Source organism: Gallibacterium genomosp. 1 (assembly GCF_000771875.1).
Classification (GTDB): domain Bacteria; phylum Pseudomonadota; class Gammaproteobacteria; order Enterobacterales; family Pasteurellaceae; genus Gallibacterium.
On sequence record NZ_JPXX01000004.1, the window covers coordinates 1 to 57671 of the forward strand.

The 57671-nt window shown below is 37.3% G+C and carries 52 protein-coding genes; 24 read left to right on the top strand and 28 right to left on the bottom strand.

Going from position 1 to position 57671, the window contains the following annotated elements:
* The 18 genes from JP36_RS01055 to cyaY all read right to left on the bottom strand — a co-directional run.
* Window positions 1-254 (bottom strand): transaldolase family protein (locus JP36_RS01055; protein ID WP_039171100.1); only part of this gene is annotated, 254 nt, incomplete at its 3' end.
* A gap of 36 nt (window positions 255-290) precedes the next feature.
* A complete protein-coding gene (locus JP36_RS01060; RefSeq protein WP_039171104.1) occupies window positions 291-1337 on the bottom strand; it encodes a triose-phosphate isomerase in 1047 nt (348 codons plus the stop codon).
* Between the two features lie 4 nt (window positions 1338-1341).
* The gene (locus tag JP36_RS01065) at window positions 1342-2022 is read right to left on the bottom strand and encodes a cyclase family protein (protein ID WP_039171107.1); all 681 of its coding nucleotides are present in this window, start codon (window positions 2020-2022) and stop codon (window positions 1342-1344) included.
* A gap of 14 nt (window positions 2023-2036) precedes the next feature.
* Window positions 2037-3329: a TRAP transporter large permease gene (locus JP36_RS01070; protein ID WP_039159316.1), complete on the bottom strand. Its 1293-nt coding sequence runs from the start codon at window positions 3327-3329 to the stop codon at window positions 2037-2039.
* Window positions 3329-3805 carry a TRAP transporter small permease gene (locus JP36_RS01075; protein WP_039171109.1) on the bottom strand — a complete coding sequence of 159 codons (477 nt, stop codon included), beginning with the start codon at window positions 3803-3805 and terminating at the stop codon, window positions 3329-3331. Before JP36_RS01075 ends, JP36_RS01070 begins: the two co-directional genes overlap by 1 nt.
* A 43-nt stretch (window positions 3806-3848) precedes the next feature.
* Window positions 3849-4826: a TRAP transporter substrate-binding protein gene (locus tag JP36_RS01080; RefSeq protein WP_039159320.1), complete on the bottom strand. Its 978-nt coding sequence runs from the start codon at window positions 4824-4826 to the stop codon at window positions 3849-3851.
* A 52-nt stretch (window positions 4827-4878) separates the two neighbouring features.
* Window positions 4879-5331, bottom strand: a complete 453-nt coding sequence (gene rpiB / locus JP36_RS01085) for a ribose 5-phosphate isomerase B (protein ID WP_039159322.1) — start codon at window positions 5329-5331, stop codon at window positions 4879-4881.
* A 19-nt stretch (window positions 5332-5350) separates the two neighbouring features.
* Complete coding sequence (locus JP36_RS01090) at window positions 5351-6307, bottom strand: sugar-binding transcriptional regulator (RefSeq protein ID WP_039159324.1); 957 nt, start codon at window positions 6305-6307, stop codon at window positions 5351-5353.
* A 9-nt stretch (window positions 6308-6316) separates the two neighbouring features.
* A complete protein-coding gene (locus JP36_RS01095) occupies window positions 6317-7153 on the bottom strand; it encodes a sugar phosphate isomerase/epimerase family protein (protein ID WP_039171112.1) in 837 nt (278 codons plus the stop codon).
* Between the two features lie 33 nt (window positions 7154-7186).
* On the bottom strand, window positions 7187-8680 hold the full coding sequence (locus tag JP36_RS01100) for a tripartite tricarboxylate transporter permease (protein ID WP_039163667.1): 1494 nt from the start codon (window positions 8678-8680) through the stop codon (window positions 7187-7189).
* A gap of 3 nt (window positions 8681-8683) precedes the next feature.
* The gene (locus JP36_RS01105) at window positions 8684-9145 is read right to left on the bottom strand and encodes a tripartite tricarboxylate transporter TctB family protein (protein WP_039159330.1); all 462 of its coding nucleotides are present in this window, start codon (window positions 9143-9145) and stop codon (window positions 8684-8686) included.
* A gap of 35 nt (window positions 9146-9180) precedes the next feature.
* Window positions 9181-10116 (bottom strand): Bug family tripartite tricarboxylate transporter substrate binding protein, encoded by a 936-nt coding sequence (locus JP36_RS01110; protein ID WP_039171115.1) that lies wholly within the window; start codon window positions 10114-10116, stop codon window positions 9181-9183.
* 67 nt (window positions 10117-10183) lie between these two features.
* Window positions 10184-10810, bottom strand: a complete 627-nt coding sequence (gene dhaL, locus JP36_RS01115; RefSeq protein ID WP_039159334.1) for a dihydroxyacetone kinase subunit DhaL — start codon at window positions 10808-10810, stop codon at window positions 10184-10186.
* A gap of 1 nt (window position 10811) precedes the next feature.
* Complete coding sequence (locus JP36_RS01120; protein ID WP_039171118.1) at window positions 10812-11816, bottom strand: dihydroxyacetone kinase subunit DhaK; 1005 nt, start codon at window positions 11814-11816, stop codon at window positions 10812-10814.
* Window positions 11817-11837: 21 nt separating this feature from the next.
* Entirely contained in the window at window positions 11838-12854 is a 1017-nt protein-coding gene (locus tag JP36_RS01125; protein ID WP_039171121.1) for a 4-hydroxythreonine-4-phosphate dehydrogenase PdxA, read from the bottom strand.
* Between the two features lie 253 nt (window positions 12855-13107).
* Window positions 13108-14943: a DNA helicase RecQ gene (gene recQ / locus JP36_RS01130; protein WP_039171125.1), complete on the bottom strand. Its 1836-nt coding sequence runs from the start codon at window positions 14941-14943 to the stop codon at window positions 13108-13110.
* Window positions 14933-15775: a phospholipase A gene (locus JP36_RS01135; protein ID WP_039171128.1), complete on the bottom strand. Its 843-nt coding sequence runs from the start codon at window positions 15773-15775 to the stop codon at window positions 14933-14935. The genes recQ and JP36_RS01135 overlap by 11 nt, the downstream gene beginning before the upstream one ends.
* A gap of 15 nt (window positions 15776-15790) precedes the next feature.
* The gene (gene cyaY / locus JP36_RS01140) at window positions 15791-16105 is read right to left on the bottom strand and encodes an iron donor protein CyaY (protein ID WP_039171130.1); all 315 of its coding nucleotides are present in this window, start codon (window positions 16103-16105) and stop codon (window positions 15791-15793) included.
* A gap of 110 nt (window positions 16106-16215) precedes the next feature.
* On the opposite strand from cyaY, the gene lptM reads away from it, so the two are divergent.
* From lptM to dtd, 13 genes are all read left to right on the top strand, one after another.
* Window positions 16216-16335, top strand: coding sequence for an LPS translocon maturation chaperone LptM (lptM, locus tag JP36_RS11265; protein WP_039142951.1), 120 nt, complete (start codon window positions 16216-16218; stop codon window positions 16333-16335).
* A 21-nt stretch (window positions 16336-16356) separates the two neighbouring features.
* A complete protein-coding gene (gene lysA / locus JP36_RS01150; protein ID WP_039171133.1) occupies window positions 16357-17610 on the top strand; it encodes a diaminopimelate decarboxylase in 1254 nt (417 codons plus the stop codon).
* Between the two features lie 191 nt (window positions 17611-17801).
* Complete coding sequence (locus JP36_RS01155; protein ID WP_039171135.1) at window positions 17802-18164, top strand: PepSY domain-containing protein; 363 nt, start codon at window positions 17802-17804, stop codon at window positions 18162-18164.
* 182 nt (window positions 18165-18346) lie between these two features.
* Complete coding sequence (locus tag JP36_RS01160; RefSeq protein ID WP_039171138.1) at window positions 18347-19648, top strand: MFS transporter; 1302 nt, start codon at window positions 18347-18349, stop codon at window positions 19646-19648.
* 128 nt (window positions 19649-19776) lie between these two features.
* On the top strand, window positions 19777-20472 hold the full coding sequence (locus JP36_RS01165) for an AzlC family ABC transporter permease (RefSeq protein WP_234702135.1): 696 nt from the start codon (window positions 19777-19779) through the stop codon (window positions 20470-20472).
* A complete protein-coding gene (locus tag JP36_RS01170; protein WP_013746324.1) occupies window positions 20469-20762 on the top strand; it encodes an AzlD family protein in 294 nt (97 codons plus the stop codon). The genes JP36_RS01165 and JP36_RS01170 overlap by 4 nt, the downstream gene beginning before the upstream one ends.
* A gap of 77 nt (window positions 20763-20839) precedes the next feature.
* Complete coding sequence (gene proS / locus JP36_RS01175; protein WP_039171143.1) at window positions 20840-22546, top strand: proline--tRNA ligase; 1707 nt, start codon at window positions 20840-20842, stop codon at window positions 22544-22546.
* 227 nt (window positions 22547-22773) lie between these two features.
* Entirely contained in the window at window positions 22774-23031 is a 258-nt protein-coding gene (locus JP36_RS01180; RefSeq protein WP_021460903.1) for a YhdT family protein, read from the top strand.
* On the top strand, window positions 23028-24479 hold the full coding sequence (panF, locus tag JP36_RS01185; protein WP_039171146.1) for a sodium/pantothenate symporter: 1452 nt from the start codon (window positions 23028-23030) through the stop codon (window positions 24477-24479). Before JP36_RS01180 ends, panF begins: the two co-directional genes overlap by 4 nt.
* Window positions 24460-25341, top strand: a complete 882-nt coding sequence (prmA, locus tag JP36_RS01190; RefSeq protein WP_039171149.1) for a 50S ribosomal protein L11 methyltransferase — start codon at window positions 24460-24462, stop codon at window positions 25339-25341. Before panF ends, prmA begins: the two co-directional genes overlap by 20 nt.
* 110 nt (window positions 25342-25451) lie before the next feature.
* On the top strand, window positions 25452-26264 hold the full coding sequence (locus JP36_RS01195) for a transporter substrate-binding domain-containing protein (protein WP_039171151.1): 813 nt from the start codon (window positions 25452-25454) through the stop codon (window positions 26262-26264).
* Window positions 26265-26451: 187 nt separating this feature from the next.
* On the top strand, window positions 26452-27381 hold the full coding sequence (locus JP36_RS01200) for a virulence factor BrkB family protein (RefSeq protein ID WP_039171154.1): 930 nt from the start codon (window positions 26452-26454) through the stop codon (window positions 27379-27381).
* Window positions 27356-27790 (top strand): D-aminoacyl-tRNA deacylase, encoded by a 435-nt coding sequence (gene dtd / locus JP36_RS01205; RefSeq protein ID WP_039095969.1) that lies wholly within the window; start codon window positions 27356-27358, stop codon window positions 27788-27790. Before JP36_RS01200 ends, dtd begins: the two co-directional genes overlap by 26 nt.
* A gap of 88 nt (window positions 27791-27878) precedes the next feature.
* On the opposite strand, the gene rplS is transcribed toward dtd, so the two are convergent.
* From rplS to asd, 6 genes are all read right to left on the bottom strand, one after another.
* The gene (gene rplS, locus JP36_RS01210; RefSeq protein WP_013746341.1) at window positions 27879-28226 is read right to left on the bottom strand and encodes a 50S ribosomal protein L19; all 348 of its coding nucleotides are present in this window, start codon (window positions 28224-28226) and stop codon (window positions 27879-27881) included.
* A 32-nt stretch (window positions 28227-28258) separates the two neighbouring features.
* A complete protein-coding gene (trmD, locus tag JP36_RS01215) occupies window positions 28259-29008 on the bottom strand; it encodes a tRNA (guanosine(37)-N1)-methyltransferase TrmD (RefSeq protein ID WP_039142788.1) in 750 nt (249 codons plus the stop codon).
* A gap of 43 nt (window positions 29009-29051) precedes the next feature.
* Window positions 29052-29576: a ribosome maturation factor RimM gene (rimM, locus tag JP36_RS01220; protein ID WP_039142786.1), complete on the bottom strand. Its 525-nt coding sequence runs from the start codon at window positions 29574-29576 to the stop codon at window positions 29052-29054.
* Window positions 29577-29597: 21 nt separating this feature from the next.
* Entirely contained in the window at window positions 29598-29846 is a 249-nt protein-coding gene (gene rpsP, locus JP36_RS01225; protein WP_018345954.1) for a 30S ribosomal protein S16, read from the bottom strand.
* Window positions 29847-30246: 400 nt separating this feature from the next.
* Window positions 30247-30837 (bottom strand): DNA glycosylase, encoded by a 591-nt coding sequence (locus tag JP36_RS01230; protein WP_039147381.1) that lies wholly within the window; start codon window positions 30835-30837, stop codon window positions 30247-30249.
* 77 nt (window positions 30838-30914) lie between these two features.
* A complete protein-coding gene (gene asd, locus JP36_RS01235) occupies window positions 30915-32027 on the bottom strand; it encodes an aspartate-semialdehyde dehydrogenase (RefSeq protein WP_021461946.1) in 1113 nt (370 codons plus the stop codon).
* 306 nt (window positions 32028-32333) lie between these two features.
* Here asd and JP36_RS11935 point away from each other — a divergent pair, with 306 nt between their 5' ends.
* Window positions 32334-32591 carry an ogr/Delta-like zinc finger family protein gene (locus tag JP36_RS11935; protein ID WP_418904656.1) on the top strand — a complete coding sequence of 86 codons (258 nt, stop codon included), beginning with the start codon at window positions 32334-32336 and terminating at the stop codon, window positions 32589-32591.
* Window positions 32592-32605: 14 nt separating this feature from the next.
* On the opposite strand, the gene JP36_RS01240 is transcribed toward JP36_RS11935, so the two are convergent.
* Both JP36_RS01240 and JP36_RS01245 read right to left on the bottom strand, forming a co-directional pair.
* Window positions 32606-33013 carry a type II toxin-antitoxin system HicB family antitoxin gene (locus JP36_RS01240; protein WP_013746351.1) on the bottom strand — a complete coding sequence of 136 codons (408 nt, stop codon included), beginning with the start codon at window positions 33011-33013 and terminating at the stop codon, window positions 32606-32608.
* Between the two features lie 27 nt (window positions 33014-33040).
* On the bottom strand, window positions 33041-33223 hold the full coding sequence (locus JP36_RS01245) for a type II toxin-antitoxin system HicA family toxin (protein ID WP_039133250.1): 183 nt from the start codon (window positions 33221-33223) through the stop codon (window positions 33041-33043).
* Between the two features lie 590 nt (window positions 33224-33813).
* On the opposite strand from JP36_RS01245, the gene JP36_RS01250 reads away from it, so the two are divergent.
* From JP36_RS01250 to JP36_RS01290, 9 genes are all read left to right on the top strand, one after another.
* Window positions 33814-42498: a YadA-like family protein gene (locus JP36_RS01250; protein WP_039171157.1), complete on the top strand. Its 8685-nt coding sequence runs from the start codon at window positions 33814-33816 to the stop codon at window positions 42496-42498.
* A 153-nt stretch (window positions 42499-42651) separates the two neighbouring features.
* Window positions 42652-43239 carry a UbiX family flavin prenyltransferase gene (locus JP36_RS01255; protein ID WP_039171161.1) on the top strand — a complete coding sequence of 196 codons (588 nt, stop codon included), beginning with the start codon at window positions 42652-42654 and terminating at the stop codon, window positions 43237-43239.
* 277 nt (window positions 43240-43516) lie between these two features.
* Window positions 43517-46141 (top strand): alanine--tRNA ligase, encoded by a 2625-nt coding sequence (gene alaS, locus JP36_RS01260; RefSeq protein WP_039171163.1) that lies wholly within the window; start codon window positions 43517-43519, stop codon window positions 46139-46141.
* Window positions 46142-46245: 104 nt separating this feature from the next.
* Window positions 46246-46434, top strand: coding sequence for a carbon storage regulator CsrA (gene csrA, locus JP36_RS01265; protein WP_021462397.1), 189 nt, complete (start codon window positions 46246-46248; stop codon window positions 46432-46434).
* A 28-nt stretch (window positions 46435-46462) separates the two neighbouring features.
* A complete protein-coding gene (locus JP36_RS01270; RefSeq protein WP_039171166.1) occupies window positions 46463-47827 on the top strand; it encodes a phosphomannomutase/phosphoglucomutase in 1365 nt (454 codons plus the stop codon).
* Window positions 47828-47919: 92 nt separating this feature from the next.
* On the top strand, window positions 47920-48807 hold the full coding sequence (galU, locus tag JP36_RS01275) for a UTP--glucose-1-phosphate uridylyltransferase GalU (protein WP_039171168.1): 888 nt from the start codon (window positions 47920-47922) through the stop codon (window positions 48805-48807).
* Between the two features lie 358 nt (window positions 48808-49165).
* A complete protein-coding gene (gene glpT, locus JP36_RS01280) occupies window positions 49166-50623 on the top strand; it encodes a glycerol-3-phosphate transporter (protein WP_039086543.1) in 1458 nt (485 codons plus the stop codon).
* A 138-nt stretch (window positions 50624-50761) separates the two neighbouring features.
* Window positions 50762-51856, top strand: coding sequence for a glycerophosphodiester phosphodiesterase (glpQ, locus tag JP36_RS01285; protein WP_039171171.1), 1095 nt, complete (start codon window positions 50762-50764; stop codon window positions 51854-51856).
* Window positions 51857-52030: 174 nt separating this feature from the next.
* Window positions 52031-52360 carry a ComEA family DNA-binding protein gene (locus JP36_RS01290; RefSeq protein ID WP_013746361.1) on the top strand — a complete coding sequence of 110 codons (330 nt, stop codon included), beginning with the start codon at window positions 52031-52033 and terminating at the stop codon, window positions 52358-52360.
* 81 nt (window positions 52361-52441) lie between these two features.
* Here JP36_RS01290 and fis read toward each other — a convergent pair whose 3' ends face one another.
* Both fis and dusB read right to left on the bottom strand, forming a co-directional pair.
* Window positions 52442-52738, bottom strand: coding sequence for a DNA-binding transcriptional regulator Fis (gene fis, locus JP36_RS01295; RefSeq protein WP_013746362.1), 297 nt, complete (start codon window positions 52736-52738; stop codon window positions 52442-52444).
* A 28-nt stretch (window positions 52739-52766) separates the two neighbouring features.
* Window positions 52767-53741 (bottom strand): tRNA dihydrouridine synthase DusB, encoded by a 975-nt coding sequence (dusB, locus tag JP36_RS01300; protein WP_039171172.1) that lies wholly within the window; start codon window positions 53739-53741, stop codon window positions 52767-52769.
* A 327-nt stretch (window positions 53742-54068) separates the two neighbouring features.
* Here dusB and JP36_RS01305 point away from each other — a divergent pair, with 327 nt between their 5' ends.
* Window positions 54069-57107, top strand: coding sequence for a glycoside hydrolase family 2 TIM barrel-domain containing protein (locus JP36_RS01305; protein WP_039171175.1), 3039 nt, complete (start codon window positions 54069-54071; stop codon window positions 57105-57107).
* Window positions 57108-57671 lie beyond the last annotated feature (564 nt).

The window sequence follows — 57671 nt, forward strand, 5'->3', positions numbered from 1 at the left end:
ATTTCCAAACCAATATTTACTGCTAATTTATCTTCTGCATCAATTAATTGTTGTGCTTTATCTGAACTTTTACTTTTTGCATAATCAACAGCTTCATCAATTAACGAAGCATATTGTGGTAGTTGGGAGGCACTTAATACTAATGATGGATTGGTGGTTGCATCTTGTGGTTGGTATTTTTTGATTGCTTCAATATCGCCGGTGTCGGCAACAACCACTGTCATTTTGCGTAATGTGTCTAATTGATTCATCATTTTATTTCTCCTAAATATTAATTATCCAATTTCATACTAAAGTTGTTTTTGCATTTTTTGATGTACAATATCTACAACTTCTTTCCCAAAAATAATTTGATATTGATTAGCAATAGAAAACAAACCTTTTACTAAGTCTAATTTTTCTATTTGATTTTTATTTATCTCCTCTGGATTATTTAATACAACTCTGATTCTTGTTGCACAGTGAGTTAATGCAACAATATTCTTCTTTCCACCTAAATATTCAATTAATTTAGTAGCAATTTCATTATATTCATTACTCTCAATATTAAGCGATAATGACTCCAATGCATTTTTTATTAACTCAATAAAATTTTCCGCATTCCAAGCACTTCTACCAATAAATAACCCATCAATATATTTCTTATTTATTAACTTATTAGCATTCTCCGGATTAACACTGCCTCCATATAATACTGGAATATCTAATCCCTCTTTATTAAACATCTCATATAAACATTGTTTAATTACAGAATGCTTTTCATCTGCATATTCTGCAGAAGCTGGAATTCCTTTTTCACCAATAGCCCAAACAGGCTCATAAGCTATTCTAACAAGAGGTAACTGCTCTTTAGTTACTCCACTCAAGCCAATTTTTAATTGTGTTCTTAATATTTCATCTGAAATACCATATTCTTTTTGTTCTAATGTTTCACCAACACATAATAATGTAATAAATTTATGTTTTAATGCTGAAAGAACTTTCTTATTTTCTTCTTCATCTGTCTCTTTAAAGATATGGCGTCTTTCAGAATGTCCTATCATTACTAATTTAATATCTAATTCTTTTAACATTAATGGCGATATTTCACCTGTAAATTGACCTGAATCAGCATAACACATATTTTGTGCGCCAATCACAATTAAATTATTAAATTTATTATTTATTAAACTCGTCGCATCACTTAAAGTTGTATAAGATGGTATAACAAATAACTCTACATTATCAGTTTTGATATCTCTTTTATATAAATCTCCTAACCTTGACAAATAATGAATAACATCTTTATTCCCTTTATACATTTTTAGATTAGTACCAAAATAAATCTTATTTTTCATTTATTTATTCCTTTATGTTTTTTATTAATACTCTACAAGGAGAACCATCTGCATTTTCAATAGCTATCGGAACCATCACTGCATAAACTTTATGACTTGTAATATTTTTTGTATTACAGATATATTCTACTAACGTTATACCTTTGGATAATAAATGATAATGTGTCGTATGTTTTTCTAAAGGCTTATCCATTTTATTCTCCACCCAAAACCGGATTGGATAATCTTGAGGGAAATCAAATGCTACAATAGTAATATTTTTATTCTTCATAAATATCACAGCATCATCTGTTAAATAAGGTGACTTTGTCCAAAATTCTTTAGAATTATAACTATAAAAAGTATCCCAATGCGTTTTAAAAATGATCTTATCTGGATTATTATCTGGCCACACTCTTCTTAATATATCTTCTGTAATAGCCAAATTTTCTTGGATTTCCTTAGAAAGATCAACAATATAAAATTCTCCTATATAAATATTAGGATTAATATCCAATATATTATAACCATCTTTATTAATATGACTTAACGCATCCATATGAGTAAAAGCGTGGCAAGATACTTTTATTTGTGTTGCTTCAAATAAATCTCCATTATCAAAATTACCTTTTTTCTCAATAACTGTTTTCCAACGTACATGTTTATTTGAGATAGGCATAGATAAGTCAATCCAATCTTTTTCCATAATGAATCTCCCATTTATTTAAAGAATACATTTGGTAAATAAGTACTAAATTCTGGCACTAATATTAAGATTACTAATAATCCTAATAAAGATAGTAAATATGGAATACTACTCTTTAATACTTTTATTGGTTCACATTCAGCAATATTTGCAGATAAATAGATTAAATAACCAACTGGAGGAGTAACCAATCCAATCATTAAGTTCAAAATAATGACTAAACCAAAATGGATAGGTGAAATTCCGAATTGATTTATAATTGGCATAAATACTGGAACTAATATTGTTAAAGCAGCTGTAGGATCCATAATCATTCCAATAAAAAGAACAATTACATTAATTAAAATTAATGCGGATAAAGGAGAAGAACAGATTTCTGAAACATAACTAGCAACTTGATGACTAATTTGTAATCTTGCAATAACCCATGCAAATATTGAAGATGCTCCAACAATTAGCATAACTGTTATCGTCCCCTTTAAAGATGAAATTAGTGCTTTTTTTAATCTTTCTATATTTAATTCTTTATAAATAAATGTTCCTACTAGATACGCATATACAACCGATACTGCTCCTGCCTCTGTTGCTGTAAACATACCTGAAATAATTCCATATAGAATAATAATTGGACAAAATAAAGCCCAAATAGCATCTTTTGAACTTTCTTTAACTTCTTTCCAGCTAAATGGTGTTGATTGATTACCAAAACCTTTCATTTTTGAAATAACAAAAGTAACAAAGATAAGTGTAAAGGCAATAAGTAGTCCTGGTATTACACCAGATAAAAACATTTTTCCTACAGAAACACCTGCTCCAGCTAACGCAGCAAATACGATCATAGGAACACTTGGTGGAATAATTGGCCCAATAATTGAAGCAGATTGTGTTAATGCTGCAGAAAAAGGAGCTGGATAATTATTCTTTTTCATTTCCGGAATTAATGAGCTGCCAATTGCTGCTGTAGAAGCAACAGCTGATCCACTAATAGATCCAAAAAATAAACTGGAAAAAATATTAATATAAGCTAGAGAGCCTTTCCAACGACCAATAAATGATGTTACAAAACGAATAATCCTTGTTGTAATTCCTCCAACACTCATCAATTCACCAGCTAAGAAAAAGAAGGCTAATGCTTGTAGTGCATTAGTATCAATACCCTGCATAACTTGTTGTGCAACAATAGTTACAGGTACATAAGGTAAAAATAAAAATAAAGTAACTATTGAGGAAAAAATAATACTGTAGAATAATGGTAGTCCAAAGACAGTTAATATAAACATAACGCCTAATAAAACAATAAATGACATTATAATTCCCCTACAACTTTAGTTTTTGCTAATGAAATAAAAGCAATAATGATTCTGACAACTTCCAAAGATAAACATAAAATAAATGGAACATAAACCCAAGAAATAGAAATCTTAAATGCAGAATAATAACTATTCAAATTCATACTATATAACTTTATTCCACCTTTAATTAATAAAACTAAAGAAATTAACATCACAATATATAATGCCGATGATAATAACCATCCATATTTAAACTTCTCAAATATAGCTATTCTTAATAAAGGCACCTGTATTTGTGTTGTTGTTAATATTCCAAATAAGATCATATAGGTATAACAAAATCTTAAAAATTCTTCTGCCCAAGGGAACGAAATATTAATAACATATCTAGTAATTACTTGAACAAAAGTCATTACAACTAGAATAAGAAAAAAGAGACATCCTAAAGATAAAAACGTCTTACTAATAAACTTCTCATATTTCTCAATCATAATGCCCCTCCCTTCTTATATAAGTATAGAGTAAAACTATATATTATTTAGTTTCAGAAATTTTCTTAATTTCTTGATCACCAAATTTTTTGGCATAATCATCCCAAGCCTTTTTAGCTCCAATTTGGAAAGATGCAACGTCAGGTAATTCTTCTACTTGCATACCTTGTTGTTTTAATTTCTCAAGATAAATTTTATTTTCTTCAACATTTAGTTTCTTCTCTAAATCTGCTCCCTCTTTTGCTGCCTTCAATAATATTTCTTGATCTTCCTTATCTAATGAATTAAAACGATCTAAATTCATTGCCATTGGCGCAGCTGTATAAGCATGATGGGTTAATGATAAATATTTTTGTACTTCTTGAAGATTATTGTTGTAAATATGATGAATTGGATTTTCTTGACCATCAATTACACCTGTTTTCAATGAAAAATAGACTTCATTAAATGGCATTGGTGTTGGATTAGCACCCCACTCTTTAAATGCTGCAATATGTGCCGGATTTGGGGTTGTTCTTAATTTAAGATGGGATAAATCTTTTACAGATTTAACTTGTCTCCTATTATTAGTAATATCTCTAAAACCAATTTCATAGAAAGCTAGACCTTTTAATCCATATTGTTCTAAAGACCCTAACAGTTTTTCTCCGACATCACTATTTAAGACTTTTTCTACATGTTCCTCATTTCTAAATAAAAACGGCAGATCTAATAAATTAAGCTGCTCATTAAAAGTTGTATAATAAGGATTCCCTACCACTACAATATCAATAGTCCCCATTCTAGTTCCATCAATTTGGGTACCTGAAGAGCCTAATTCACTATTGGGATGTAACTTAATAGTAATTCGTCCTTGAGATAATTCTTTAACTCTTTTAGCCATAAATTCTGTTGCTTTACTTACAGTATCTGTTGGCGAACCATAATGACTTAATGCTAATTCATATGTTTCCGCAGCTAAAATGCTTGAAGAGAATATGGCTGATAATACTGTTACCGATATAAAATTAAGCTTTTTCATAAGTACCCTCAATTGTATATTATTAATTATTGAATAAATTTTTATTGAAAAATCAGCATTTATGATATTTCTGATCAATCTCATTAATCTTGGCTACTTTAGGTGTAGAACCACCACCAGAGAAGTCACAATTTAACCACGTTTTTAATAGATATTTAGCAAGCTCAACACCAATTACTCGTTCTCCAAAACAAATAATTTGCGCATTGTTACTCTTCCTTGCCCTTTCTGCTGAAAAAACATCATGACATACGGCAGCTCTTACTCCTGGAATTTTATTTGCTGTAATCGACATACCAATACCAGTACCACAAGTTAAAATAGCACGTTCATATTTTCCTTCAGAAACTGCTAACGCTACTGCCTCAGCAACATCAGGATATAAAACAATATCGCCTGCTTTAGCACCAAAATCATCGTATTCGATCCCTAAAGAATCTAAGTATTTCATCAGTTCAACTTTCAAGTTATATGCAGCTTCATCACAGCCAATCGCTATTTTCATATTAAACTCTCCTAAAGAATTACATTTTCGTTAAATTAAGAATGGTATTTACATTACTTGCCGTTGTTGCAATGATATTGATAATGCCTGTTCTTAATGCACCTAATATAGCCATTGCTTTACTACTTTCAGATGCAATACCAATCACACAAGGAATTGCTCTTAAATCATCAAGGCTTAGCCCAATAACCCGATCATTCATTACTGTATCAACTGGTTCACCTTGCAAATTAAAAAAGCCATATCCGGCAATATCACCTATCACACCTAAATTCCTTTTTGCTTCTGTAACTTCTTGAGGTGTAAACCAACCTAATTGCACCATATAGCTATTTTCATTCATATCACCAATACCAACTAATGCAATATCAGCCTTTCTTGCTCGATCCAAAGTTTCTTTGATAACTCCATTTTTCATAAAAACATCTCTAAACTCCTTATTTTCAAGGTAAGCTGGTGCATATAAAGTTTCATTAATACCATTAAAATTTCTAGCCAAATTTCTACAAGTATGATCAGCATCTACAGGTTCGCCATTTCTTTGCACACCACCAATACCACAAATAAACTTGCAAGATTTTGCAGGGAAAATACCAATATGTTCCCCTACAGATGCCACATTACGCCCTTGTCCTACTGCTATCGTCATTCCATCTTTTAATGTATGAGACAAATATGAACTTACTAACGCAGCAACTTGCCTTCTCTGTTCTGTTTCATTTTGCTCATCTATAGCAATTAACGCTCTTTGAATACCAAATTCGTCAATTAATCTTTTTTCTAATTGAGAAGTATAAATCGGGTGATATTTCACATTAATTTCAACTACACCTTCTTCTCTAGCCTTTTTAAGTAACCGACCTATTTTTATTCGTGAAAGATTAAATTTATTTGCAATTTCTTCTTGTGTTAATTCATGTTCATAATAAGCAATTGCAATTTCGGTCAATAAATCAATTTCTTTCAAATCTGCCATATAGATTTCCTAAATAAAATTCTCAATATATTTTCTAGACTTAATTAAAGTTTCTTCAATTACATTAATATCAATTTTATGTTCAAATTTTTTTGGCGTAGAATCTAATTCCCGATATATCCTTAATGGAATTTCCAAACTACAAGGAATATTACTACGCTTTAATTGACTAACAATATTACAATAATCAATCATTCCATCTCCTATAGCTGTAAACCTGAACTTATCATCTTCAATAATTACATCTTTAATATGAAAATATTTACAATATTTAATAGAGTTCATTGATTGTTCTATTAAATTTAACTTTATATCATAAGTTAACATATTTCCCGGATCAAAATTTATTGCATAAAAATCATTATCTAATTGATTTAATATTCCAATCCCATCTTCTAATTTTACAAAAGCATTGAAGTTATAATCTCCTGCATTCTCTAAACATAAAATACAATGATTTTTTTCTAATAGACTCTTTAGTGATTTTAAATTTATTATTAATTTATCTTTATTTTCTAGTTTGGTAGTACAGACATTAATATATTTAGCTCCTATTAAATTAGCAAATGTGAGGCGAGCAGAAAAAATATCATATAATCCTTCTGTTGATAGATCCATTGTACATCCTAAAGCCAAAGTATCTAATTTATACTTATTTTTAAGATAATTAATATATCTAGCATTTTCTTCACTAAAAAGATCTTGATTCAAATTACTAACATATCCTTGGTTATAAGCTAATTCAAAATAATTAAATCCGCATTTTTTAATAGAAGAAAAAATAGTTTCTAGATCATATCCATCATAAATAGAAGTATTAACAGCTAATTTTAAGTTATTTTTCATTCCTATCTCCTCACATAATAGAAACTTTATAAGCTATTCATTTTTTCCTAATAATTTAATTTTATTCCAATAAATTTTTATAATTGGCATAGTAAAAACAAGAACTGTAGCTAAAATAAAAAATACAGATATTGGACGTTCTAATATAAGCCACCAATTGCCTTTAACCATTGTAATAGTCTGTCCTAATCTTAATTCCAATACGCCACCTAAAATTAAACCTATAGTCAAAGGAATAACTGAAAAACCAAATAGTCTCATTAAATATCCAAGTACACCAAAAATTAATGCTACATAAACATCAACTACAGATAAATTAACTGCATATGCACCGACAATACAAAAAACAAACACCATTGGCCATAAAATAGATGTAGGAATAAAGGTAATACGTGCGAATAACTTAGCTCCAGCTAACCCAATAATAAAAAATATAATATTTGCTAAAAGCATAGACCAAAAAATTGTATAAACAGCCTCGCCATTTTCAATAAACAAATTAGGACCAGGGTTTATCCCATGAATCATTAAACCAGCTACAATTACAGCTGCTGTAGGGCTACCTGGTATTCCTAATGCCAAACTTGGTACCATAGAACCTCCTGTTGCTGCATTATTTGCAGCTTCAGACCCTGCAATACCTTCAATAGATCCATTACCAAACTCTTCAGGTCTTTTTGACCAACGTTTAGCTTCGTTATAACCTACTATTGATGCCACAGTAGCCCCTTCAGCAGGTAAAATACCAATAAATGTACCTATTCCAGTAGAGCGCAGAATAGTTTTCCAAATTCGCTTATAATCTGAATAAGATGGTAATTTGATCTTATCCATTTTCACTAAATTACCTGTTATAGATGATCTAGAAATTTGAATGAATAGTTCACTAATTCCAAAAATGCCGATCATCATTGGAACTAAATTAATTCCTTCATATAATGCAGAAACTCCGAATGTAAAACGATCTATAGTTGTTAAAGGATCCACTCCTATAGTAGCAATTAATATCCCTAACAAACCTGATAATAAATTTTTTAAAACTGAGCTATTCCCAACAGTAGCTAACATAGAAATAGCAAAAATTGTTAAAGTTAAATATTCTGGTGGAGAAAATTTATAAGCAATATCTGCAAGAAGAGGAGCTGCAATCATTAAACAAATGACACTAATTATTCCACCTATTCCAGAAGAAACTGTTGCAATACCTAATGCTCTACCAGCTTCTCCTCGCTGAGCTAAAGGATAACCATCTAAGCAAGTTGTTGCACTTGCAGATGTTCCTGGAGTATTAATTAAAATAGCAGTAATTGCTCCAGCAAAGGTTGCAGCACAATAAATAGTAAGCATAATTGTCGATGCAGATATAGGATCCATTGTAATAGTAAACGGAAGAATCAATGCTACCCCCGTCGTAGCATTCAATCCAGGTAATGATCCAATCAATATTCCACCTATAGAAGCAACCATAATCCAGATTAATAACTCAATATTCGCTAAATTACCTAACGCATTCCACACAATATCCATGGTTCATCCTCTTATATAATTTATTACTATACCATCAGGAAATTTCACACCTAAAATCTGCTCAAATAATACATAAATAAAAACAGGTAAGATAATAGTCAACAAAATAATAGGAAATATTTTTATTTTATCTGCCCACAAAAGATGAATAGCTAAAGAAAATAACATTATAGCTAAGAAGAAATCCACATTTAAAACTAAAATAAATATTGGAATAAGAAGAAGAACCTTTATAGTTATATAATTAAAATTAGTATCAAATATATCCTTTTCTTTACTTCCTCTTAACCATAAGATAAAGCTTAATAAAATAATAAAAGACGCACATATAATAGGAAAAGTTGATGGTTGTAGTCCTCTCTGTAAAATAGGAGGTAACTCTCTAAATTGAGAAGCAAGATAAATAACTACACTTGAAAATACAAAAATAGTAAAGAATATGAATAAATCTTTCTTACTTCTCATAATACTCTCCTTATTGCTAATAAATTATTTCAATATTATTGAATAAAGCCTAATTGTTTTAGTGATTCACGCATTTCTTTATCACTTTCTTCTAATTGTTTGGACCACACTTCTTTACCTGCAATAGAAGTCTCATCTAAGCCAAGATTATCTAAGAACTTCTGGAATTCCGGTTTTGACATAGCTTCTATAAAAGTTTTTTCAAGTTTTTCAACAATATCTTTAGGTGTTCCTGCCTTCACAACAAATCCTCTAACAGTAGATAAACTTACAGGAATTCCTAATTCTTTTGCTGTATATACAGTGGGTAAAGATTTCATTCTACTGTCTGAGAGAACCACTATCGGACAAACTTGTCCTGCACTAATTTGTACTTTAGCTTCACCTAGATTCAAAACACCAACATCAACACCTCCAGCAACAATTTGAGTAGCAACTTCATTTGCACTGTCAAATGGAATAACTTCTGCAGTCTTCACATTAGCTTTTGTCGTAAATGCAAATGCGGATACATCATCAATTCCACCTAAATGAGTAGTACCATAAGTAAGAGCTTTCGTTTTTTGTGACTCTATAAATTGATTTACATCTTTAAAACGATTACATTTCACCATTAAAATTTGAGGATCATCTGTTGCCCTTGCAATTGGAATCCAATCACTTAACGTTGTTTTTGAACTACCTTTAGCTATTTCACCAGCCTGTCCACTTGTATATGTCAAAATAGTATGTCCATCTGCTGGCCGTGATGTCACATAATCTAATGACAGTAAGCCACCACCACCTTTTTTGTTGACAATTGTGATTGATTTTCCTAATAGTGGCTCAGATAAACTTGCTACCATTCTTGCAGTTAAATCTGTTCCACCACCTGCACCAGAATGAGTGACCATTTCTAAGTTTTTATTAGGAAATGCAATTGCAGCTGTTGATATCACGGCCAGTGAAGTTAACAATAAAACTTTTTTCATATTTGTCCCCTTTAAAAAACTTTTAATAAAATAAATCAGATTTTTTCAAAAAATTTAAAGTAACAGCTTATTTATTCACAAACTCAGACATATATTTAATAATCAAAGACATAGATACTGCACCTGGATCTACATGCCCTAATGAGCGTTCCCCTAAACTTTTTGCACGACCAAAAACAGCAACTTGATTACGCGTTTCTTCAGCCCCCTCTGCCGCAGCTTTAGCTACGCTCGATAATGCACTACCTAAATCATCATTCATCACTTTTTCTGACTGTTTTTCGGCTGCAACCAATGAATCAATCATCGTTTTATCGCCTGGTTTAGCCCCACCTCTAGCAAAAACTGCTGCTGATCCTGCAACTAAAAATTGTGAAAGAACTACGCTATTAAATTCTTGTTGACCCGCTATAGCTTTTCCCCCTGCTCTGAATAATGTGCCAAATATTGCACCGGAAGCTCCCCCCATACTTGACATCATCTTAGTACCAGCCTTTAAAAATAATTCGCCAACATCTTTAGGTGAAAAATCATTACTTGAAAGTAAATCTCGAACAGCTGCAAAACCTCGTTGCATACCTAATCCATGATCTCCATCACCAATTTTTAAATCTAATTCTGTCAACATCGGTTCACTACTGACCATTTTTTCAGCTGTATATAAAAGCATTTCTCTTGTTTCTGTTAAATTCATATCATTTTCTCCAAGCAAAACTGTTACAAGGCATGTCATATAATTTTTGTAATTCATCGTCTAAACGGAAAATTGTTATTGAATAACCCGCCATTTCTTGTGAAGTACAATAAGAGCCGATTAAAACATCATAAATTTGTATATTTCGCTTCGTTAATTCTTGATGAACTTTTCGATAAGCAATTAATAATTCGGTATAAGTTGAGCCACCTAAGTTATTAATGGTCACACAGACTTTGTCTTCACTTTGTAATTCAATGTCATTACATAAACGCTCAACCATCTCACCATTAATTTGATCAGCAGTTGTCATTTTTTGTCTTCTAACACCTGGCTCACCATGAATTCCCATACCAAGTTCTAATTCATCATCTTCCAACTCAAAATTAAATTTTCCTGTTTGGGGAATAGAACAAGCCCCTAAAGCTACGCCTATAGTTCTTGTGTTAAAATTTGCTTTTTTAGTTACTTCATAGACCTGTTCTAAATCATAACCAGACTCAACAGCAGCCCCAGCAATCTTCAGAACATACATATCACCAGCAACACCACGTCTATCACTCATTTTAGAAATGGGTGCTGCAGAAATATCATCTGTTACACGTACAGTTTTAACTTGAATTCCTTCCTCTTCTAAAAGTTCAGCTGCAATATCAAAGTTCATATTATCGCCAGCATAATTACCATAAACGAATAACACGCCTTGACCTTGTTCAACTACTTTTGTTGTTTCTATAATGATGTCAGGGGATGGTGATGCAAAAATCTCACCTAGTGCCGCTGCATCAGCCAATCCTTGCCCTACATAACCTGCAAACATAGGCTCGTGTCCACTTCCACCTCCTGTGACAACTACAACCTGATCATTCCGAATTTGATCACGATATACACCGCTATAACCATCTACTTTTAATAATTTGCCTCGACAAGCACAAAGTAATCCCTCTAATTGTTCTGCTGGAACAGCATTAGGATTATTCAGTAATTTTTTAGGTTTTCTTGCCATAATACTTTTCTCCAAATTGTCTTATTCTGATTCAAGGACACCTTTGCCCATACGAACGGCAATATTAAAGGCAGCTTCAAAAGCTGTTGGCACAGCAATATTCTTGCCATACAAGTCATACGCTGTACCATGATTAGCGGTTGTAATTGGAATAGGAATTCCACCTTGTACTGTGACTCCTCGTTCAAAACCAAGAAGCTTAAGCGCAGTAGAAAATTGGTCGTGATACATTGACACTACCCCATCAATATTAAGGCGTTTCACTTCATGCATCGTCGTATCACTAGGAAATGGGCCATATAAATTAATTTGGTATTCTTTACGAGCGTGTTCCATCGCCGGCTTAATAATAGTAATTTCTTCATCTCCGAAAACACCTCCTTCACCACCATGAGGGTTTAAGGCTTGTACAGCAATTCTAGGTTGTGTAACACCGGCACGTACTAAAGAACTATGTAATAAACGAATACAATCAATAACTGCTGGAATAGATAAATTAGGTACAATATCTTTGAATGGAATATGGGAAGTCACTCTACTTGCCCAGATATTATCAACAACATTTAACTCACACACAAAACCATCAAAATTAGTTTGTTCTGCAAACCAATGTAATTCATCACGATACTTTAAACCACCTAAATGCATAGCTTGTTTATTTAATGGTGCAAAACAAATAGATTGCACATATCCAGCCTGAGCATATTCCACAGCTTTTTTCAAAGTTTCTAAAATATATACACCACTTTGTTGAGTGGCTTTACCATATTCAAAAGGTTTTAAATTTGAATTTTTGTATGAAATTAATGCAGGAATCCCTTTTTCATACGAAAATGAAGGCAGTTGATTCTCTGTAATTTCATCATAAGGGAATTGCAGTTGTGCGATATCCATACCTTTATGTAATTCATCTTTATCTGCAATGATTAAAATATTAGCTTTATCTCTTTGCTCCTTCTGAGATAACAATTTAGCGACCAATTCCGGACCTATGCCAGCAGGATCACCTAAAACTAATGCTATTGTTGGTTTCCGCATAATTTCCCCTATCAAACTAATGTTATAAAATACTTTATATTATGAACATATGTTCATAACAATAACTTTTGATAGGTGTATTAAATCATTTTTTTATATTGAAATGTGTGATAAAGCTCACAATAATGGATAATTGTATAAAAATATGTCATATTTGAGATAAAGATCACATTTTTAGGAAAAAAAGAAGGAATTAATAACAAATCTATTTCATTATAGAATAACTATATGAACACTTATAGAACATAAGTTTTTAATTGGGTTTATATGTTGTAATAACTTTTAAAAATGATTGAGCATAACGTTCTAATTTCTTAAACCCTACTCCATTGATTTGTAACATTTCAGAAAGTGTGGTTGGCATTTCTCGTGCCATTTCTTCCAATGTAGCATCATTGAATACAGCATAAGGCGGAATATTATCCCGATCAGAAAGTTGTTTTCTGAGTTTACGTAATTGATTGAATAGTTCCCGATCACCCTGCTTCGCTTGATAGCGATGGGCGTGGTTAATCATTGAAAGATTTTGTCTTGGTGTCGCTAACGATAATGTCATTTCTCCACGCAAAACCGGTCTGGCCGCTTCGGTAAGTTGTAATGCTGAATAATTGGCAATATTTTGACTTAAAAAGCCTAAATGAATTAATTGACGGATCACACTATGCCAATATTCTTGAGATTTATCCTTGCCAATACCAAAAACGGACAATTTATCGTGTTGTAACTCTTGAATTTTCTGATTTTGCAAGCCACGCAATACAGCAATCACATAATAGCTACCAAACTTTTGACCAGTACGATAAACCGTAGAAAGGATTTTTTGCGCATCAATTAGACCATCATATTTTTTTGGTGGGTTAAGGCAAATATCACAGTTATTACAAGGTTGATGGCGGTGTTCAGCAAAATAATTGAGTAATACCAAACGACGACAAGTTTGTGCCTCAGCAAATTCTCCCATCGCTTGTAATTTATGCTGCTCAATCATTTTTTGTGATGAATCATTTTTTTCCTGCAATAATTTATTCAACCACAAATAATCCTGATGATCATAAAACAGCACCGCTTCCGCCGGTAGATCATCGCGCCCTGCCCGCCCTGTTTCCTGATAATAAGCTTCAATACTTCTCGGGAGATCATAATGCAATACAAAACGAATATTCGGTTTATTAATACCCATTCCAAATGCAATCGTTGCAACAATAATCTGAATATTGTCACGTTGAAAATCGTGCTGAACCTGCTCCCTGATTTCATTACTGAAACCAGCGTGATAAGCCTTTGCCGAGATACCTTTACGTTGTAGCATCTCTGCTAATCGTTCAACTTTATTACGACTGTTGGCGTAAATAATACCACTTTTACCTTGCTGTGATTTGATAAATTTAAGCAACTGTTCTTGTGGTTTAAACTTTTCCACCACAGTGTAACGAATATTTGGGCGGTCAAAACTACCAATATAAACAAAGGGTTGCTGTAAGTTAAGTAATTCGAGAATGTCTTCTCGAGTAACTCGATCCGCCGTTGCGGTTAACGCCATAATCGGAATATTGGGAAAAACACGTGTCAAGCTACGCAACTGTGAATACTCAGGGCGAAAATCGTGTCCCCATTGAGAAATACAATGGGCTTCATCAATTGCAATAAAACTCACCTGACACTGCTGAATAAAATAGAAAAACGCCGTAGTCATCACTTTTTCCGGCGAAATATAGAGTAATTTTAATTTTCCGGATAACGCCTGTTGTTCAATTTCTCGTTGCTGTTGCAAGGTTTGGCTTGAATTTAGATAAGCTGCTGCCACACCGTTTGCCGTAAGCTGATCAACCTGATCTTGCATCAAAGCAATCAAAGGAGAAATCACTAATGTCAATCCAGAAAAACAGAGTGCTGGAATTTGGTAGCAAAGCGATTTTCCTCCACCTGTTGCCATCAAAATAAAGCTACTTTGACCTCGCAATGTTGCTTCAATAATTTGCTGCTGACCTTGACGAAATTGTTGATAGCCAAAAACGTCTTGAAGAATGGACTTTGCACGGATAAGACCGGTCGATTGCATATCAACCTGATCTTCAACATTAGAACACATTGTTTAAACTAATACCTAAACCGATGCGATCTGTGGATCGATTATAATCCAATAGTGATTCACCATAACCGTGATAATACTGCGCATAGACACGAACATATTTTGTGATTGGGTAACTCCAAGAAATTTCCATTCCGCCTTTGTTAGTGCGTGGGTTATAACGTGCAGTTGTTTTAAGAATATGATCATCAATGCGATAACCAACACTAACATCACCGTAACCATAATAATCAACAATATCCGGATTATCATCATCTTCCGATTTTTCCGGAATTCTCCAATAAGGTTTTAATTCCACCAACCAATTATCTTTGCTGAATGCCGCCCTCAAATAAATACGATTCCAGCTACGTGATTTTAATTGTTCATCGCTACGTCCATTGGAAACGTGAACAACTCCGCTTTCAATATCAACCAATTTCCAACCAAACGGCAAATCATAGTCGGTTGCCCAAGCAACAAACAACTGTGGTTGATAATTGCTTTCACGGAATGGCGAGGATTCACCTCGATTACTAAACTGAAACCAAGAACGTTGCGTATAGGATCCTGCAAGTACAGAGTTTTTTCCTAAAATATCTTTCCACAAAGGTAACGCCACACTAATTTGAAATTTAATCTCATCGTGTCGCATATTCTCAGGATAGTTGTAATTTTTATTGGAGAAAGTTTCCATTAAATAATTCTGTTCGTATGGTCGCAATCCAACAAAATTATCCGGTGCTTGTGTCAATAATAATGCCGTTCTACTTTGATAAGGCAATAAACTCGCACTTGCCGATGATAACGCCAATAATGCAGAAAATGCGACCAAGCTATATCTGAAACGCATCTTTGCTCCTATTTTTTATTGGTTAGAAAATTCAACCTGTTCGCCGTATGCTGAACAGGCTTCGCTTAAATAATGCCAAAAATTCTTGCCTTCCGCATTTAACCATTGTCCATTCTGATAGTGGAAATGGTAACCCCCCAATTTGCTTGCCAGCCATAATTCCTGTAGCGGCTCCTGTTTATTCACCACAATTTGACTACCATCATTGAAAGTAATGGTAAAAACAGAACCTTGTGTATCACAATCCACATCGCAATCCTGCTGTTCCAATTCTTCTTCTATCTGTTGCCAAGTTTGCTCAACAATTTGATGATATTCTGCATTATTCATAATCAATTTCTCCCAAAATAAGCGGTCATTATAGAGATTTTCAACGGTTAGAGATAGCATAACGCACAAATTAATGATAAAAAGAGCATCTATTGATTAAGGATCACATTATGAAAAAATTATTACTTACTCTTATTCTCGGCAGCTTTTTCTTAACCGCCTGTGGTGTAAAAGGTCCATTGTATATGCCACCTGACGATAATGCACAACAACAGCAACAAACACAGTAATTTTGAGGTTAAAACAGATTTATGGATTATTTCAATTATAAAAATGATCAATTAATGGCAGAAGAAATCTCTGTCCAACAGCTTGCACAACAATTCGGTACGCCTTTGTATATTTATTCACGCGCCACATTGGAGCGCCACTGGCACGCTTTTGATTCTGCGTTAAAAGGGCATCCGCACCTTATCTGTTTTGCCGTAAAGTCTAACCCAAATATCGCTTTATTAAATTTACTCGCCAAATTAGGCTCCGGCTTTGATATTGTTTCACAAGGCGAACTTGAACGCGTTTTAGCCGCCGGTGGCGAAGCCAATAAAGTGGTGTTCTCTGGTGTGGCTAAATCCCATACTGAAATTGAACGAGCATTAGAGGTCGGCATTCGTTGTTTCAATGTAGAATCGGAAGCTGAGTTGCTTCGCATTAATCAAGTCGCAGCAAAATTAGATAAAAAAGCGCCGATCTCCTTGCGTGTTAATCCAGATGTGGATGCAAAAACTCATCCTTATATCTCAACCGGCTTAAAGAAAAATAAATTTGGTGTCAGTGTGGAACGAGCAAGAGAAGTGTACCGCTTAGCAAAAACATTGCCACATATTCAAATTGTCGGTATGGATTGCCACATTGGTTCACAACTCACTGAATTACAACCATTTTTAGATTCAGCGGATCGTTTATTAATTTTGTTGGAACAATTACGTCAAGACGGCATTGAATTACAACATCTCGATCTCGGTGGTGGTTTAGGCGTGCGTTACAGTGATGAAACACCACCTCATCCAACCGAATATGCTAGTGCATTATTGACAAAATTTAAACAATATCCGGAATTAGAAATCATCCTTGAGCCGGGACGTGCAATCAGTGCTAATGCTGGCATTTTAGTAACAAAAGTAGAATATCTAAAATCAAATGAAGATTTTAATTTCGCAATTGTTGATGCCGGAATGAACGATATGATCCGTCCGGCATTGTATCAGGCTTATATGGAAATTATTGAAGCAGCTCGCTCCTTAGATCGTGAAGCTAAAGTGTATGATGTTGTCGGCCCAATCTGCGAAACATCGGATTTTCTCGGTAAAAGCAGACGATTGTCTATTGCTGCCGGTGATTTTATTGTTCAACGTTCAGCAGGTGCTTATGGTGCAAGTATGGCATCAAACTATAATTCTCACCCGCGCGCAGCGGAAGTTTTGGTGGATGGCGACAAAGCTCATCTCATCAAACGCCGCGAACGTTTTGAAGAGTTATGGGCGTGTGAACAACTTATTGACGAATAAAATACTACTTTTACAGGGCGATATTCCTAAAAATTCGCCCTGCCTTTCACCTAATTACAAATTTTTCAAAAAATTTCTTTTTCTAATTTTTCGCTAATTTTTCATTTTTATACTTACAACCACTGAAAACGCAGAATGTCTGCTTACCCATTTGTGTTTGAAGTAACCATCATAAAAGGAGTACAAATAAAATGTCTAAAATAATAAAAAAAATCGCAATGTTATCAACCGTCGCATTGTTAGCAATTGGCACAGCGCAGGTGAGTTTAGCTGATAATGATGACTTTCCTCGTTTAGAAAGCGCATTAAATGCTAGCAAAATTACACTTGTACAAGCGATTGACATTGCTACACAAAAACAGGCGGGAACCGTCGTTGAAGCCGATTTTCATCCGCATAGAAAGGGAAATCCTTTTTATGAAGTTGAAATTTTAACTAATGACAAACAATTAAAAGAACTTCGTATTGACGCTGTTACTTCTGAGATCATCAGAAACGAAGTGAAAGATACCGGCTGTCGTGATGGTGATAGACACCATAAACGTGGTCACTAGCGATTACTTATTCCAACGATCTTAAATCAACTAAACTAAATTACCCCCAACTTTACAGTAGTCGGAAACGGCTACTGTTTTTTTTTAATTAAATTCCTGTTTTCTTACTGATTTGTTTCCGTTATTATCGATGTGCTTTTCACAAAAATAATATTCAATAATTTAATAAGGAAGGAATTTTTATGTCTTTACGCAACACTATTGCGATGAGTTCTATGAGTGCATTTCAATGGAGCATCGTGATTATTGCAGCCATTATGAATCTGCTTGACGGTTTTGATGTTCTCGCTCTCGCATTTACCGCCACAGCAATTCGTCAGGAATTTGCATTAAGCGGTGTTGAGCTTGGTACTCTATTAAGTGCCGGATTATTAGGAATGACTGCCGGTTCACTTTTTCTCGCACCAATAGCAGACAAAATTGGACGTAGACCATTATTAATCATTGCGGTCTTATTATCTGCTATCGGAATGTTCGGTTCTGCCTTTACACCGAATCAACAATGGTTAGCGGTATGGCGCGTGATTACCGGTTTGGGCGTAGGCGGAATTTTAGTCGGCACCAACGTTCTAACCAGTGAATACTCCTCTCAACGTTGGCGTAGTTTAGCTATCAGTATCTATGCTGCCGGATTTGGTGTCGGTGCGGTTTTAGGAGGAATGTTTTCCGTAATGTTACAGGCCGAATATGGTTGGCGTTCTGTCTTTTTATCTGGTGCAGTGCTAACCGCAATCTGTTTAGTCATCGTTATTTTTTGGTTGCCAGAATCAATTGATTTTCTATTAGTGAAACAACCTAAAAATGCTGTTCAAAAACTCAATCGAATTACCGTGAAAATGGGTCTAGGCGATCAATGGCAACTGCCTGAAAAAACAGTAGAAAACCACACTTCCGCTTTGCCGTTTTCACGTCTGCTGAAGCAAGATTATCTCCGCTCTACACTCCTTTTATGGACAGCATTCTTTACCATTATGTTCAGTTTCTATTTTATTAGTTCGTGGACACCAGCTTTATTAAAAGAAGCTGGAATGACAATGGAACAAAGCGTTAGCATTGGAATGATGATTTCTCTCGGCGGTACGGTTGGCGCACTGTTTTTTGGTCTATTGGCAAGTTATTGGTCACCTAAAAAAGTATCAGTTATTTTTACAATACTTTCAGCTCTAGTGGTTGTCTGTTTTATTCTATCCGCTTCAATCCTTTGGCTGGCAATGATTCTCGGTATTTTAGTCGGTGCCTTGATCAACGGTTGTATCAGTGGGCTTTACACTTTAAACCCTAGTGTTTATGCTGCGGAAATTCGTAGCACCGGCGTAGGCACAGCGATCGGTGTCGGACGTATCGGAGCTATTTTAGCGCCAACCATCGCCGGCATTCTGTTAGATCAGGGTTGGGATAAGCAGAGCCTTTATATCGGCGTTGCCGTTGTGTTATTACTCTCCACGTTGGCGTTAAGCTATCTAAAAACTTACCAAAAAGATTAATTTTTTATGATGGCGTGTTGGCACGCCATCCATAAAAAGCGCAAATATTAGGTTTGATAACTAGCCATTATCAAAATCTTGGTTATACTGATTCCCTTTCTATTTCTGTTGTCACGATATAAGACTGTATGCAACAAACTAAGCAAAAAATGATGTTACAAGGCTTCAAAGATGCCTTCCCCGTGATGCTCGGTTTTATCCCTTTCGGTTTTGTTTTAGGCGCTCAAGCCGCCGCGCAACATATGAAAGTGTGGCAAGTGCCGTTTATGACCGGTGTAAATTTTGCCGGCGGTTCGGAATTTGCCGCAGTAGGATTATGGGCTTCACCCCCACCATTATTACTGATTGCAATGGCGACCTTATTAATCAACTGTCGTCATATTTTAATGAGTGCCGCACTCACGCCTTATTTGAAAGGCATCTCCTTGCCGAAATCACTGCTGGTGCTGTTCTTTATGTGCGATGAGTGTTGGGCATTGGCATTAAATAACATCAAGCAAAACGCGTTGCGCCAGCTCAATCTACGTTATTACTTCTGTATGGCATTGTCGCTTTACAGCACTTGGATTATCTCAACGGCGGTCGGTGCTTGGTTGGGGCCGGTATTAGGCGATATTAAACAATATGGTTTTGATATGGCTTTCGTTGCCGTATTTTTGGTGTTGCTCAAAGGAATGTGGGCGGGTTTTCGTGCGGCGATTGCTTGGTTAGTCAGTCTGTTAGTTGCAGCATTTAGTTATAAATTTATCGATGGAGCTTGGTATGTTTTATTAGGTACTGTCAGTGGTTTAATTGTGGCTTGGTGGCTGGAGAAACACAAATGAGTTGGGAAGTATTAACTATTCTATCTATGGCAGCGGTAACCTATTCGACTCGGCTTCTCGGTTTCTTTTTACTACAAAAGAAACAATTAAGTCCGACAGCAAAAAACTTATTGGCTCAAGTACCAGCGTGCGTACTAATTTCTGTTATTGCGCCGGAATTTACTAGCAGTAATCCAGCGGACTGGATCGGATTAATCATCACCTTTTTAGCGGCAATCCGTTTTTCATTTTTACCAACTGTTATTATCGGCATTATAGCAACCGGGATTGCTAGACATTTTCTTGGTTAATTCGGTTCAGCTATTCCGCCAATCGGTGGCAAATGCTAGAATACCGCCAATTTTTTTGTTTTTAATGGAATTTTGTTATGCGTACTAGTCAATATTTACTTTCAACCTTAAAAGAAACTCCAACTGATGCCGAAGTAGTCAGTCATCAATTAATGTTACGCGCAGGTATGATCCGTAAACTTGCTGCCGGTTTATACACTTGGTTGCCAACCGGTGTTCGCGTATTGAAAAAAGTGGAAAATATTGTGCGTGAAGAGATGAATAAAAGCGGTGCTATTGAAGTAATAATGCCGGTAGTTCAACCAGCTGATCTCTGGCAGGAATCTCATCGTTGGGAGCAATACGGCCCTGAATTACTCCGCTTTACCGATCGTGGCGACCGCCCATTCGTACTTGGCCCGACCCACGAAGAAGTCATCACCGATTTAGCTCGCCGTGAATTATCTTCTTATAAACAGTTGCCTATCAATCTTTATCAAATTCAAACTAAATTCCGTGATGAAGTCCGCCCACGTTTCGGGGTAATGCGTTCTCGTGAATTTATTATGAAAGATGGCTACTCTTTCCACTTGGATCGAGAAAGTCTACAACAGACTTATGATGTAATGCACCAAACTTACTGCAATATTTTCAATCGTTTAGGCTTAGATTTCCGTCCTGTTCAGGCGGATAACGGTTCTATCGGCGGCAGTGGCTCTCACGAATTCCAAGTGTTAGCAGATAGCGGAGAAGATGACATTGTCTTCTCTACCGAATCTGATTATGCTGCGAATATTGAAATGGCGGAAGCAGTTGCATTAGGCGAACGTCAAGCGGCAACAGAAGAACTTCGTATCGTTGATACACCGAATGCCAAAACAATTGCAGCATTAGTAGAACAGTTCAATTTACCGATTGAAAAAACCGTAAAAACCTTAATTGTAAAAGGTGAAGAAGAGGGCAAACTGATTGCACTACTCGTTCGTGGTGATCACGAATTAAATGAAGTTAAAGCAGAAAAATTGCCTCAAGTTGCTGCACCATTAACTTTTGCTACAGAAGAAGAAATTCGTGCCGCTGTCGGCGCCGGTCCGGGTTCATTAGGGCCACTTAATCTGCCATTGGAAATTGTCATTGATCGTACCGTTGCCAATATGAGCGACTTCGGTGCCGGTGCGAATATTGATGGAAAACACTATTTTGGTATTAACTGGGATCGTGATTTGCCAACGCCACAAATTGCCGATATCCGCAATGTAGTAGAAGGCGATCCAAGCCCTTGTGGTAAAGGAACCTTGTTAATTAAACGTGGTATTGAAGTTGGCCATATTTTCCAACTTGGTAAAAAATATTCCGAAGCTATGAAAGCTACTGTACAAGGCGAAGACGGCAAACCCCAAACAATGATGATGGGCTGTTACGGTATTGGTATTACTCGTGTGGTGGCAGCCGCAATTGAGCAAAGCCACGATGAACGAGGTATTATTTGGAGCGACACGCTTGCCCCATTCCAAGTGGCAATTGTGCCAATGAATATGCATAAATCAACCGCCGTACAACAATATGCAGAAGAGCTTTATCAAACTCTGTTAAAACAAGGTATTGAAGTATTATTTGATGACCGCAAAGAGCGTCCCGGAGTGATGTTTGCTGATATGGAATTAATCGGTATTCCACATATGATTATTATCGGTGAAAAAAACCTCGAAAAAGGTGAAATTGAATATAAATCTCGTCGTAGTGGTGAAAAACAGATGGTTGATAAACAACAACTTGTTAAATTTATTACAGAAAAATTGAAATAATGTTATATCGTTTATATGATGGGCTTGGTTATACCAAGCCCTTTGTATTTAAGCGAAATACCATAAAAATGTTCCAAATTATAAAACAACACATAAAAACATTATGCTATGAATTTATAGTTACATCTTTTCCGAATTAAATACATTTTTACAGCTGCAAACAGACAGGACTTTCAACCACTAAGGAAATTCTGATAAAAGACATTTCATAATTACAGGAGTAAACAATGTCAAAAATACAACGTTATCGTCAAGCCACAAAAGAAGCAAAAATAACGCTGCTGTTAGCCATTCTTTATGTTATTGGTTGGTGTATATGTGCTTATTTGCCTGAAAACAGCAGTGGTCCTTTAGGTTTTCCGTTATGGTTTGAATTAGCTTGTATCTATTTACCGATTCTCTTTATTGTAGTTTGCCATTGGGTAATTAAAATTTTCTTTCAGGAAATTTCTCTTGAAAACAGCGATGATAAGGAGTTGCAATGAATTTAGGTGTTATTTTCCCCCTTGTCATTTATTTAGCCTTTATTTTCGGCGCAGCATTGTATGCTTATAGCAAACGGCATCAAGGTGATTTTTTAACGGAATACTATGTCGGAAATCGTTCTATGACAGGTTTCGTATTGGCAATGACCACTGCTGCAACTTATGCCAGTGCCAGTTCTTTTGTCGGCGGTCCGGGAGCAGCTTATAAATTCGGTTTAGGCTGGGTATTATTAGCAATGATCCAAGTGCCGGTTGTCTGGTTAGCTTTAGGCACACTCGGTAAAAAATTCGCTATATTATCTCGTGAAACCAATGCACTCACCATCAATGATATTCTCTTTTATCGCTATAAAAATAAATATTTAGTCTGGATCTCCTGCTTTGCACTATTGGTGGCTTTTTTTGCAGCAATGACCGTGCAATTTATCGGTGGTGCACGTTTATTGGAAACTACTATCGGCTTAACTTATACACAAGCATTATTAATTTTCGCCATTACTGTCGGTTTATATACCTTTATCGGTGGCTTCCGTGCTGTAGTGTTAACCGATACTATTCAAGGCACAGTAATGATCCTTGGTACTATTATTCTCTTATTAGGTGTCATCTATGCCGCCGGAGGTATTGAAAAAGCGATGACTACTCTCAGCGAAATTGATCCTGCACTCGTTTCTCCTTATGGCCCGAACGAAATGTTAAGTTTCTCTTTTATGGCTTCATTCTGGGTTTTAGTCTGCTTTGGCGTCATCGGATTACCACATACTGCCGTGCGTTGTATGTCTTATAAAGACAGCAAGGCATTACATCGAGGAATGATTATCGGCACAATTGTTTTGACAATTGTAATGTTCGGAATGCATCTCGCTGGGGCATTGGGAAGAGCGGTTATTCCTGATTTAACTATCCCCGATCAAGTCATTCCGGCATTAATGGTAAAAGTATTGCCACCAATTATTGCCGGCATTTTCCTCGCTGCACCAATGTCTGCCATTATGTCAACCATTGATGCTCAACTTATTCAATCTTCCTCTATTTTTGTAAAGGATCTTTATCTTTCCGCCAAACCTGAAGCGGCAAAAGATCAGAAAAAAATCAGCCGTTTCTCAACTGTATTGACGCTGACGTTAAGCGCATTATTAGTGCTTGCCGCATTAAATCCACCTGATATGATTATTTGGCTCAATTTATTTGCTTTCGGCGGTTTGGAAGCTGCCTTTTTATGGGTTATTATTCTCGGACTTTATTGGGATAAAGCCAACGCTTACGGTGGAATCGCATCGATGATCACCGGTCTTGGTGTTTATATTGGCTTTACTACCGCAGCGATTAAACCATTCGGATTACATGCAATCGTGCCTTCACTTGCACTGGGTTTAATCGCTTTTTTAATTGCAAACAAATTTGGTGAAAAACAGATAAAGGATAATTATGGCTTGGCTACAAATTAGATTAAACAGCACAAATGAACTGGCAGAACAACTTAGTGATTGTTTAGAAGAGTTAGGTGCGGTATCCGTTACCTTTATGGATAGCAAAGATACGCCGATTTTTGAACCATTACCCGGAGAAACTCGTCTTTGGGGAAATACCGATGTAATGGCATTGTTCGATGCAGAAACTGATATGCAAGAGATTGTTGCAGCCTTGCGTGAACAGGGACAAATTCAGCAACAAACGGCTTACAAAATTGAGCAAATCGAAGACAAAGATTGGGAACGTGAATGGATGGATAATTTCCATCCGCTTAAATTCGGCAAAAGATTATGGATCTGCCCAAGCTGGCGTGAAATTCCTGATCCAACCGCCGTTAATGTGATGTTAGATCCGGGTCTTGCGTTTGGCACCGGCACACATCCAACAACCGCCCTCTGTTTAGAGTGGCTTGATTCCCTTGATTTACAAGATAAAACTATTATTGATTTCGGTTGTGGTTCTGGCATTCTCGCTATTGCCGCCCTAAAATTGGGAGCAAAAAACGCAATAGGTATTGATATTGATCCACAAGCGATCCAAGCCAGTCGTGAAAATGCTAAACGCAACGGTGTAGAAGATCGTTTACAGCTCTATCTTTCTGCCGATACACCGAACGATCTTAAAGCAGATGTAGTTGTTGCCAATATTCTAGCCGGCCCATTAAAAGAACTTGCACCTATCATCTCATCATTAGTGATTCCTCAGGGAAAACTCGGACTTTCCGGCGTGTTATTCACACAAAGTGAAGCGGTCGCCGCAGCTTATGCCGATCAATTCGAACTCGATCCGATAGCGGAGCGTGAAGAGTGGTGTCGAATCACCGGCAACAAAAAGTAACCAATTTTTATAACCTTTAGTTATAAAAAAATACAATCAGCTATTTTAACTCTTTGGATAGTCACGTTAGACTGCTCAAAGAGTTTTAAAACATTTTAAGGAAAATAGTGATGAAAACGATTAAACAATACTTAAAAACTACATTTTTAGTTACATTAAGCTTTGCTTTAGCTCAATCCGCATTTGCATTAAGCAACGAAGAAGCGGCTGCCGATTTAGCCAAACGTGTTAACGACAAAGGCACAATCGTGGTCGGTACCGAAGGTACCTATCCTCCATTTACTTACCACGATGAATCAGGAAAATTGACCGGATATGATGTTGAATTAGCTCGCCTAGTAGCCAGCGAACTCGGAGTGAAAGTAGAATTCAAAGAAACGCAATGGGATGCAATGCTTTCCGGATTAAATAACCACCGCTTTGATCTTGTCGCCAATCAGGTTGCATTAACTACACCTGAACGCCGTGCAAAATATGACAAATCCCTAGAATATAGCTATTCCGGTGCAGTTGCCGTAGCACGCAAAGGCGACCAACGTATTAAAGAGTGGGCGGATCTTAAAGGATTAAAATCAGCACAATCTTTTACCAGTAACTATGGTGAATTAGCCACCAAAAACGGTGCGGAAATTATCGGGGTTGACGGTTTGGCTCAAGCATTACAATTAGTGTTACAGAATCGAGCCGATGTAACTTTAAATGACCGTTTAGCGGTGTTAGATTTCTTACACAAACATCCGAATGCAAATCTTGAAATTGTTCTACGCGATAAAAACCAACTCGGTTCAGGTTTTATCTTTAATAAAGGCAATACTGCCGCGATTGAGAAAGTAAATGCCGCCATTGAGAAATTGAAAAAAGAGGGAAAATTAAAACAGCTGTCAGAACAATTTTTCGGTGAAGATGTTTCCACTATTCAGTAAAAACCTTTTATCAAAACACCTTTATTAATAATAGACTGCCCTTATAGATTAAAATCCTATAGGGGCAGTTGTTTTATAGAAAGATTTTTATTGGTCAAAATACATTATTAACAATATGAACTAACATCGCCACCACACTATTAATAATGTACAATTTTAACGACATTACTGAACATCAAGGAAAATTATGCAGAAATTCTTACAACACCTTATTCAGCATCTCATTATTTTAATTAAAGTTTTTTCATATAAATTCAACCAGAACAAGTTATCGCAAGCGGCAGGTTATTTAACTTACAGCACAACATTGGCAATAGTGCCATTATTAATGGTAATTTTTGCCTTTTTTGCTGCCTTTCCGGTATTCAACGATGTGGTGCAGGATTTCCAACAATTTATTTTCTCTAATTTTGCCCCCTCAGTTAGCCATACTGTTGAACAATACATAACCGTTTTTATTGCTAACACAAAAAAAATGAGTGGAATCAGTATTATCGGCTTAATTATTGTAGCACTGATGTTGATTAAATCGATTGATACTACGCTTAATGATATTTGGTCAAACAGCAAAAAACGCTCAACACTCTACTCCTTTTCTATCTACTGGATGATTCTGACATTAGGACCAATTTTTATCGCCACTAGTATCGGCGTGAGTTCCTATCTCTTTTCCAGCACATTTTTCACCTATAAAACCGGTCTGCCGTTCGGACTAAAATTACTTAGTTTTGTGCCATTTCTTCTCTCTTGGTTAGCATTCACCTGCATTTATACAATTGTGCCGAACACCAAAGTAAATGTAAAACACGCTGCCTGCGGCGCCTTAATCGCGGCAATTTTCTTCACTCTCGGTAAAGCCTGTTTTACTTGGTATATGAAATCATTTCCCTCTTACCAGCTAATTTACGGTGCGTTAGCTACACTGCCGATTATGATTTTGTGGATACACCTCAGTTGGACATTTATTCTGCTAGGAGCTCAATTAACAGCGGTATTGGATGATTTGGATAAAATGAAAAAACGTTATTCTGATCAAGATTTAACTTATATTTATCAAAAAATTAGATTAGACAATTCACAGGAAAACAGCAATGATTGCACTGATTCAACGCGTTAAAAATGCAAATGTTAAAGTTAATCAAACTATTGTTGGCGAAATCGAGCAAGGTATTTTAGTGCTGCTTGGTGTAGAACAGGGTGATGATCAAAACAAAGCTGATCGCCTTGCTGAAAAAGTATTGAATTATCGCATTTTCAGCGATGAAAACGGCAAAATGAATTTAAATGTACAACAAATTCAGGGCGAATTATTAGTCGTTTCACAATTTACCTTAGCTGCCGACACTAAAAAAGGGTTACGACCAAGTTTCAGCCGATCTGGCGATCCTGAATCAGCACAAGTACTTTATCACTATTTTGTAGAAAAATGTCGTGAAAATATACCAGTACAAACCGGACAATTTGCCGCTGATATGCAAGTATCGTTAATCAATGATGGACCGGTCACATTTTGGTTACAGGTTTAAAATTGACCTTAATGATAACGGATTGCCTATTAATCAAATAATTAAAAAACCCTCGCATAAACGAGGGTTTTGAAAAAGCATTTTAAAATTAGTTTAAACGCTCTTTAATACGTGCAGATTTACCGCTACGTTCACGTAAGTAGTAAAGTTTAGCTTTACGAACCGCACCTTTACGTTTTACAGTGATGCTATCAACGATTGGAGAGTGAGTTTGGAAAACACGTTCAACCCCAACACCGTTTGACACTTTACGTAGAGTAAATGCTGAATGCAAGCCACGGTTACGAATTGCAATAACCACACCTTCGAACGCTTGCAAACGTCTTTTACTACCTTCAACAACCCATACTTTCACTTCCAATGTGTCACCAGGACGGAAGCTTGGCACGTTTTGCTTTAATTGTTCTTGTTCAAGTTGTTTAATAATGTTACTCATAATAAATACCTTATTCCTAGATGTAACTGAATCTATTTCTTTTGCTGCTGATACTCTTGTTGAGCCTGCTTCAGCAACAACCTTTGTTCGTCAGTCAGAGCTAGGCCTTCTAATAGCTCAGGCCGGCGTAGCCACGTTCGTTGCAATGACTGTTTTAATCGCCATTTACGAATTTCTTCGTGGTTACCGGACATCAAAACCGGCGGCACAACCAATCCATCAAGCACTTCAGGACGCGTGTAATGTGGGCAATCCAACAAACCGTCAACAAAAGAATCCTCTTCTGCCGAAGCCTGTTTTCCCAACACGCCCGGAACAAATCGCGCAACGGCATCAATCAATGTCATTGCCGGCAACTCTCCACCGGTCAAAACATAATCACCGATTGACCACTCTTCATCAATCTCCGTTTCAATAACGCGCTCATCAATACCTTCGTAACGCCCACAAACCAAAATCATCTTTTGATTTTTAGCTAGCTGCTCCACGCCAGCCTGATTAAGCTTTCGCCCTTGCGGTGAAAGATAAATCACCTTTGCTCCATCGCCCGCTTCTGCCTTTGCCGCTTGGATAGCATCTCTTAACGGCTGCACCATCATCAACATTCCCGGCCCACCACCATAAGGGCGATCATCAACCGTCTTATGTTTATCGTGCGTAAAATCTCGAGGATTCCAACAATGCAATTGCAAAAGCTCGTGCTTTATGGCTCTACTTGTTACCCCAAATTCTGTAATAGCTTTAAACATTTCAGGGAATAATGTAATTACACCAATCCACATATGGATACCTCAATGTTCATTAAGCCAACAGAATTACCTGAGGTTAGAAACCAGCGTCCCAGTCCACCTCAATCACTTTGGTGCTGAGATCCACTCTTTTAACTACTGTATCAATATACGGAATTAACCGCTCTTGTTTTGCGAAAGCATCTTTGCTATTCGCCTGAACTACCAAAACATCGTTTGAACCTGTTTCTATTAATTCGCTGACAACACCCATATCGTATCCCTGCAAATTAATCACACGACAACCGATTAAATCGTGCCAGTAAAACTCCCCTTCATCTAATTTAGGAAGTTGGTTCAAATCCACACCAATTTCAATATTGGCTAATGCCTGTGCCTGTTCACGATCATCAACCCCTTTAATCTTCACAATCAAATCTTGACTATGATGACGCCAACCTTCAATTTCTACCGGTTGCCACTGTTTTTTAATGTTTAAAAACCACGGTTGATAATCAAAAATACTTTCTGCATATTCGGTAGATGAATAAACACGCAACCAACCACGAATACCATAAGTTGAACCAAGTTTACCTACGACACCGATTTTTTGCTGTTCCATTTCAACCACCTACGCTTTCAATTAAGCTGCTTGTTTCGCTTCTTTTACTAAAGTAGCAACACGATCTGATAAAGATGCACCTTTGCTTACCCAATCTTCTACGCGTGCTAAATCAATGCGTAAACGTTCTGCATTACCAGAAGCGATTGGATTAAAGAAGCCGATACGTTCGATGAAACGGCCATCACGAGGGTAACGGCTGTCTGCAACGACAATTTGATAGAATGGGCGTTTTTTAGCTCCGCCACGAGATAAACGAATGGTTACCATAACCTTCCTCTAAAATATTGATAGTAAAAAAAGAAAACCCCGTTCGAAGTAGGGGCGTTAATTGCTTATTGCTAACAATGCTGTTAAAACCAAGCACCCGATACAAAAAGCCGTAGAATTTTACCTTTTCCCACAGAAAAATCAATAATTGACCGGTTTTATTTTAGAGATTTCCCTAAGATATGATAGATTACTTAGCGATAATCAAAAATGGATAACATCAAATAACAGTCGGCGGTGCCGCTGTTGGTGGTGTTATCGGTCATCAAGTCGGAAAATAATCTTAATTAAATTCCCTCCTGAGCGAGGGAATTTTCAAATCTGTATTCGCCTCGTTAAATGCTCGGCAAAATGCTATTGTTCTCTATCTACCTATATATCTGCTAATAACAACAAACGTTTATAACATTCCAATATCTGTAAAAAATTGTCGATAAATTTCTGCTTTCTTTGCTAATGCTAATGGGTAAGCTCGTGATGATGAAGGAAGACGATAAAGCTGATATTGTCGCTGTGCAATTGTGATTGAAGTATTCTCACCATTTTTTAACATTACTCTTTCTTCATCAAGCAAAGAAAGCAATGTTTCAGTCGCTTTTTCACCAGCAGTCATAATCACTTTACATTGAGGAATTTGTGCTAACACTTCAGTGAGGTTGATCGGTTCAATAATCTGCAAAAATTTATCAGAGGCATTCCCCTGCTGACGAAAAATTTTATAACCGCTATCAAAAACGGCGATCCCTTTTGCACGCAAAAACTGTTCAATTTTTTCTTGATTAAAAGCAGTTTTATCGCTGTTTAGGAAATAATCTTTATTATTAAAAAAGACCGTACCATAAATACGCCACATATCATTTTGAAAATTCGGATAGTAAAAATTCATTTTCCAACGTGCTTTCGGTGGTGGAAAACTGCCCAACATCAACATTGTGGCATTGGTAGGTAAGAAAGGTTGTAACGGATGTATTTCAATATTGTTCTCTATCATAAATAAGAGCTTAAGACACTATATAAAAGAAAAACTCGCACTAATAAAATTAGCGCGAGTAGTTAAGAAATTGACAATTAAGCAACTAACTGTTTCAAAATACGGCGGATAGGCTCTGCCGCACCCCATAATAATTGGTCACCAACAGTAAATGCGGCTAAGTATTCCGGCCCCATATTAAGTTTGCGTAAACGTCCAACTGGCACGCTCAATGTTCCAGTTACTTTTGCCGGTGTTAATTCACGCAATGTGGTTTCTTTGTCGTTAGGAATCACTTTCACCCATTGATTGTGAGAAGCTAAAATCTGTTCGATTTCCGCTAACGGTAAATCTTTTTTCATTTTGATAGTGAATGCTTGGCTGTGGCAACGTAATGCACCAATCCGCACACATAAGCCATCAATTGGCACCGGATTATCGGATAAACCTAAAATCTTGTTGGTTTCGGCATAACCTTTCCACTCTTCTTTGGTTTGACCACTTTCTAACAATTTATCGATCCATGGAATTAAACTACCACCAAGCGCTGCACCAAAATTTTCTGTTGGGAAATCTTCAGCTCGCATTTTGGCAGTAACTGCACGTTCAATATCTAAAATAGAGGAAGATGGATTTGCCAATTCAGGCGCAACCACATCGTGAAGTTCGCCCATTTGCAATAATAATTCACGCATATTTTTTGCACCAGCACCGGAAGCAGCTTGATAAGTTGCCACCGAAACCCATTCAACCAAATCACGTTCAAATAGACCGCCTAATGCCATTAACATCAAACTAACGGTACAGTTTCCGCCGACATAGGTTTTAATGCCGTTTTTCAAGCCTTGATCGATCACGTGTTGGTTCACCGGATCAAGCACAATAATCGCCTCTTTCTCCATACGCAATGCGGAAGCGGCGTCAACCCAATATCCATCCCAACCAGTAGCACGCAATTTTTTATAAACTTCATTGGTGTAATCACCACCTTGGCAAGTTACAATAATCTCTTGTTGCTTTAATGCCTCAAGATCATAAGCATCTAATAAAACGCCAGCAGCTTTTCCGGCATAATCAGGTGCAGGTTGCCCTGCTTGAGATGTGGTAAAAAAAGTAGGTGTGATATTAATAAAATCCTGCTCTTGTTGCATACGCTCCATTAATACAGAACCGACCATACCACGCCAACCAATAAAACCGACTTTTTTCATATTGTACCTCATTAGTTAATTTCAAATGTTCCAACTATAGCGCAACACTTAGCCCTACAATCTGTTGATTTTGTTGATAAATGCTGTGTTTTTAAATAAGCATTAATTAATTACCGCATAATATGAATTAAATCAATAGAAAATACAAAAAATATAAAGGCAAAATAAATATTTTTCAACAACTTATCTTTTGTCAATAAAAAATACTGTATATTTAAACAGTATTTTTACTGTAACTATTTGATTTTTTATTGATATACTAATTTTAATGTCAGATTGGTAGAGAAGAGATAAAATGGCAAGATCATTCCGTGTTTTTGCCGTCATTGCGGCTATAAGGCATATATCAAAAGATCGGTAAGGGAACACTCCGATCTAACAAAATTGTACTGCGTATGCACTAACCCATCTTGTAATCATTCGTTCGTGCAAAACGTCGAATATGCATACACGACAAGAACATCTGATTTAGTGCAAAACGATTTAATATTAAATTTAATCAATAATCTATCAAAAGACGACAAAAACAAAATTTTCGAACATCTCCAACAAAAAAACCGCTAAAAAGCGGTTTTTTATTATGCTGAAAGTAATTTATCTGTTGCAAGTTGTGCCAAAAAACCACTACGGCTTTTATACTCTGGATGTGTTGCAATAAACGCATCAATTTTATGTAATAACAACGCTGGTAGAGTAATATTAATTTTTTCCGCTTTACCCATTAAATGCGACAAATCAACATCTACAAAAGTAAAAGTAAACCCCTCAAACTCTTTATTATTCATATGTGCTTTTATATCGGTTGGCAAAGGAAACTCTTCACCATCTTCTAACATTCCCTCGATATGAAAAGCGATAGCTTCTTTTGCATTAATATACGCCTCTTCTAATGTATCTCCAGCAGAAAAACAACCTGGCACATCAGGCACAATTACCCCAAAAGCGTGTTTATCATCACCCATTTCAATTCCAATCGGATATAACATATAAACCTCTCTTTTTATAAAAGGGGCTTATTTCAAGCCCGCTTGTTTTAATATTGAATTTACCGTTTTTATTTGTAAATCCTTTTTGGGATGCGGAACTGTTGTCCGCCCTTTCTTTATTGGATGTTTAAATTGATGATGACTACCAACCACATTCACCAAGTACCACCCATCTTTTTCAAGCATTTTTATTAATGTTTTACTATCCACCTTTTATCTTCCTGCCGTTTATTTAGTGGTTATTATACCTACTTTTATTATTATGTCAATAATTTTGTAGGTATAGTGGTTATTATTATATAAAAAGTAATAACAAAAAAGAAAATATTTTGTAAAAATGGAGTGAAAAATCAAGATTTTAAATGACAAATCGCCTCAATAGTATTAGACTCGTCAACGCTAGTTATAGATAATAATATTATTTTCAATGTTATAATTTATCTTATTGGTGGTACAATGATTATGTAAAAAATCTGATTTTTTTAAAATGTAATTTTAGGTGTATTTGGTAAAAAACAGGATAAATTCATTTTGTCGAATGGCTAAAATATAAGTTTTTTCAATAAGTTAAATGAAAATCCCCCCCCCCGCACTTCTATAAGTAAAGTGAATTTATGTTTTAATTTACCTTTTATTTTAATGTTTACAAAAAAAATTACACAAAAAAACAACAAAGAGCTAAGTAAAAAGCACTGCAAATGGAACGCATATTTGCCATTAAAAGGATAAAAAGGCGAGTTCAATAGTGTATCCATTAAACATTTTTAAGGAATTTAAAAAATTTAAGGAGGCGATAAGCCATGAACAAGATCTATAAAGTTATATTTAATCGCAATAAAAATCGCTATGAAATTGTGTCTGAATTAGCGTCTAGCCGTGGTGGTAAATGTAAAGTTAAGGCTGGAAAGCAGATTGCTAAACTTTTTATGACTGGCTTATTAGCCACTTTCCTTAGCAGTGTGGCATTAGCGGCAGATCAAGACGTTAAGGTTAAGTATGATGCTGATACAGGCACAATCAAAATTTTTAATGCAGATGGGAGTCAAGAGCTAGCATCCTATGCAGTAGGTGGGAATATAAGCTCTATTGATCCTAATAAGGGCACGTATCCAACTGGGACTATATCACTAGGACAAGGCAGCAAGGTTCTTCAAAATAATACGATTGCTATTGGTACCGATGCTCATGCTGGTGATGCCAATGGTTCTGTTACTCAAAGTGATGGTAAAATCGCGATTGGTAATAAAACCGTGGCTAGTGGCGAGAGAAGTATTGCATTAGGGAATCAGGCAACCACGAATAAAGGTTCATATAATATCGTACAAGGAAATGACTCGATTGGTATCGGTACGTCTACGAGTGTATTTGGTTATTCTGGCGTGTCCATTGGGCGTCGCAATATCATTGGGATTCCAGACCCTAAACTTGTAAGTGAGGCCGGAGTGCTAACTACAAAGAGTAATACTTCGTATAAAGAGAAGGACCCAGGGGGGAATAGTGTTATTGTAGGTGCCTATAATGTGGCATATGGCAATCGTTCGAGTATTATTGGTACCTATTCCCGTGCTATGGGCAGTAATAGCGTCGCTATTGGTAGTGGCGTACAGTCCTTAAGTGATGGTGCTATTGCCATTGGTAAAGGTAGTGGTTATGAGTTTGAAGATGGCTCTCGCAAAGTCCGTAGAGAAAAAGAGTCTTATGGTCGTGATTGGGAATTGCCACCAGAATACAAAGTATTAAAACAGGTACTTAGTAATGATATTGCAGGGGATGAACAATATAAAAGAACAGAACCAGGAATTAAATGGGAAAATGGTGGAACCTTACCTAAGTATAATAACTATGGTGCCGGCAGCAGTGATCCCGGTGGTTTTATTGTAGAGGGGAAAAATGCGCTGGGTGTTGGTAGCTACACTCAGGTGCGTGGGGACAGTGCCATTGGTTTGGCAACGGGGGAAATGACAGCAGATCTTTCTAAAAAAGATAAGTCTGACTATGCCAAAGATATGGGTAAAATCATGGATATGGAAGAAACCTTGTACCTTGCAAAGGAGAAATTGAAGAGTGGTTCAACTAGCGATAAGGCAACACTAGAAGCTGAGGTGCAAACTGCTGAAGAGAGTTTGGCAGCTGCCAAAAAGGACTTTCGTGAGAAGTACTTGAAAAAGTATTCCTTCGTCGATGGTGATGGTGCCCTAGGTGTAGGGCGTCAAATCTTGGCACAAGGGGATCGCTCTATGGCGGTTGGTGATTTTGCTAAAGCTATTTCTAACGATGCTATTGCTTATGGTGGTCAAACGTTGGCAAATGGTACTAACTCTATGGCGATGGGTGGTGCTGCCAAGGTAGGTACAGAGCAAAAAAATTATGATAACAGTATGGCAATCGGTTCGCATACCAATGTACAAGCCGGCAATGCCGTAGCATTAGGGGCGTTTACGAAGGTGGGAGGTGAGAACTCATTGGCACTTGGTTTTGGTAAACAAGCTAATGATAGTGCTAAGACGATTACCTATAATAGCGTAACCGGTAGCAATTCAACTCTGATTGGTAGTTATAGTAATGTAGCAGGTAGTAACTCAATTCTTATCGGTAGTAGCGGTAGCATTGCCAATGACCGTGTCGTAGGGCTAGGTAATAATATTAATATTGCAGAGGCAGGCCCAAATGACCAAAAAAATAATACAGCAGGCTCGGTATTCTTAGGGGATCACGCAGGGTATGTGAAAGATTCTGAACGTGCTCGTTCGTTGGGCAAAGTTACATTGGTTGGCAGTAAAGAGGAAAAAGAATTGACTGAATCCTTAAGTAGCACCAAAGGGGCTTTGCGTGATTATACTAAGGATTTTATCTACATTTATATGCTAGAAAACCAAGCTGATGGTACCAAAATAGGTGCGCCTATTGCCGTTCGTAGCGATTTCGCTGGTGGTAATTCCACCGTTGGTGTAGTCAGTGTAGGTTCCACTTATGAACAAAACTTTGATAGTCTTGAAGAGATTAGAAACTATCATACGAAAGTGGGCTCTCTTATTACGGTACCAGTAGAGGTTGAAGTCGAAGTAAAGAAAAATGGTATTAAATTAGGCAAACAAAATCAAACCCGTTACTTTGCAGCGGACTCAACGGAGGAGGCTATTAATGCAGACAGCACATTGTCAGAGGAAGATAAGAAAAAGGTGTGGAAGGAGATTCAAGCAAAAACATTGTCTTCTGGTTCAACGTACACCGTATTTGAAACTCGCCGTATCCAAAATGTAGCACCGGGTTTGATTGGTTCTAACTCAACGGATGCTATCAATGGGTCGCAATTATTTGCCACTAACCAAATGCTAGGCAATTTGGTGGGCAGTTTGAAGAAAACCTTTGGCGACAATGTAAACATTACCGAAGACGGACAAATCGGCCCGAAAGATAAAGATACTCCTTTTACCTTAGGATGGATTGCTAAGGCTGGTTCCGTAGAGGGTTCAAATGGCACAGTAGCCTATGAAGTTGATAAAGCGGAGGGTGAAACAGCAGAAGCCAACAAAGCGAAAGCAGAGAACCTTAAGTCGACAGGTTATGTTGTAGATGCCGCTAAAACAATGACTTTTAAAGCAGGCAAAAATATCGGTTTAGTACAAAAACCAGGTGAGCTCAGCATTAGCACCGTTGATATGCCAAGCTTTAAGTCCGTAGAATTGCGTGGCGAAACGAAGGATGTTGACGGCAAAAAGGTTACTGAAGTCACTAAAATCGACTCAAGCGGTATGAAAGTGGTAACAGAAACTTCAACACCAGCGAGCGATGGCAGTACGACTCCTACAGTAACAGAAAAAGTTTCCACCACCGTAGGAAAAGATGGAGTGTCTACAGATGGAAGCGTTAAAGTAACGAATGGAACAACAGATCTAGTAACCATCGACAAAGGTACAGATGGTTCTGGTACGGATCAGGAATATGGCAAAATTGGTTTAGATGGTAAAAATGGTAGCAATGCAACCATTACCGTTGACCGTGGCACTAGCTCTTTAGACGATAAGAAGAACATCGGTACCGATCCTAATCGAGACATTAGCAAAGACAACCCAGCTAAAATGGATCGCATTACATACACAACGAAGAACAAAGATGGCAATGATGTAATAACCCACGAAGTGGCAACGATGGATGATGGCTTGTTCTTCTCCGGCGATAGTGCTGATGGCGTAGCCAATGAGAATGGTGCAGATAAAAATACATTTGCCCGTAAGTTAAGCCAAGAAACGAAAATCATTGGTGGTGTTGACTTAGGTTTAACTGATAGTGCAAGCGCAAAAGAACGTCAGGAAGCCATTGCTGAGAAATTAACAGATGGCAACATTGGCGTTATTTCTGACGGCACCGATACACTTACAGTTAAATTGGCAAAACAATTAACGGGCTTGGATTCTGCAACCTACACTAGCCCTACAACGAAAACAGATGATGGTGATGATGCTACATCTACTATGAAAGTAGACGGTAATGGCGTGCGCTTTGTGGATAATAACGGAGATACGGTGAACAATACACCGACCTTCACTACTGATGGCATTGATGGTGGCAATAAGCAAATTACCAACATTGGTTCAGGTCTCAAAAATGGAGATACGACTATTTCTATTTCCGATTTGAAGGATCCGAATAAGGTTCCACCTACAAGTCCAGTGTTGAACAATGCCGTTAACGTAGGTGATTTGAAAAATATCATTGATACGGGATTCCAATTGAACACATCGGGTCAAGGAACAAACCCTGCTGACACGGTTAAGATTGGTGATACTATCCAAGTGGTAGATGGCAAGAATACAACTGTTTCTGCTATTACTAATCCATCCACTGGCGTACATGAATTCCATATTGATGTAACAGGATTACCGGTAACGTACACGGCAAAAGAAGGCAAAAATGGTCAACCAGTCGATGTATCCAAAGTAGGGGATACTTATCAATTAGCCGATGGTACGAAGCTAGTTAACTATGGTGATAAGTTCTACAAACCAAATCAAATCGTCAATGGACAACCAGTAGGGGATGCACAAGGATTCACTATTAATGACGATATTCGTTTAGTAAATCCTAACAATGGCACGGGTCCTGTGAAGATTACCAATGTAGCACCAGGTGTAGGTGATACTGATGCGGTTAATATGTCACAGTTGAAAACCTTGTCGGCTGGTTCTAAAATAGAAGTGACAGGCACTGGGGCAGCAGAAGTTACGAAAGTAACCGGTGCTGACGGTCAAAATATTTACAATGTACATGTGGACAAAATCCTATCCCATAAAGATGCGGCTGGGAATGAACTCGTTCGCGGTGGTGATGGCAAGTACTATACCAATGAAGAGATTAAGGATAAAACATACATACCTAGCGAAAATAAATGGTATAGTAACCGTGATATTACGGACGGTAAACCAAATAAAGATGCACAAGCGGTAACACCTAACCCAGTAGACCAAAGTAATGTAAAAACTAGCTTGGTGAACCCTAATACAGGCGTAGGCACTGGCACGGATACGTCCATGACATTAGATAATGTTAAATCCGGCATCGGTGGCAAAGCAGGTAACGGTATTAAAGACGGTACAACCGTTGATAGCACGCAAGGTAACAATACTTTCATCAAAAACCTTGAGAAAGTAGGCGGCACGGACACCGATGCTATCGACAAAACAACTGTTGTCAACGCTGGCGACCTCAAGAACTTGGCAGATACCCCATTATTCTTTAGCGGTGATGCAGCTGATGGCAAAGAGTATAATGGTACGAAAAATACCAAGAATACATTCGGTCGCAAGTTAAGCGAAGAAGCGAAAATCGTTGGTGGAGTAACTACACCAGCTAATTTAACGGATAACAACATTGGCGTCGTATCTAACGGCACAGACACCTTAACCATTAAATTGGCGAAAGAGCTTGTTAACCTAACTTCTGTTGAAACCGGTTCAGGTAATAACAAAACGAAAATGACCGAAAATGGCATCACTACTACGGTCAAAGATGGGGATACCTTTAAGGTAACCACCACAACACCAAATGGTTTAGCAACCACAGAAGTGAAATTAGATAGTGAGGGTATGCCAAAAGGTGAATCAACGACTACAATGGTGACTACTGATGGCGTCACTATTACAACCCAAACACCTAAGAACGGAGATAAACCAGCAAGCACTACTGAAACGAAGCTTTCTAAAGACGGTCTTGCAACAGACGGTACCGTTAAAGTAACGAATGGTAAAACTGGCGATGACGCAAAAGACCTCGTCACTATTGGCAAAGGTGCAAAAACTGATCCAAACGCAACGGATAAAGAGTTCGGTACAGTAGCGATTGATGGCAAGAATGGTTCTAAAGCGACATTGACTGTAGATCGTGGCACTAAATCTGTTACTGACTCGGCGAATGTTGGCAAAGATCCAACTAAACCAATAGACAAAAATAACCCAGTTGCAGGAATGGATCGTTTAACCTATACCACTACGGGTATTGGTGACAAAACGATTGAACACCAAGTGGCAACCTTAGATGATGGCTTCTTCTTAACTACAGAACATACCGAAGCGGATAAAACGAGAACAGTGTTATTTAACAACACTATTAAAGTTTTAGATGGCGCTAATACAAAAGTTTCCGCTATGGGTGGCGAAAAGGGAACGCATACTTTTAGTATTGACGTAACCGGCTTGCCTGTAACCTATACGGCAACCAAGACGGATGCTAATGGTGCACCAACGGGTGAACCTGTGGATGTATCCAAAGTGGGCGATGGTTACCAATTAGCGGATGGTACAAAACTTGTGAAAGTAGACGACAAGTACTACAAACCAGAACAATTGGAAAACAATAAACCTAAACCAGGTGAAGAAGGCTTAACCATTAAACAAAGCGTATCCTTAGTGCAAGATAATGGCGCACCAGCGACTTTAGAGCGTGTTGGCAGTGGTCGCCGTAATGGTATGAATGCTAATAAAGATACACCAATGGATTGGAATAGCATTCTCAATGCAGCAGCGGATAATGCTGAGGTTAATAATATGCTTACCAATGCAGCCAACATCGGTGATGTACGTGACGCTATTAAGAGCATTACTAACGGTACTGACGACAATGCAATTGGTGGCTTCGGATTAACTGGTAACAATGGCGAAGTGAAACAAGACCTTGGTAAGACCATTACCATTAAAGGTGGCATTGAAACAAAACATGATGCAGCTACGAATAAGGACGTTCCAGCGAAATCCACAACGGATAAAAACACCTATGTAAACGTGAAAGATGTTCCGAATGCAGACGGCAAAGGTTCGCATAAGGAAATGGTGATCGAGATTGCCAAAGATCTTACTGATTTGGATAGTGTAACCGTAGGTTCCGTTGATCCAACTACTGGTAAAGGTGAAACAACCAAGATCACTGGTAAAGACGTAACCATTAAGGACAAAGCGGGTAATACCAATACATCTACTGCTACTAAAGATGAGTTGACTAACGCTAATGGCGATAAGACAACGGTAGAAGCTGGTAAAGTAGACGTATCTAAGAAAAATGCTGATGGCACTACTAGCAATACGAATATTGATGGTAGCAAAATCACCCTTGAAAACAAGGATAAGGATAGCAACACCGTAGGTTCTAAGACTGACATTGGTACTGATGGCATTAGAATTACCTATAAAGACGATAAAGGTAAAACTGATCCTAAGAAAGATGTTAGCCTCACCGACAAAGGTCTTAACAATGGTGGTAACCAAATCAAGAATGTTGGTAGTGGTCTAGTATATAAAGATGGTAGTAAAATCACGGATATAGCTGGTATTACAGATCAAGACATTCTTAGCAATGGTGTGAATGTTGGTGATTTACAAAAAGCGATTAACTCAGTAACCAATAGTAGTAATGGCGGCGGTTTTGGCTTAAAAGGCAACAATGGTAAGATAATGCAAGACCTTGGTAAGACCATTACTGTTAAAGGTGGCATTGCGAACAAGGTTGATGAGGCAGGTCAAGACCTTCATGTGCCAGAAAAATCTACAACGGATCAAAACACCTATGTAAACGTGAAAGATAGCGAAATGGTTGTGGAAATTGCTAAGGACCTTACTGATTTGGATAGTGTAACCATTGGCAACGTTGACAAAGATGGCAAGGGTGGCACTGTTATTAACAAAGATAGTATGACTGTTAAGGATAAAGATGGTAAGAACAGCACTAACATTGGTGCAGGCACTATTGGTACTTCTAAGACCGATGGAAATGGTAATACATCTAGCACTAATATCAATGGCAGCCATATGACTTTGGAAAACAAGGATAAGAATGGCAAGTTAACAGGTCCTAAGACTGAAGTATCTAATAAAGGTATTACTATTACACCTGTTGATAAAAAAGATGGTAACCCAATTGAGGGTAAAAAAGTCGAGCTTTCTGATACAGGACTAGATAATGGTGGTAACCAAATTAAACATGTAGACAGTGGCTTGAAAAAAGAAAATGGAGATTCTGTTAAGTTGGAAGATGCTATTGGTGACATGCTTAATAATGCCGTTAACGTTGGCGATTTACAATCTGTTAACAAAAAACTTAAAGACGATATTATAAATATCAGTAATCAGGTTGATGATATAAAGAACTCTGCACCAGTTGTCTATACAGATGCAAAGGGTAAGCGTGTTTCTAAACAAGGAGATAAATTCATTAATGAAGATGGTAAAACAGTTGAGCCACAAGAGATTAAGCTAAGTTTGGTAAATGTAGATGGTAAACCAAGCACATTGCAAAATGTGGCTAAAGGGGTTAACAAGACAGATGCTGTTAATGTAGAACAGCTTGAAGAGGCAACAGAAAAACCGCTAACATTTAATGGTGATACTGGCTCATCTAGTGCCAAATTAGGTGAAACCGTTGCTATTAAAGGTGGTGCAAATAGTGCTGATTTAACTGATAATAATATCGGCGTGATCGCAAATAGCTCCACTAAGACTTTAAATGTGAAATTGTCTAAGAAACTGAAAGGCTTAGAAAGTGCAGAGTTTGTAGACAATAATGGCAATACCACTAATATTACAGGCGATGGCGTGCATATTAGTGGCGGTAATGGAGGTAACGTGTCATTAACTTCTCAAGGATTGAATAATGGCGGTAACAGAATTACCAATGTTGCGCCGGGTGTGGAAGCAACCGATGCTGTCAATGTTAGTCAGTTGAATCAGGTTGGTGCAGCTTTACATAACCGTATTAATAATGTGGCGAAAGGTGCATATGGTGGTGTTGCTTCTGCTGGTGCAATGGCAAGTTTGCCGCAAGCCTATTTACCAGGTAAAAGTATGGTTGCCGCTGGCGCAAGCCATTACCGTGGAGAGTCTGCAGTAGCATTAGGTGCATCTCGTATTTCAGATAATGGTAAGATTATTTTGAAATTAAATGCTAGCCATAATACTTCAGGAAATACAATGGTTGGAGCTGGTGTAGGCTATCAATTCTAGTTGTATTCTGTTATCTTGAGTCGAAAATAACCAACTAACTATCCAGTTAGTTGGTTATTTCATTATTGTAGTGAAGATAAAAACACCATTTTAATTGGGTAGAATCAATAATAAGCAAAATAATATGGTTATATTGTTTGAATGGAGAAACGGATGAAAAAAATTATTGTGGCAATATCTGGAGCATCGGGCATTGTTTATGCCATAGATTTACTGCAATCTTTACGAACAATAGGACAGCCGATAGAGATTCACGGCGTGGTGAGCCATTGGGCAAAAGAAAATTTGCGTATAGAAAGCAAAATGCAATTATCGGAACTATATCAGCTTATGGATTATCACTATTCCAATCGAGATATGACATCAACTATTGCTTCCGGCTCTTATTTAATTGATGCTATGGTTATTGTGCCAGCAAGTATGAAAACAGTTGCAAGCATTGCTTGTGGCTTTCACGATAGTTTGATTGGTCGAGCCGCAGATGTGACTTTGAAAGAACAACGTAAATTAATTATTGTGCCACGTGAATCACCGTTAAGCGTTATTCATTTGGAAAATTTGACCAAATTAGCAAAATTGGGAGCACATATTATTCCGCCTATTCCGGCATTTTATCACCCACCACAATCAGTAGATGAACTCATTCGACAGCAGACAGGGAAAATTCTTGATTCATTAGGAATAGCACATCAATTGATTCCTCGTTGGCAAAGTGGAATTACGGAAAATCAAGTGCTTTAGTTAACAGATGATAACAATATCGCTATTAGGTGCAGCCTAATTTTAGCAGAGCGTAAGAAAATTTCACCGAAAACGGTTATTGCTAATTTAACAAGCGATAAAAATGTGCAAAAATAACAATGTTTATTGATATCCCTCTTAATGCAAAGGTTGCTAAAATAACCGTTTATTTGATAGGGATTAGGTTCCAAAGTTCATCTATGGCTTAAATAGCTAATTATTTATTATGGAACAATAAGGAAATATTAAGAAAAGACTTCTTAAACATAGGTTTTTTATGAAAACAACAGCAGAAATTAGACAATCTTACTTAGATTTTTTTCATAGCAAAGGACACCAAATTGTAGCTAGCAGTTCATTAGTTCCAGAAAATGATCCAACTTTACTCTTTACTAATGCCGGAATGAATCAGTTCAAGGATGTTTTCCTAGGGATTGATAAACGAGCTTACCACCGTGCGACTACGGCACAACGTTGTGTGCGAGCAGGTGGGAAACATAATGATTTAGAAAATGTTGGTTATACTGCTCGTCATCACACTTTCTTTGAAATGTTGGGAAATTTTAGTTTTGGTGATTACTTTAAACACGATGCCATTCATTTTGCTTGGGAGTTTTTGACTTCTCCGCAATGGTTAGGGTTACCAAAAGAAAAATTATGGGTCACCGTGTATGAAACCGATGAAGAGGCCTATAACATTTGGCATCAACAAATTGGCGTGCCGGCAGATCGTATTGTCAGAATTGGAGATAACAAAGGCGCACCTTATGCTTCTGATAACTTCTGGCAAATGGGAGATACTGGGCCTTGTGGGCCTTGTACTGAAATTTTCTATGATCACGGTGATCATATTTGGGGTGGTCCTCCGGGTTCTGCTGAAGAAGATGGCGACCGTTATATCGAGATTTGGAATATTGTGTTTATGCAATATAACCGTTTAGCAGACGGCACAATGGAAAAATTGCCGAAACCATCTGTAGATACCGGAATGGGATTGGAACGTATCAGTGCGGTATTACAACACGTTAATTCTAATTATGACATTGATATTTTTAAAGTATTAATAGCTAAAGTGGCAGAAATTACGGGTGAGAAAGATCTTGCCAACAAATCTTTACGAGTAATTGCCGATCATATTCGTTCTTGTGCTTATTTGATTGCTGATGGCGTTTATCCATCTAATGAAGGGCGTGGTTATGTATTACGTCGTATTATTCGCCGTGCAGTACGTCACGGTCATTTATTAGGAGCAAAAGACACTTTCTTCTATAAATTAGTGCCAACCTTAATTGAAGTTATGGCTCAAGCCGGAGAAATTCTTAAAGAAAAACAGGTGCATATCGAAAAATTATTACGTTTGGAAGAAGAACAATTTGCTCGTACATTGGAACGTGGCTTAGCGTTATTAGATGCTGAATTGGCTTCCTTAAAAGGTAATGTTCTTTCCGGTGAAGTGGCATTTAAACTTTATGATACCTATGGCTTCCCATTAGATTTAACAGCCGATGTTTGTCGTGAACGCGATATTTCGATAGATGAAGATGGTTTCAATCGTGAAATGGAGGCTCAGCGTGAACGAGCGCAAGCAGCAAGCCAATTTGGTATGGATTACAATAATTTAATCCGTGTTGATGGCACTACTGCCTTTGAAGGGTATCACGCAGCAGAAAGTTTAGCCAAAGTGAGCGCAATCTTTGTTGATGGAAAAGAAGTTAATCAGGTTCAAGCTGGACAAAGTGCAGTGATTGTGCTTGAAAATACTCCATTCTATGCGGAATCGGGTGGGCAAATTGGCGATAGCGGTATTTTAGAAAGTGCTGATGTGCTATTCGCTGTAAATGACACTCAAAAGTATGGTCAAGTTTTTGGTCATATCGGCGAGTTAAAAAAAGGCGAAATCAAAGTTGGGCAGACCTTGCACGCTGTTGTTGATGAAAAACGCCGTCAAGCAACCTCTTTGAACCATTCTGCAACTCATTTGCTTCACGCTGCCTTACGTCAGGTGTTGGGAACTCATGTAGCACAAAAAGGCTCTTTAGTTTCCGATAAAGTATTACGCTTTGATTTCTCACAACCTGAAGCGATATCCAAAGCACAAATTACGGAAATTGAACGCATCGTGAATGCGCAAATTCGTGCTAACTACGAAGTTCGTATTGAAGAAATGGATATCGAAGTGGCAAAAGCGAAAGGTGCAATGGCGTTATTCGGTGAGAAATATGGAGATAGAGTGCGTGTGATTACTATGGGCGATTTCTCTATTGAGCTTTGTGGTGGTATTCACGTTAAGCGCACAGGTGATATCGGGCTATTCAAAATTGTTTCTGAAAGTGCAATTGCAGCAGGAACTCGACGTATTGAAGCAGTAACAGGTGAAGAGGCGTTTAATGTGGTATTAGCGCAACAATCCTTACTGACACAAAGTGCGGAGTTGTTAAAATCTGATCTGCCTTCTATTGTCGAAAAAATTCAACAATTGCAGGATAGAGCGAAAAAACTTGAAAAAGAGTTACAACAATTAAAAGAAAAATCCGCTGTTCAAGCAGTTTCTGATCTAGCACAAAAAGCACAGACTATAAATGGTGTTAAAGTAGTAATAGAATCAGTGACTGGCGTTGATCCTAAATCATTGAGAATAATGGTCGATGATTTGAAAAATCAACTTGGTACAGCAGTGATTGTTTTTGGTGCAACACAGGATGAAAAAGTCAATCTTATTGTTGGCGTTACCCAAGACTTAACCGGTAAAGTAAAAGCTGGCGAATTAGTAAATCAACTAGCACAACTTGTCGGTGGAAAAGGGGGTGGCAGACCAGATATGGCGATGGCCGGTGGTAATGAGCCAGCAAAATTGAACGAAGCTTTAGCTTTAGCTCAGCAATTGTTAGCGGATAAGCTATAAAAAATCACCTCCGAAAGGAGGTGGATGACCTCGTGAAATGAACCTATCTGAAGTAACAAGATTGATAAATTTCTAATGGAAAAATACAGGAAAAGGAGTGAATTATGTTAATTCTAACTCGAAAAGTGGATGAGAAATTATTGATCGGTGATGATATTGCTATCAGTGTTCTTGAAATACGAGGAAACCAAGTCAAAATTGGCGTAGATGCACCGAAGGATGTTGCGATTTATCGTGAAGAAATTTACCACAAGGTAAAAGAAACACAGGATAAAGCACAACAAGAAGAGTAATTTTGGCAACTGAAAAATGAGGTAAAAAATGGATAAAATAACCTGTTTTAAAGCTTATGATATTCGTGGGCGCTTAGGAGATGAGCTTAATGCGGATATAGCTTATCGAATTGGTCGTGCTTTTGGGCAATTTTTAAAGCCGAAAAGTATCGTTGTTGGTGGCGATGTACGTTTAACCAGTAAAGAACTGAAAAGTGCAGTAACAAACGGGTTACTGGATTCCGGTGTCGATGTTATCGATCTCGGTCAAACCGGAACTGAAGAGATCTATTTTGCTACTTCATTTTTAAAAACAGATGGTGGAATTGAGGTCACTGCAAGCCATAATCCAATGGATTATAACGGCTTAAAATTAGTACGTGAGGGTTCACGTCCAATCAGCGGTGACACCGGCTTAAAAGATATTCAACGTCTTGCTGAAGAAAACAATTTTCCTGAAGTCACCACTAGAGGTCAATATAAACAAATTTCCGTAGTGGATGATTATGTTGCTCATTTGCTTTCCTATATTGATTTAAGCAAATTAAAACCACTTAAATTGGTGATTAATTCCGGTAATGGTGCTGCTGGCCCTATTGTGGATAAAATCGAAGCCGTATTTAAACAAAAAAATGTGCCGGTTGAGTTTGTGAAAGTACACAATAATCCAGATGGAACTTTCCCTAATGGCATTCCTAATCCTTTACTTCACGAAAATCGTCAGGATACCATTGATGCAGTATTAAAAAATAAAGCAGATATGGGCATTGCTTTTGACGGTGACTTCGACCGTTGCTTCCTATTTGATGAACACGGTAATTTTATTGAGGGTTATTATATTGTCGGTCTATTAGCTCAAGCATTCCTACAAAAAACACCGGGTGCAAAAATCATCTATGATCCTCGTTTGATCTGGAACACAGAAAAGATCGTGAAAGAACACGGTGGTGAAGCAATAATGTCCAAATCCGGCCACTCATTTATCAAAGAAAAAATGCGTAGTGTTGATGCTGTTTATGGTGGTGAGATGAGTGCGCACCACTACTTCCGTGATTTCTTCTATTGTGATAGCGGAATGATTCCGTGGTTGTTGGTGACCGAATTGCTCTGCACCACCGGCAAAACCTTAGGTGAATTGGTCGGACAAAGCGTAGAAACGTTCCCATCTCCGGGTGAAATCAACAGCAAATTGGCAGATGCGAAAGCCGCAATCGCACGTGTCAAAGAAGCCTATGCACCGAATGCGGTTGATGTCAGTGAATTGGACGGTATCAGTATCGAATATCCTAACTGGCGTTTTAATTTGCGTTCTTCCAATACCGAACCGGTTGTGCGTTTGAATTTGGAAACACGTGGTGACAAAGCCTTAATGGAAGAAAAAACTGCTGAAGTGTTGGCATTATTACGCAAATAATCATTTAAAGATAACATTGAATAGCCGCACGATTGTGCGGTTATTTTGTATATAAAACAACAGTATATATCAAACAACAAAAGGAAATTTTAATGAAAGCGATAATTCCTGTTGCAGGTTTAGGAACAAGAATGTTACCGGCGACAAAAGCAATTCCAAAAGAGATGTTGACGATTGCGGATAAACCGTTAATTCAATATATCGTCAGCGAATGCGTTGCTGCCGGCATTAAAGAAATTATTTTAGTTACACATTCCTCAAAAAATGCGATAGAAAACCACTTTGATACCTCATTTGAACTGGAAACAATGTTGGAAAAACGAGTAAAACGTCAATTATTGGAAGAGGTGCGTTCAATTTGCCCGAAAGATGTCACCATTATGCACGTGCGCCAAGGTTATGCTAAAGGCTTAGGACACGCGGTACTTTGCGGTAAAGCATTGGTCGGAAACGAACCTTTCGCCGTAGTATTGCCGGATGTGATTTTGGCTGAATTCACCGCCGATCAAAAAACAGAAAACTTAGCGGCAATGATTAAACGTTTTGAACAAACTCACGCCAGCCAAATTATGGTAGCTCCGGTAGCAAAAGAAGATGTTTCCAGCTATGGTATTGTTGACTGTGGCAATGAAGATCTTAGCCTACAGGAAAATGCAGTAATTAAGAATATTGTGGAAAAACCAAGCGTGGATAAAGCCCCTTCCAATTATGCAGTGGTCGGACGTTATGTTTTCTCCGCAGCAATTTGGGATCTACTTGCCAGAACGCCAATTGGTGTCGGTGATGAAATCCAATTAACTGATGCAATTGATATGTTGATTAAACAGGAAACTGTAGAAGCCTTTACAATGAAAGGCAGAACATTCGATTGCGGTGATAAACTCGGCTATATGCAAGCGTTTGTCGAATATAGTTTGCATCATCCTAAATTAGGTGCGGAATTCAAAACTTATTTGAAACAGCTGGCAACTAAGATTTAATTAAAGTATTCACATTAAAAAGTTTTTAATCTCCTTTCAATTAAACAAACCGCCTAAAAATGGCGGTTTACCTCACTGTATCGTCAATTCCTGTCCTTTTGGTGGAGTCTGTCAATTTTCAGGTTATCGCAAAAATATCACTTTTTCATTTCAATAGCTGTTTAAAATTCTTTTTTGCTCATTTATTTGGCTTTTTTAAACCAAAAAATCATAAAGGAAAGAAAAAATATCAAATAATTTGTGATAACGCTCACAAATAATAAATTTGCCAGATAACATTATTTTCGTTTGGTGGTATCCTTATAAACCTTAAAGTTGTTTGCATTACTTAATTTTTATAACAAAAATAGGAGGACGTATGCTTGGTTTTTTAAAACCTTTACCGGAAAAACCTCTGTTACCAGAGGATAAAATCGATCCAACGTATAGACGTTTACGTTGGCAAGTCTTTATGGGAATTTTCTTTGGTTATGCCGCTTATTATTTTGTGCGCAGTAATTTTGACTTAGCACAGAAAGGGTTAATTGAAGCTGGTATGTATACCAAAACGGAATTAGGTGTTATTGGTATTGCACCGGGATTAGCTTATGGTTTATCAAAATTCTTTATGGCTACTGTTTCTGACCGTGCAAATCCGAAAGCATTTTTACCGTTTGGTTTGATGTTGTCTGGTTTGTGTATGACATTAATGGGATTAGTACCTTGGGCAACTTCAGGTATCCTCATTATGTTTATTCTTTTATTCCTCAATGGTTGGTTCCAAGGAATGGGTTGGCCGCCTTGCGGTAAAACAATGGTGCACTGGTGGTCACAAAAAGAACGCGGAACTATCGTATCTATTTGGAATACCGCACATAACCTTGGAGGTATGGTGCCAGCTGTATTAGTTGGTCTGGCAAGTATGATTTATGCAGCTAACCACCCTGAAGTAGCGAAAGTAACTTTCGGTCACGTTTGGCAACAAGCGCTTTACTATCCAGGTATTGCAGCAATGGTAGCAGCTGTTATTATCTATTTTGTGATGAAAGATACTCCTCAATCTTGCGGTTTGCCACCAATCGAAGTTTATAAAAACGATTATCCTGAAAACTACGATGCGAAAAAATCAGAACAAACTTTAAGCACAAAAGAGATCCTTTTAAATTATGTGTTGAAAAATCGTTTGTTATGGTACATCGCGATTGCTAACGTATTCGTTTACTTAATCCGTTATGGTGTGTTGAAATGGTCACCGGTTTATTTAGGTGAAGTGAAACACTTTGATATCAAAGCAACTGCATCCGCTTATGCAATTTATGAATTTGCCGCCATTCCAGGTACATTACTTTGTGGATGGGTATCCGATAAAGTATTTAAAGGTAAACGTGGTTTAACTGGTTTCGTATTTATGGTGATGGTAACTATTGCGGTTGTTGTCTTCTGGTTAAATCCAGCAACTCCAGCAGACCAAATAGCATATTACTCAACATTACCTTGGTATAAAAACCCATATCAATTAACCGACTTCATTATGATGACTATTATTGGCTTCTTGATTTATGGTCCTGTAATGCTAATCGGTTTACACGCACTCGAATTGGCACCGAAAAAAGCAGCTGGTACATCTGCTGGTTTCACCGGTTTATTCGGTTACTTAGGCGGTACAGTTGCAGCAAGTGCAGTTATTGGTTGGGCAGCAGATAAATATGGTTGGGACGGCGGCTTCTATATTATGATTGGCGGTTCTGTTATAGCCTGTTTATTAATGCTTGTTACTATGATGGAAGAAGGCAAACATAAAGCAAAAATTGCCAGAGAAGATCGTTACGGTAACTAATTCTAAATTTAAAAGGCGATAACTTGGGGGTGTCGCCTTTTTTACCTCTAAATTTGATAATCGTAACTGATAAAGTCTATTCATTAATTATTCCGTTTTAAAGGGAAATATTTTCAACAATAAGTAAAGGGGAAAACTATGAAACTGAAACATGTTGTAGTGGCATTAATGGGCGTTGGTTTATTAGCAGGTTGTGCAGCACAATCAGCAACACAAACAGTATCTTGCGATAAAAAACTGGTAATTGCTCATCGTGGAGCAAGTGGTTATTTACCAGAACATACTTTGGAATCTAAGGCATTGGCATTTGGACAGAATGCTGATTATCTGGAACAAGACTTAGTGATGACAAAAGATAACCATCTGATAGTAATTCACGATCACTTCTTAGATGGTTTGACCGATGTAGCGAAGAAATTCCCGAATCGTCATCGTAAGGACGGAAAATATTATGTAATGGATTTCACCTTGGCTGAAATTAAAACACTTAATATGACCGAAAACTTCAAAACCGAAAATGGTAAACAAGTTCAAGTTTATCCTGATCGTTTTCCAATGTGGAAATCTAATTTCAAAATCCACACTTTTGAAGAAGAACTTGAATTTATTCAAGGTTTAGAAAAATCAACCGGTAAGAAAATTGGTATTTATCCTGAAATTAAAGCGCCTTGGTTGCATCATCAAGAAGGTAAAGATATTGCATTGGCTACCTTAAAAGTATTGAAAAAATATGGCTATACCAACAAAAACGATCTCGTTTATTTGCAAACCTTCGATTTTAATGAGCTAAAACGCATTAAAACTGAATTGGAGCCGAAGTTAGGAATGGATTTAAAACTGGTACAATTAATTGCTTATAGTGATTGGCACGAAACCGAAGAGAAGAATGCTCAAGGTAAATGGGTAAATTACAGCTATGACTGGATGTTCAAACCGGGTGCAATGGAGGAAATCGCGAAATATGCCGATGGTGTTGGTCCGGGCTGGTATATGTTGGTTGATGATGAAAAATCATCATTAGGTAATATCAAGTACACTCCAATGGTAAAAGAAATTGCTGTACAAAAATTAGAATTACACCCTTATACCGTGCGAAAAGATGCTTTACCAAAATATATGACCAATGTGAATGAAATGTATGATGCATTGTTCAATAAAGCTGGTGCAACTGGATTATTCACCGATTTCCCTGATTTAGCGGTTAAATTCTTAGAAAATCAGTGCAAAAAATAAACTTCAGTAATCTTTTTTTATCCGCCCAATATTGCGAGTATTGGGCGTTTTTTTTCTTTTTTGCGATCAGCTTCCCATTTTTTCAACAAGAAAATCGCTGAATAGGTTTGCCTTATAGAAAATAGCATTGCCAGATCAAATGGCACCTATAGTTGAAAATTTATGAGGTAACTTATGAAATTAAAACATTTATTTGCGTTAACTTTCGGTTCACTAGCACTGTTGTCCGGTTCGGTTGCGGTAGCGGAAAGCGCCAATCCGCCGCCGGCAACTGAAACGGCACAACTCCAACAGGCGGCACAGAGCGATAAAGTGAATTTAAATACTGCCACTGCTGAACAGCTACAGAAAGGATTGGTCGGTATTGGTGCGAAAAAGGCACAAGCGATTGTCGAGTATCGTGAGCAGCACGGGCCGTTTGTTTCTGTGGAACAGATTACCGAAGTAAAAGGAATCGGTTCAGCTATTTTTGAAAAAAATAAAGATCGTCTAGCGATTGAATGATTGCATCATTAAACAAAAGAAAATTGCTCCTAACTTTACCGCTAGGAGCAATTTTTTCGTTATCTGAAATTCAGTTCAGGATCAACCCATACCGTATTTTTTTAATTTTTTACGTAATGTACCGCGGTTAATTCCTAACATTGTTGCTGCACGAGTTTGGTTACCACGAGTATATTGCATAACCATATCCAACATTGGATGCTCAACTTCCGCTAATACGAGTTCATAAAGATCATTAACGTCTTGACCATTTAATTGCGCCAAATAATTTTTTAATGCTTGTTTTACAGAGTCACGTAATGGTTTATTTGTTACTTGTGCCTGAGCATTTAACGTTGAAACCGTTAATGCATCAGCATTGCTACGTTGTTCTAACATTTTTTCCCTTTTATATACTTTATTATGATCACGACATAGGTCGGATTGAACACAAAAATTCTTCCAACGCCGTTAACTGATCGCTCGGATTGGTTAGGGCGTTAAAAGATCGCTTAAAATCAGAAACAGGAGAAATTCGATCCAAATACCAGGCTACGTGTTTACGTGCAATACGATAACCTTTTTCCGTACCATAAAATTGATGCAAAGCGGCAATATGTTGCAAAATAATGGTTTTTTTCTCAGAAAACGGCACTTGTTGCGAAACTTTTCTCGTTTCTAATAATTCAGTAATTTCTCGAAAAATCCACGGATTCCCCAATGCACCACGTCCCAGCATAACTGCATCGGCTTCGGTATAATCCAAGACATATTTCGCTTTCTGTGCAGAATCAATATCGCCATTGGCAATGACTGGGATTGATACTGCTTTTTTCACCGCTTTAATACTTTCGTATTCTGCCTCACCATCAAACAGGCAGGCTCTTGTCCTTCCGTGAATCGAAAGAGCTTGAACACCAGCATCTTCTGCGATTTTAGCGATTAAAAGACAGTTTTTATGTTGTTGATCCCAGCCTGTTCTTATTTTTAACGTGACCGGAACATCAACCGCCTTAACCACTGCATTTAAAATCTTGGCAACCAGATCAGGATATTGTAACAGTGCTGAACCGGCTAATTTTCGATTTACTTTTTTAGCTGGGCAACCCATATTAATATCAATAATCTCAGCACCATAACCAACGTTTACTTGCGCTGCTTGAGCCATCTCATCCGGATCACTACCAGCAATCTGCACGGCGTTAATTCCGATTTGCGGATGATGAGCTAAACGTAATTTGGATTTTTCAGTATGCCATACATCCGGATTGGTTGACATCATCTCTGAGAATGTTAATGCTGCCCCATATTGGGAACAAATCCGTCGAAACGGGAGATCAGTAATCCCAGCCATAGGTGCTAAGATAACCGGATTTTTCAAACTGAATTGACCAATCTGCACGCTTAATTACCTATCACTGTACTACTTCTGTTTTCTCGTTATGATAAATCTGAATGATGACAAAATCGCCAGCTTTGAGGGCTGAAACGGTCGCTTATCATACGCACTTTTATTCAATTAGTGAAGAGTTAAATCGTATTTATCGCAGAAAAAGTGTCTTTTTTTTCATCTTAATTTGCTGAAACTTTAAACAGAACAATTTTTTTGCAAATTCGTTAGCAAATTTGATCAAACTTAATTGCGAAAAGCAATAGAAAAAAGGAAGATAACTGCTTTTAAAAAAAAATTTTTGTCGTTCTGCCTTTAAAACATTAAAAAGGAGAAAATATGTTGTTGCAACCAAACTTGGATTGGTTATCCGATCCGTCCGTTTTTGCCGTTAATCGTTTAAATGCACATTCCGATCACTGTTATTATTCAACATTAAAACAGGCTCAATGCAATGCCACAATGTCGATGCGTTATTCGCTAAACGGTGAATGGTATTTTCATTATGCGAAAAATCCCCAGTTGCAACCAAAAGGATTCTATCAAGCGAATGTTGATAATCATAGCTGGTCAACAATTCGTGTGCCAGGACATATTCAATTACAAGGGTTTGCACAACCACATTATGTAAATACAATGTATCCTTGGGATGGCAAAGAAGATATTCGTCCACCAGCAATTCCACAAAATGAAAACGGTGTCGGCTGTTATGTCACTTATTTTTCCATACCATCAGCGTGGCAATCACAACCAGTTTTTATCTCTTTTCAAGGCGTTGAAACAGCATTTTATCTTTGGCTCAATGGTCATTTTGTTGGTTACAGCGAAGATTCCTTTACCCCAGCGGAATTTGAATTAACCCCTTATTTACAATCCGGCGAAAATAAATTAGCAGTGGCGGTATACCAACGTAGCACTGGTAGTTGGTTGGAAGATCAGGACTTTTGGCGTTTCTCCGGTATTTTTCGTGATGTTTATCTTTACACTATTCCGAAAATTCATCTCTATGATTTGGAGATTAAACAACACCTTTCTGAAAACCTACAAACAGCGGAAATTCTGATTAACGGGCAATTTGCAACACACAGTGAAAATGCAAAAACAGTACAAATAATGTTGTGCGATCAAGAGGGTATCTCCCTTGCCACCACTGAACAACAGTTGACAACAACAACCTTCAACGCATCCTTGCTTGTCGCTAATCCACATTTATGGAGTGCCGAATTCCCCTATCTTTATCAACTTTATATTCAAATTTTCGACCAATACCACAACCTGATTGAGGTAATTCCACAATCAGTCGGTTTACGCCGTTTTGAAATGAAGAACGGTGTAATGTGCTTAAATGGAAAACGCATTATATTCAAAGGCGTCAATCGCCACGAATTCCATCACCAGCGCGGACGTGCGATCAACGAACAAGATATGTTGGCAGATATTCAAATTTTGAAACAACACAATATCAATGCTGTCAGAACATCACACTATCCTAATCAAAGTCGCTGGTATCAATTGTGCGATCAATACGGTATTTATCTGATCGATGAAACTAATCTTGAAACGCACGGATCGTGGCAAAAAATGGGTAACGTTGAACCATCGTGGAATATTCCGGGTAATGATTTACGTTGGAATGCGTGCGTGTTGGATCGAGCAAAATCAATGTATGAACGTGATAAAAATCACCCGTCTATCTTAATTTGGTCGTGTGGTAATGAATCTTATGCGGGGGAAGTATTGCTTAATGTTGCCAATTATTTTCGGCAAAAAGATCCGCAACGGTTAGTGCATTATGAAGGCGTTTTCCATTGTCGTGAATTCGATCAAATTAGCGATATAGAAAGCCGAATGTATGCCAAGCCTCACGAAATTGAACAATATTTGCAACAAAATCCACAAAAACCATATATCAGTTGTGAATTTAGTCACGCAATGGGGAATTCTAATGGTAATTTGTATAAATATATAGCATTAGAAAAATATGAAAAATATCAAGGAGGTTTTATTTGGGATTTTATCGATCAAGCTTTATTGCACAAAGATCGCTACGGCAACGATTATTTGGCTTATGGCGGTGATTTTGACGATCGCCCGACCGATCGTAATTTCTGCTGTAACGGTTTGATCTTCGCCGATCGCCGCTTATCGCCGAAAATGCAGGAAGTGAAATTCCTCTATCAAAATATCAAACTCTATCCACAAAAAGATAAGGTATTGATTAAAAACGAAAATCTTTTTATTGATACGCAAGATTACTACTTTGTGGCAACGTTGCGCCTTGATGGCAAAATTAAAAAAAGTTACCGTTTTGATGCTCTTATTGCAGCACAAATGGAACGTCTAATGCCACTACATTGGGATGAAGACAATTGGCTTGAGAACGGTGAATATTGCGTAGAAGTCAGCGTTCATTTAAAACAGAAAACCTTGTGGGCAGCAGCAGACAGCGAATTGGGTTTCGGGCAGTTTATTGTTCCGCAAACTGCCAAAGCACAAGACACGCCAATCACCGCATTACAACCGCTAAAAATGGTAGTGGGCGATATTAATGTTGGCGTGTTTGGCGATCATTTTTCTGCGCTGTTTTCTCGACAGGAAGGTAGCTTAATTTCATTAAAATTCGGTGATAAAGAGTTAATTAAAACCGCACCAATGCCATTATTCTGGCGTGCAACCACCGACAATGACCGTGGCACAAACAGACGTTTTAAATCCGGTTATTGGTTAATGGCAAGCCTATGCGGACGCTGTCATAAAATGGATTGGCAACAGCATCAAGACGGCAGTGTTAGTGTCAGCTTTGATTATATTTATCCTATTTATCAACAACTTAAAGTAACGGTAACATATGACATTCAATGTAACGGTGAAATAAAAGTGCATTGTCATTATTTTGGAGAAGCAAACTTGCCGAATTTACCGATTTTTGCATTAAGTTTTCGCGTTGATGCGGATTATCAGCATTTACGTTGGTATGCGATGGGTGAAGCAGAAAATTATCAGGATCGTTGTAGCGGCACAAAATTGAAAATTTTTGAAAACAACGTTAAAGATAACTACACCTTTTATACTATTCCACAAGAGTGTGGGAATCGCACTGGCGTACGTTGGGTGGAGTGTCGTCAATCAACAGGCGGTTTTAAAATCGAAGCTATAGATAAACCGTTATCTTGCAATTTCTTACCTTATACTGCTTTTGAATTGGAACAGGCACAACACCATTATGAATTACCGCCAATACATTATACTGTGGTGACAATTGCCGCCCAACAGATGGGGGTTGGTGGTGATGACAGCTGGGGTGCGGAAGTACATCCGGAATATTGCCTGCCGGCGGATGGTGAACTCTCTTTTGCTTTTGTAATTAAGGTAGTGTAGCTTCTATTAAAACTTTGCTTTAGACCTTATAGGGAATCTTATTCAGAAAACGAAACTCTAAATGAAAAATTCCAACACAGATCACAAAAACAATTATGTAACCTTATTTACATATTATTAACCCTCCGATATAGTGTTTAAATGTTGATGATTAAATCAACAAACTATCTTGATTTCACGCTACTAATAAGTTTAAAAGATTCTCCATTTTCTACGGTATAAAATGAAGAACGACAAATGATTAATTAGGGCGTTTTTTCTTGCACGAGCAAAAATAAAATCGCCCTTTTTATGAAACTAAAAATAAAGTCTGAATATTGCTACAGTAAAAATCGATCAATGAATACAAGTCCACAGAAACATCCTCCACGAAACTATCATAACCTAGGATAACATTGTCTTTTTTGTAAAAATTTCTAAAAACTAACACCCATATTGCAGAAATAGCAATATCTAAACAAAATTTTTAAATAAAATCTTAACAGAAAGGCAAAAGAAAGGTAAATTAATCCATTTCCCAATAATTTTATGGAGTAGATATTAGTGAGTAGTTCAATTACGGAA

Excerpts from the sequence above, each read along its gene's own strand:
- dtd (WP_039095969.1), top strand. The coding sequence starts at position 27,356 with ATGATTGCACTGATTCAACGCGTTAAAAATGCAAATGTTAAAGTTAAT.
- rpiB (WP_039159322.1), bottom strand. The coding sequence starts at position 5,331 with ATGAAAATAGCGATTGGCTGTGATGAAGCTGCATATAACTTGAAAGTT.
- alaS (WP_039171163.1), top strand. The coding sequence starts at position 43,517 with ATGAAAACAACAGCAGAAATTAGACAATCTTACTTAGATTTTTTTCAT.
- JP36_RS01305 (WP_039171175.1), top strand. The coding sequence starts at position 54,069 with ATGTTGTTGCAACCAAACTTGGATTGGTTATCCGATCCGTCCGTTTTT.
- JP36_RS01230 (WP_039147381.1), bottom strand. The coding sequence starts at position 30,837 with ATGATAGAGAACAATATTGAAATACATCCGTTACAACCTTTCTTACCT.
- glpQ (WP_039171171.1), top strand. The coding sequence starts at position 50,762 with ATGAAACTGAAACATGTTGTAGTGGCATTAATGGGCGTTGGTTTATTA.
- csrA (WP_021462397.1), top strand. The coding sequence starts at position 46,246 with ATGTTAATTCTAACTCGAAAAGTGGATGAGAAATTATTGATCGGTGAT.
- JP36_RS01105 (WP_039159330.1), bottom strand. The coding sequence starts at position 9,145 with ATGAGAAGTAAGAAAGATTTATTCATATTCTTTACTATTTTTGTATTT.
- JP36_RS01075 (WP_039171109.1), bottom strand. The coding sequence starts at position 3,805 with ATGATTGAGAAATATGAGAAGTTTATTAGTAAGACGTTTTTATCTTTA.
- galU (WP_039171168.1), top strand. The coding sequence starts at position 47,920 with ATGAAAGCGATAATTCCTGTTGCAGGTTTAGGAACAAGAATGTTACCG.
- rplS (WP_013746341.1), bottom strand. The coding sequence starts at position 28,226 with ATGAGTAACATTATTAAACAACTTGAACAAGAACAATTAAAGCAAAAC.
- JP36_RS01095 (WP_039171112.1), bottom strand. The coding sequence starts at position 7,153 with ATGAAAAATAACTTAAAATTAGCTGTTAATACTTCTATTTATGATGGA.
- rpsP (WP_018345954.1), bottom strand. The coding sequence starts at position 29,846 with ATGGTAACCATTCGTTTATCTCGTGGCGGAGCTAAAAAACGCCCATTC.
- JP36_RS01135 (WP_039171128.1), bottom strand. The coding sequence starts at position 15,775 with ATGCGTTTCAGATATAGCTTGGTCGCATTTTCTGCATTATTGGCGTTA.
- JP36_RS01250 (WP_039171157.1), top strand. The coding sequence starts at position 33,814 with ATGAACAAGATCTATAAAGTTATATTTAATCGCAATAAAAATCGCTAT.
- JP36_RS01240 (WP_013746351.1), bottom strand. The coding sequence starts at position 33,013 with ATGTTATATCCGATTGGAATTGAAATGGGTGATGATAAACACGCTTTT.
- recQ (WP_039171125.1), bottom strand. The coding sequence starts at position 14,943 with ATGTGTTCTAATGTTGAAGATCAGGTTGATATGCAATCGACCGGTCTT.
- JP36_RS01155 (WP_039171135.1), top strand. The coding sequence starts at position 17,802 with ATGTCTAAAATAATAAAAAAAATCGCAATGTTATCAACCGTCGCATTG.
- JP36_RS01195 (WP_039171151.1), top strand. The coding sequence starts at position 25,452 with ATGAAAACGATTAAACAATACTTAAAAACTACATTTTTAGTTACATTA.
- JP36_RS01070 (WP_039159316.1), bottom strand. The coding sequence starts at position 3,329 with ATGTCATTTATTGTTTTATTAGGCGTTATGTTTATATTAACTGTCTTT.
- glpT (WP_039086543.1), top strand. The coding sequence starts at position 49,166 with ATGCTTGGTTTTTTAAAACCTTTACCGGAAAAACCTCTGTTACCAGAG.
- panF (WP_039171146.1), top strand. The coding sequence starts at position 23,028 with ATGAATTTAGGTGTTATTTTCCCCCTTGTCATTTATTTAGCCTTTATT.
- JP36_RS01170 (WP_013746324.1), top strand. The coding sequence starts at position 20,469 with ATGAGTTGGGAAGTATTAACTATTCTATCTATGGCAGCGGTAACCTAT.
- rimM (WP_039142786.1), bottom strand. The coding sequence starts at position 29,576 with ATGGAACAGCAAAAAATCGGTGTCGTAGGTAAACTTGGTTCAACTTAT.
- JP36_RS01100 (WP_039163667.1), bottom strand. The coding sequence starts at position 8,680 with ATGGATATTGTGTGGAATGCGTTAGGTAATTTAGCGAATATTGAGTTA.
- JP36_RS01200 (WP_039171154.1), top strand. The coding sequence starts at position 26,452 with ATGCAGAAATTCTTACAACACCTTATTCAGCATCTCATTATTTTAATT.
- JP36_RS01110 (WP_039171115.1), bottom strand. The coding sequence starts at position 10,116 with ATGAAAAAAGTTTTATTGTTAACTTCACTGGCCGTGATATCAACAGCT.
- JP36_RS01290 (WP_013746361.1), top strand. The coding sequence starts at position 52,031 with ATGAAATTAAAACATTTATTTGCGTTAACTTTCGGTTCACTAGCACTG.
- fis (WP_013746362.1), bottom strand. The coding sequence starts at position 52,738 with ATGTTAGAACAACGTAGCAATGCTGATGCATTAACGGTTTCAACGTTA.
- JP36_RS01180 (WP_021460903.1), top strand. The coding sequence starts at position 22,774 with ATGTCAAAAATACAACGTTATCGTCAAGCCACAAAAGAAGCAAAAATA.
- cyaY (WP_039171130.1), bottom strand. The coding sequence starts at position 16,105 with ATGAATAATGCAGAATATCATCAAATTGTTGAGCAAACTTGGCAACAG.
- trmD (WP_039142788.1), bottom strand. The coding sequence starts at position 29,008 with ATGTGGATTGGTGTAATTACATTATTCCCTGAAATGTTTAAAGCTATT.
- dhaL (WP_039159334.1), bottom strand. The coding sequence starts at position 10,810 with ATGAATTTAACAGAAACAAGAGAAATGCTTTTATATACAGCTGAAAAA.
- JP36_RS01125 (WP_039171121.1), bottom strand. The coding sequence starts at position 12,854 with ATGCGGAAACCAACAATAGCATTAGTTTTAGGTGATCCTGCTGGCATA.
- asd (WP_021461946.1), bottom strand. The coding sequence starts at position 32,027 with ATGAAAAAAGTCGGTTTTATTGGTTGGCGTGGTATGGTCGGTTCTGTA.
- proS (WP_039171143.1), top strand. The coding sequence starts at position 20,840 with ATGCGTACTAGTCAATATTTACTTTCAACCTTAAAAGAAACTCCAACT.
- JP36_RS01165 (WP_234702135.1), top strand. The coding sequence starts at position 19,777 with ATGCAACAAACTAAGCAAAAAATGATGTTACAAGGCTTCAAAGATGCC.
- lptM (WP_039142951.1), top strand. The coding sequence starts at position 16,216 with ATGAAAAAATTATTACTTACTCTTATTCTCGGCAGCTTTTTCTTAACC.
- JP36_RS01060 (WP_039171104.1), bottom strand. The coding sequence starts at position 1,337 with ATGAAAAATAAGATTTATTTTGGTACTAATCTAAAAATGTATAAAGGG.
- JP36_RS01090 (WP_039159324.1), bottom strand. The coding sequence starts at position 6,307 with ATGGCAGATTTGAAAGAAATTGATTTATTGACCGAAATTGCAATTGCT.
- JP36_RS01120 (WP_039171118.1), bottom strand. The coding sequence starts at position 11,816 with ATGGCAAGAAAACCTAAAAAATTACTGAATAATCCTAATGCTGTTCCA.
- JP36_RS01255 (WP_039171161.1), top strand. The coding sequence starts at position 42,652 with ATGAAAAAAATTATTGTGGCAATATCTGGAGCATCGGGCATTGTTTAT.
- JP36_RS01270 (WP_039171166.1), top strand. The coding sequence starts at position 46,463 with ATGGATAAAATAACCTGTTTTAAAGCTTATGATATTCGTGGGCGCTTA.
- JP36_RS01065 (WP_039171107.1), bottom strand. The coding sequence starts at position 2,022 with ATGGAAAAAGATTGGATTGACTTATCTATGCCTATCTCAAATAAACAT.
- prmA (WP_039171149.1), top strand. The coding sequence starts at position 24,460 with ATGGCTTGGCTACAAATTAGATTAAACAGCACAAATGAACTGGCAGAA.
- lysA (WP_039171133.1), top strand. The coding sequence starts at position 16,357 with ATGGATTATTTCAATTATAAAAATGATCAATTAATGGCAGAAGAAATC.
- JP36_RS01080 (WP_039159320.1), bottom strand. The coding sequence starts at position 4,826 with ATGAAAAAGCTTAATTTTATATCGGTAACAGTATTATCAGCCATATTC.
- JP36_RS01160 (WP_039171138.1), top strand. The coding sequence starts at position 18,347 with ATGTCTTTACGCAACACTATTGCGATGAGTTCTATGAGTGCATTTCAA.